The 53,853-nt window shown below is 63.6% G+C and carries 65 protein-coding genes and 1 pseudogene; 47 read left to right on the plus strand and 19 right to left on the minus strand.

The features are described 5' to 3' along the window. Positions 1-388 precede the first annotated feature (388 nt). The 3 genes from IQ35_RS13385 to IQ35_RS13395 all read left to right on the plus strand — a co-directional run bounded on the left by IQ35_RS13385 (position 389) and on the right by IQ35_RS13395 (position 2,409). A complete protein-coding gene (locus IQ35_RS13385; protein WP_175485412.1) occupies positions 389-952 on the plus strand; it encodes a helix-turn-helix domain-containing protein in 564 nt (187 codons plus the stop codon). Between the two features lie 376 nt (positions 953-1,328). Beyond that, the gene (locus tag IQ35_RS13390) at positions 1,329-2,015 is read left to right on the plus strand and encodes a ParA family protein (RefSeq protein ID WP_092960224.1); all 687 of its coding nucleotides are present in this window, start codon (positions 1,329-1,331) and stop codon (positions 2,013-2,015) included. Then, a complete protein-coding gene (locus IQ35_RS13395) occupies positions 2,008-2,409 on the plus strand; it encodes a hypothetical protein (protein WP_092960226.1) in 402 nt (133 codons plus the stop codon). Before IQ35_RS13390 ends, IQ35_RS13395 begins: the two co-directional genes overlap by 8 nt. Before the next feature lie 46 nt (positions 2,410-2,455). On the opposite strand, the gene IQ35_RS13400 is transcribed toward IQ35_RS13395, so the two are convergent. Further along, complete coding sequence (locus IQ35_RS13400) at positions 2,456-3,574, minus strand: replication initiation protein (RefSeq protein ID WP_092960228.1); 1,119 nt, start codon at positions 3,572-3,574, stop codon at positions 2,456-2,458. A gap of 963 nt (positions 3,575-4,537) precedes the next feature. Between IQ35_RS13400 and IQ35_RS21250 the strand changes: the two genes are divergently transcribed. The 4 genes from IQ35_RS21250 to IQ35_RS13420 are packed head-to-tail and all read left to right on the plus strand — an operon-like array spanning position 4,538 to position 10,167. Beyond that, positions 4,538-5,191, plus strand: a complete 654-nt coding sequence (locus IQ35_RS21250; RefSeq protein WP_242003350.1) for a DUF7146 domain-containing protein — start codon at positions 4,538-4,540, stop codon at positions 5,189-5,191. 58 nt (positions 5,192-5,249) lie between these two features. Further along, positions 5,250-9,515, plus strand: coding sequence for a strawberry notch-like NTP hydrolase domain-containing protein (locus IQ35_RS13410; RefSeq protein ID WP_092960230.1), 4,266 nt, complete (start codon positions 5,250-5,252; stop codon positions 9,513-9,515). A 22-nt stretch (positions 9,516-9,537) separates the two neighbouring features. Then, a complete protein-coding gene (locus IQ35_RS13415) occupies positions 9,538-9,777 on the plus strand; it encodes a type II toxin-antitoxin system Phd/YefM family antitoxin (protein ID WP_011608100.1) in 240 nt (79 codons plus the stop codon). 3 nt (positions 9,778-9,780) lie between these two features. After that, positions 9,781-10,167, plus strand: a complete 387-nt coding sequence (locus tag IQ35_RS13420; RefSeq protein ID WP_011608099.1) for a type II toxin-antitoxin system VapC family toxin — start codon at positions 9,781-9,783, stop codon at positions 10,165-10,167. 19 nt (positions 10,168-10,186) lie between these two features. Here the strand turns inward: IQ35_RS13420 and IQ35_RS13425 are convergent, their stop codons facing one another. Then, the gene (locus IQ35_RS13425; protein WP_011608098.1) at positions 10,187-10,645 is read right to left on the minus strand and encodes a helix-turn-helix domain-containing protein; all 459 of its coding nucleotides are present in this window, start codon (positions 10,643-10,645) and stop codon (positions 10,187-10,189) included. A gap of 256 nt (positions 10,646-10,901) precedes the next feature. Between IQ35_RS13425 and IQ35_RS13430 the strand changes: the two genes are divergently transcribed. The 6 genes from IQ35_RS13430 (at position 10,902) to IQ35_RS13455 (ending at position 17,240) form a co-directional block, all read left to right on the plus strand. Next, complete coding sequence (locus tag IQ35_RS13430) at positions 10,902-12,956, plus strand: ParB/RepB/Spo0J family partition protein (RefSeq protein ID WP_011608097.1); 2,055 nt, start codon at positions 10,902-10,904, stop codon at positions 12,954-12,956. A gap of 77 nt (positions 12,957-13,033) precedes the next feature. Continuing rightward, positions 13,034-14,698 carry an ATP-binding protein gene (locus IQ35_RS13435; RefSeq protein ID WP_092960232.1) on the plus strand — a complete coding sequence of 555 codons (1,665 nt, stop codon included), beginning with the start codon at positions 13,034-13,036 and terminating at the stop codon, positions 14,696-14,698. Further along, entirely contained in the window at positions 14,695-15,606 is a 912-nt protein-coding gene (locus IQ35_RS13440; protein ID WP_145074174.1) for an ArdC family protein, read from the plus strand. The genes IQ35_RS13435 and IQ35_RS13440 overlap by 4 nt, the downstream gene beginning before the upstream one ends. A gap of 103 nt (positions 15,607-15,709) precedes the next feature. Further along, positions 15,710-16,366 (plus strand): hypothetical protein, encoded by a 657-nt coding sequence (locus IQ35_RS13445; RefSeq protein ID WP_011608083.1) that lies wholly within the window; start codon positions 15,710-15,712, stop codon positions 16,364-16,366. 10 nt (positions 16,367-16,376) lie between these two features. Further along, positions 16,377-16,982 (plus strand): DUF6927 domain-containing protein, encoded by a 606-nt coding sequence (locus IQ35_RS13450; RefSeq protein WP_011608082.1) that lies wholly within the window; start codon positions 16,377-16,379, stop codon positions 16,980-16,982. Positions 16,983-17,006: 24 nt separating this feature from the next. After that, entirely contained in the window at positions 17,007-17,240 is a 234-nt protein-coding gene (locus tag IQ35_RS13455) for a hypothetical protein (RefSeq protein ID WP_011608081.1), read from the plus strand. Here the strand turns inward: IQ35_RS13455 and IQ35_RS13460 are convergent. Continuing rightward, the gene (locus tag IQ35_RS13460; protein WP_011608080.1) at positions 17,234-17,722 is read right to left on the minus strand and encodes a hypothetical protein; all 489 of its coding nucleotides are present in this window, start codon (positions 17,720-17,722) and stop codon (positions 17,234-17,236) included. The two genes, IQ35_RS13455 and IQ35_RS13460, sit on opposite strands and share 7 nt — an antisense overlap. Before the next feature lie 108 nt (positions 17,723-17,830). Here IQ35_RS13460 and IQ35_RS13465 point away from each other — a divergent pair, with 108 nt between their 5' ends. Then, on the plus strand, positions 17,831-18,247 hold the full coding sequence (locus IQ35_RS13465) for a DUF3768 domain-containing protein (protein ID WP_011608078.1): 417 nt from the start codon (positions 17,831-17,833) through the stop codon (positions 18,245-18,247). Then, complete coding sequence (locus IQ35_RS21320; RefSeq protein ID WP_092959988.1) at positions 18,244-18,570, plus strand: hypothetical protein; 327 nt, start codon at positions 18,244-18,246, stop codon at positions 18,568-18,570. Before IQ35_RS13465 ends, IQ35_RS21320 begins: the two co-directional genes overlap by 4 nt. Positions 18,571-18,617: 47 nt before the next feature. Here IQ35_RS21320 and IQ35_RS13475 read toward each other — a convergent pair whose 3' ends face one another. From IQ35_RS13475 to IQ35_RS13490, 4 genes are read right to left on the minus strand one after another with little or no spacing between them, the layout of a single operon-like run. Beyond that, entirely contained in the window at positions 18,618-19,550 is a 933-nt protein-coding gene (locus tag IQ35_RS13475; RefSeq protein ID WP_092959990.1) for an ImmA/IrrE family metallo-endopeptidase, read from the minus strand. 18 nt (positions 19,551-19,568) lie between these two features. Beyond that, complete coding sequence (locus IQ35_RS13480) at positions 19,569-20,051, minus strand: helix-turn-helix domain-containing protein (protein WP_092959992.1); 483 nt, start codon at positions 20,049-20,051, stop codon at positions 19,569-19,571. Between the two features lie 2 nt (positions 20,052-20,053). Next, positions 20,054-20,683: a hypothetical protein gene (locus IQ35_RS13485; protein ID WP_011608074.1), complete on the minus strand. Its 630-nt coding sequence runs from the start codon at positions 20,681-20,683 to the stop codon at positions 20,054-20,056. Beyond that, positions 20,680-20,892 (minus strand): transcriptional regulator, encoded by a 213-nt coding sequence (locus tag IQ35_RS13490; protein WP_020818060.1) that lies wholly within the window; start codon positions 20,890-20,892, stop codon positions 20,680-20,682. Before IQ35_RS13490 ends, IQ35_RS13485 begins: the two co-directional genes overlap by 4 nt. A gap of 159 nt (positions 20,893-21,051) precedes the next feature. Between IQ35_RS13490 and IQ35_RS13495 the strand changes: the two genes are divergently transcribed. The 7 genes from IQ35_RS13495 (at position 21,052) to IQ35_RS21535 (ending at position 24,417) form a co-directional block, all read left to right on the plus strand. Further along, the gene (locus tag IQ35_RS13495) at positions 21,052-21,240 is read left to right on the plus strand and encodes a hypothetical protein (RefSeq protein WP_092959994.1); all 189 of its coding nucleotides are present in this window, start codon (positions 21,052-21,054) and stop codon (positions 21,238-21,240) included. 96 nt (positions 21,241-21,336) lie between these two features. Then, positions 21,337-21,588 (plus strand): multiubiquitin domain-containing protein, encoded by a 252-nt coding sequence (locus tag IQ35_RS13500; RefSeq protein ID WP_092959996.1) that lies wholly within the window; start codon positions 21,337-21,339, stop codon positions 21,586-21,588. Then, positions 21,548-22,747 carry a ThiF family adenylyltransferase gene (locus tag IQ35_RS13505; RefSeq protein ID WP_092959998.1) on the plus strand — a complete coding sequence of 400 codons (1,200 nt, stop codon included), beginning with the start codon at positions 21,548-21,550 and terminating at the stop codon, positions 22,745-22,747. The genes IQ35_RS13500 and IQ35_RS13505 overlap by 41 nt, the downstream gene beginning before the upstream one ends. After that, positions 22,744-23,151, plus strand: a complete 408-nt coding sequence (locus IQ35_RS13510) for a ubiquitination-like system serine protease family protein (protein WP_011608070.1) — start codon at positions 22,744-22,746, stop codon at positions 23,149-23,151. Before IQ35_RS13505 ends, IQ35_RS13510 begins: the two co-directional genes overlap by 4 nt. A gap of 209 nt (positions 23,152-23,360) precedes the next feature. After that, positions 23,361-23,897, plus strand: coding sequence for a DUF736 domain-containing protein (locus IQ35_RS13515; RefSeq protein WP_011608069.1), 537 nt, complete (start codon positions 23,361-23,363; stop codon positions 23,895-23,897). A 163-nt stretch (positions 23,898-24,060) separates the two neighbouring features. Next, entirely contained in the window at positions 24,061-24,222 is a 162-nt protein-coding gene (locus IQ35_RS21530; RefSeq protein ID WP_011608068.1) for a hypothetical protein, read from the plus strand. Positions 24,223-24,231: 9 nt separating this feature from the next. Then, positions 24,232-24,417 carry a hypothetical protein gene (locus tag IQ35_RS21535; RefSeq protein ID WP_238828874.1) on the plus strand — a complete coding sequence of 62 codons (186 nt, stop codon included), beginning with the start codon at positions 24,232-24,234 and terminating at the stop codon, positions 24,415-24,417. 11 nt (positions 24,418-24,428) lie between these two features. Here the strand turns inward: IQ35_RS21535 and IQ35_RS13525 are convergent, their stop codons facing one another. Beyond that, on the minus strand, positions 24,429-24,620 hold the full coding sequence (locus IQ35_RS13525; RefSeq protein WP_092960000.1) for a DUF6771 family protein: 192 nt from the start codon (positions 24,618-24,620) through the stop codon (positions 24,429-24,431). A 97-nt stretch (positions 24,621-24,717) separates the two neighbouring features. On the opposite strand from IQ35_RS13525, the gene IQ35_RS13530 reads away from it, so the two are divergent. From IQ35_RS13530 to IQ35_RS13555, 6 genes are all read left to right on the plus strand, one after another. Then, positions 24,718-25,338 carry an SOS response-associated peptidase gene (locus IQ35_RS13530; protein WP_092960002.1) on the plus strand — a complete coding sequence of 207 codons (621 nt, stop codon included), beginning with the start codon at positions 24,718-24,720 and terminating at the stop codon, positions 25,336-25,338. Positions 25,339-25,391: 53 nt separating this feature from the next. Then, positions 25,392-25,856, plus strand: a complete 465-nt coding sequence (locus tag IQ35_RS13535; RefSeq protein WP_011608066.1) for a hypothetical protein — start codon at positions 25,392-25,394, stop codon at positions 25,854-25,856. Next, entirely contained in the window at positions 25,843-26,184 is a 342-nt protein-coding gene (locus tag IQ35_RS13540; protein ID WP_011608065.1) for a hypothetical protein, read from the plus strand. The genes IQ35_RS13535 and IQ35_RS13540 overlap by 14 nt, the downstream gene beginning before the upstream one ends. After that, a complete protein-coding gene (locus IQ35_RS13545; protein ID WP_092960004.1) occupies positions 26,181-26,672 on the plus strand; it encodes a hypothetical protein in 492 nt (163 codons plus the stop codon). Before IQ35_RS13540 ends, IQ35_RS13545 begins: the two co-directional genes overlap by 4 nt. A gap of 46 nt (positions 26,673-26,718) precedes the next feature. Then, entirely contained in the window at positions 26,719-27,231 is a 513-nt protein-coding gene (locus IQ35_RS13550; RefSeq protein ID WP_011608064.1) for a hypothetical protein, read from the plus strand. A gap of 87 nt (positions 27,232-27,318) precedes the next feature. Then, complete coding sequence (locus IQ35_RS13555; protein ID WP_011608063.1) at positions 27,319-27,822, plus strand: hypothetical protein; 504 nt, start codon at positions 27,319-27,321, stop codon at positions 27,820-27,822. Between the two features lie 6 nt (positions 27,823-27,828). Here the strand turns inward: IQ35_RS13555 and IQ35_RS13560 are convergent, their stop codons facing one another. After that, complete coding sequence (locus tag IQ35_RS13560) at positions 27,829-28,902, minus strand: DUF1173 family protein (protein WP_011608062.1); 1,074 nt, start codon at positions 28,900-28,902, stop codon at positions 27,829-27,831. 376 nt (positions 28,903-29,278) lie between these two features. Between IQ35_RS13560 and IQ35_RS13565 the strand changes: the two genes are divergently transcribed. Further along, the gene (locus IQ35_RS13565; protein ID WP_011608060.1) at positions 29,279-29,968 is read left to right on the plus strand and encodes a pentapeptide repeat-containing protein; all 690 of its coding nucleotides are present in this window, start codon (positions 29,279-29,281) and stop codon (positions 29,966-29,968) included. An 18-nt stretch (positions 29,969-29,986) separates the two neighbouring features. Here the strand turns inward: IQ35_RS13565 and IQ35_RS13570 are convergent, their stop codons facing one another. Continuing rightward, positions 29,987-30,175 (minus strand): hypothetical protein, encoded by a 189-nt coding sequence (locus IQ35_RS13570; protein WP_011608059.1) that lies wholly within the window; start codon positions 30,173-30,175, stop codon positions 29,987-29,989. A 311-nt stretch (positions 30,176-30,486) separates the two neighbouring features. Here IQ35_RS13570 and IQ35_RS13575 point away from each other — a divergent pair, with 311 nt between their 5' ends. The 8 genes from IQ35_RS13575 to IQ35_RS13610 all read left to right on the plus strand — a co-directional run bounded on the left by IQ35_RS13575 (position 30,487) and on the right by IQ35_RS13610 (position 36,238). Further along, positions 30,487-30,831: a thermonuclease family protein gene (locus IQ35_RS13575; RefSeq protein ID WP_011608058.1), complete on the plus strand. Its 345-nt coding sequence runs from the start codon at positions 30,487-30,489 to the stop codon at positions 30,829-30,831. A 481-nt stretch (positions 30,832-31,312) separates the two neighbouring features. Continuing rightward, on the plus strand, positions 31,313-31,648 hold the full coding sequence (locus IQ35_RS13580) for a single-stranded DNA-binding protein (protein WP_006949404.1): 336 nt from the start codon (positions 31,313-31,315) through the stop codon (positions 31,646-31,648). A 501-nt stretch (positions 31,649-32,149) separates the two neighbouring features. Then, positions 32,150-32,707, plus strand: a complete 558-nt coding sequence (locus tag IQ35_RS13585; RefSeq protein WP_011608057.1) for a hypothetical protein — start codon at positions 32,150-32,152, stop codon at positions 32,705-32,707. Positions 32,708-32,824: 117 nt separating this feature from the next. Continuing rightward, on the plus strand, positions 32,825-33,301 hold the full coding sequence (locus IQ35_RS13590) for a Ros/MucR family transcriptional regulator (protein ID WP_092960006.1): 477 nt from the start codon (positions 32,825-32,827) through the stop codon (positions 33,299-33,301). An 87-nt stretch (positions 33,302-33,388) separates the two neighbouring features. After that, a complete protein-coding gene (locus IQ35_RS13595) occupies positions 33,389-33,751 on the plus strand; it encodes an antitoxin Xre/MbcA/ParS toxin-binding domain-containing protein (protein ID WP_006949410.1) in 363 nt (120 codons plus the stop codon). 18 nt (positions 33,752-33,769) lie between these two features. Beyond that, positions 33,770-34,312: an RES family NAD+ phosphorylase gene (locus tag IQ35_RS13600; protein ID WP_092960008.1), complete on the plus strand. Its 543-nt coding sequence runs from the start codon at positions 33,770-33,772 to the stop codon at positions 34,310-34,312. Between the two features lie 425 nt (positions 34,313-34,737). Beyond that, on the plus strand, positions 34,738-35,316 hold the full coding sequence (locus IQ35_RS13605) for a hypothetical protein (RefSeq protein ID WP_242003351.1): 579 nt from the start codon (positions 34,738-34,740) through the stop codon (positions 35,314-35,316). Then, positions 35,285-36,238 (plus strand): nucleotidyl transferase AbiEii/AbiGii toxin family protein, encoded by a 954-nt coding sequence (locus IQ35_RS13610; RefSeq protein ID WP_242003352.1) that lies wholly within the window; start codon positions 35,285-35,287, stop codon positions 36,236-36,238. The genes IQ35_RS13605 and IQ35_RS13610 overlap by 32 nt, the downstream gene beginning before the upstream one ends. A 56-nt stretch (positions 36,239-36,294) precedes the next feature. Here IQ35_RS13610 and IQ35_RS13615 read toward each other — a convergent pair whose 3' ends face one another. The 4 genes from IQ35_RS13615 to IQ35_RS13630 are packed head-to-tail and all read right to left on the minus strand — an operon-like array spanning position 36,295 to position 38,538. Then, positions 36,295-36,564, minus strand: a complete 270-nt coding sequence (locus IQ35_RS13615; protein WP_092960012.1) for a hypothetical protein — start codon at positions 36,562-36,564, stop codon at positions 36,295-36,297. Positions 36,565-36,613: 49 nt separating this feature from the next. Further along, a complete protein-coding gene (locus tag IQ35_RS13620; RefSeq protein WP_092960014.1) occupies positions 36,614-37,660 on the minus strand; it encodes a nucleotidyl transferase AbiEii/AbiGii toxin family protein in 1,047 nt (348 codons plus the stop codon). Continuing rightward, positions 37,653-38,261 (minus strand): DUF6088 family protein, encoded by a 609-nt coding sequence (locus IQ35_RS13625; RefSeq protein WP_092960016.1) that lies wholly within the window; start codon positions 38,259-38,261, stop codon positions 37,653-37,655. The genes IQ35_RS13620 and IQ35_RS13625 overlap by 8 nt, the downstream gene beginning before the upstream one ends. A gap of 19 nt (positions 38,262-38,280) precedes the next feature. Continuing rightward, a complete protein-coding gene (locus IQ35_RS13630; RefSeq protein ID WP_092960018.1) occupies positions 38,281-38,538 on the minus strand; it encodes a hypothetical protein in 258 nt (85 codons plus the stop codon). 520 nt (positions 38,539-39,058) lie between these two features. Between IQ35_RS13630 and IQ35_RS13635 the strand changes: the two genes are divergently transcribed. Together IQ35_RS13635 and IQ35_RS13645 are read left to right on the plus strand one after the other, a co-directional pair. Beyond that, the gene (locus IQ35_RS13635) at positions 39,059-40,114 is read left to right on the plus strand and encodes a DUF2493 domain-containing protein (RefSeq protein ID WP_175485399.1); all 1,056 of its coding nucleotides are present in this window, start codon (positions 39,059-39,061) and stop codon (positions 40,112-40,114) included. A 472-nt stretch (positions 40,115-40,586) separates the two neighbouring features. Further along, the gene (locus IQ35_RS13645; protein WP_092959914.1) at positions 40,587-40,898 is read left to right on the plus strand and encodes a hypothetical protein; all 312 of its coding nucleotides are present in this window, start codon (positions 40,587-40,589) and stop codon (positions 40,896-40,898) included. 128 nt (positions 40,899-41,026) lie between these two features. Here IQ35_RS13645 and IQ35_RS13650 read toward each other — a convergent pair whose 3' ends face one another. Continuing rightward, on the minus strand, positions 41,027-41,254 hold the full coding sequence (locus IQ35_RS13650; RefSeq protein WP_092959906.1) for a hypothetical protein: 228 nt from the start codon (positions 41,252-41,254) through the stop codon (positions 41,027-41,029). A 473-nt stretch (positions 41,255-41,727) separates the two neighbouring features. Between IQ35_RS13650 and IQ35_RS13655 the strand changes: the two genes are divergently transcribed. From IQ35_RS13655 to IQ35_RS13685, 7 genes are all read left to right on the plus strand, one after another. Beyond that, positions 41,728-42,018, plus strand: coding sequence for a ribbon-helix-helix protein, CopG family (locus tag IQ35_RS13655; protein WP_037486438.1), 291 nt, complete (start codon positions 41,728-41,730; stop codon positions 42,016-42,018). Then, the gene (locus tag IQ35_RS13660) at positions 42,005-44,347 is read left to right on the plus strand and encodes a type IV secretion system DNA-binding domain-containing protein (RefSeq protein WP_092959904.1); all 2,343 of its coding nucleotides are present in this window, start codon (positions 42,005-42,007) and stop codon (positions 44,345-44,347) included. Before IQ35_RS13655 ends, IQ35_RS13660 begins: the two co-directional genes overlap by 14 nt. Before the next feature lie 3 nt (positions 44,348-44,350). Then, a complete protein-coding gene (gene mobF, locus IQ35_RS13665) occupies positions 44,351-47,392 on the plus strand; it encodes a MobF family relaxase (RefSeq protein ID WP_092959902.1) in 3,042 nt (1,013 codons plus the stop codon). Further along, a complete protein-coding gene (locus IQ35_RS13670) occupies positions 47,389-47,637 on the plus strand; it encodes a hypothetical protein (RefSeq protein WP_092959900.1) in 249 nt (82 codons plus the stop codon). The genes mobF and IQ35_RS13670 overlap by 4 nt, the downstream gene beginning before the upstream one ends. Further along, positions 47,627-47,830, plus strand: coding sequence for a hypothetical protein (locus tag IQ35_RS13675; RefSeq protein ID WP_092959898.1), 204 nt, complete (start codon positions 47,627-47,629; stop codon positions 47,828-47,830). The genes IQ35_RS13670 and IQ35_RS13675 overlap by 11 nt, the downstream gene beginning before the upstream one ends. A 119-nt stretch (positions 47,831-47,949) precedes the next feature. Continuing rightward, a complete protein-coding gene (locus IQ35_RS13680; protein WP_199739956.1) occupies positions 47,950-48,936 on the plus strand; it encodes a sigma factor-like helix-turn-helix DNA-binding protein in 987 nt (328 codons plus the stop codon). 60 nt (positions 48,937-48,996) lie between these two features. Beyond that, a complete protein-coding gene (locus tag IQ35_RS13685; RefSeq protein ID WP_092959894.1) occupies positions 48,997-49,218 on the plus strand; it encodes a DUF5818 domain-containing protein in 222 nt (73 codons plus the stop codon). 10 nt (positions 49,219-49,228) lie between these two features. On the opposite strand, the gene IQ35_RS13690 is transcribed toward IQ35_RS13685, so the two are convergent. Together IQ35_RS13690 and IQ35_RS13695 are read right to left on the minus strand one after the other, a co-directional pair. Beyond that, on the minus strand, positions 49,229-49,711 hold the full coding sequence (locus IQ35_RS13690) for a type II toxin-antitoxin system YhaV family toxin (RefSeq protein WP_376699488.1): 483 nt from the start codon (positions 49,709-49,711) through the stop codon (positions 49,229-49,231). Continuing rightward, positions 49,708-50,028 carry a type II toxin-antitoxin system PrlF family antitoxin gene (locus IQ35_RS13695; protein WP_092959892.1) on the minus strand — a complete coding sequence of 107 codons (321 nt, stop codon included), beginning with the start codon at positions 50,026-50,028 and terminating at the stop codon, positions 49,708-49,710. Before IQ35_RS13695 ends, IQ35_RS13690 begins: the two co-directional genes overlap by 4 nt. Between IQ35_RS13695 and IQ35_RS21540 the strand changes: the two genes are divergently transcribed. Continuing rightward, positions 50,027-50,482 carry a hypothetical protein gene (locus tag IQ35_RS21540; protein ID WP_092959891.1) on the plus strand — a complete coding sequence of 152 codons (456 nt, stop codon included), beginning with the start codon at positions 50,027-50,029 and terminating at the stop codon, positions 50,480-50,482. The two genes, IQ35_RS13695 and IQ35_RS21540, sit on opposite strands and share 2 nt — an antisense overlap. Positions 50,483-50,486: 4 nt before the next feature. Here the strand turns inward: IQ35_RS21540 and IQ35_RS13705 are convergent. Next, a pseudogene (locus tag IQ35_RS13705) lies at positions 50,487-53,258 on the minus strand (conjugal transfer protein TraG N-terminal domain-containing protein); the annotation flags it as partial. Positions 53,259-53,327: 69 nt separating this feature from the next. Next, positions 53,328-53,853: Tn3 family transposase (locus IQ35_RS13710; protein ID WP_145074186.1), on the minus strand; the 526-nt coding region annotated here is incomplete at its 5' end.

The raw sequence follows: 53,853 nt of genomic DNA on the forward strand, positions 1-53,853 counted from the left end.
AGACCGGTAGCCTCGGAAATTGCTGCGACCTGAGCGCTCGTCACCGGCCCAGACTGTGAAATGTGTTCCCGGAAATGCGGGAAAAGGGCCAATCCCGCCTCCAGAGATTTGAGGCTGCGTCTGGGCGCAGGAGAAGGCTTTCGCTCAATCATAGGATTGGCTCCACGACAACTTCCCCTGCGCGCGGGAATGTAGCTCAATCTGGCTGCTACCGCGATGGTGGAATCGGGCTCGGACAGAGTGTCCTGCAGAAACTATGATCTATGTATCTGATTTATCGCCGTTTAGACGAACTGCGGTCTATTATGTCGGCTGACACAAGGGCGTCAGCGAAAGCTTCAACAGCAGCTTCGATCCGGCCGATCGCGCGCTCGAGCGGCTTGATGCTTTGCTCCCCGCTGCCGATCCGCTCGCCGCGCTAGCCGAATGGGTCCGCCAGCTTCGCGAGGACGAGACCCCGTTTCTTGAGGGCGGCAGCGAGTTCGTTGAAATTGAAGGGCACGTCTTCAGCCGCTTTGCTCCGCGCGGCGCAGCTTGGGCCGCTTCACTTGCCGCCTCGCTGCGCCCGCAACTCTTCGGTCTCGGCGCTGCCCCCCTCGCGCTGGCCGGGCTCACGCCGCGTAGCCTGTTCAGGGAGATTCTCGAGAGCCCCCTGCCCTCCCTGCTCTCCACTTCGATTACCAGCGCAGCGGTTGCAGTGTCGTCGGATCTTTCGTCGATGCGTCAGGCACTCAACCGTCGCAATCTTGAATTGCGCGGCCTTTATGCCTCTTCCCATGCCCCGCATGCGTGGCAGCTCATCTCTGCATTGGGCCCCCTCACCCGTGCCGAGCTCGCTCGTGCACTCGATGTGACGCCTCGGACTGCTTCCCAGGCTGTGATCGCGTTGGAAAACGCAAATCTTGTACGGCTGCGGCCCACTGACAAGGTGATTCAAGCCGCCGGTGGTTGAATTAGGTTTTGGGGTCTGCAGAAAACGCCTCCCATCTCGGGGCCACCGCCCTCCCCTTTTTTGGCTGAATTCTGCCATTTTATTGAGCGCGGCACATTGTGCCGCGTTGTGTGCCTCATTCCGTGCCGCTCGTTGTGCCGCATATAGTGACGCGCTTGGTGCTGCGCCATGTGTGGCGCGGCACAACGCGCGTTCCGCTGCGCGGCACCATTTGCCTGCGCGATCGCTCGCGCTGCCATCTTGTACCGCGCTTGCGCCTTGCAACGCGCTGCCATATGCGCTAGGCCCAGCACTTGCAGATGGTGCCGCGCTTGTGATCGCACTTTCAGATTGTGCAGCGCGATGTGCCGCGCTGACGCCACACAGGAGAATTACCGTGCCCGTTATCACAATCGCCCAAAGCAAAGGCGGCGCAGGCAAGACGACCCTCGCGCTCGCGCTGGCATCGGAATTCGAGGCCTTGGGCGGTTCGGTCTACATGCTGGATGCAGACCGGCAGAACAGCCTGCTGAACTGGCATCGCGATCGACTGGCTGCGGGGAGGGGAGGGGACTCCAAAATTCAGGTCGAGGATGCCTCACAGTTGCGCGATGCGGACATTGGCGCCGCGATCACAAAAGCGCGGGAACTAGCGCAACTCGTCATCGTGGACTCCGAAGGAACCTCCAACTTTAAGACGGCCTATGCCGCCATGGATTCCGATTTTGTTGTCATTCCGACGCGGTCCTCGCGTTTGGATCTGGAGCGCACCGTCGAAACCAGCGACATGCTCGAAAAAATGTGCCGCGGCGTGCCTTATCGGGTGCTCATTACGCAAACTGGCCAGGTTGCCCGGTCAAAGGCTGAATGGGAAATCGATAGTCAGATTTCCAAGGCGTTGCCGACCTTCACCGAGCAAATGCACAATCTCGACGCGTTCCGCGCCATGTCCAATTTTCGCATGACGCTCGCCGAAGTCGAGACAAATAAGCTCGCGAAGACCGAGAAGGCGCGGCACATCGCCCAAAGCGTGCTCGCCAACATTCTCGACGAAATCCAGAACAAGGAGGCCGTAAATGCCTGATCAGATCCCTGCCAACAGTGCGATGGGCGATATCATCGGCTCGACGCGCCGGCGCCTTGAGCAACCAGCGCCGCCTGCAAGCCCCGCGGACCGGCTCAAGAACCTTGTCGCGGCCACCACAGTGGCGAAACCTGCTCCGGCAGCACCAATTGCACGCGATCCGGCTCCTGCGACCCTGCCGGGCAATTATTTCCCGCAAGTTGCCGTCGATACCGCGATGGTTCCAAAGCGGAAGCCGCAGCGCGGCCCCACGCGCACGCTCCACATCAGCATGCGCCTGTCCCCACCCGAACGCGACCGTCTCGTACAATGGTGCGACGACCGCAATCTGAGCCTGCCCGACGGAATCGTGGCGCTCCTCGACCTTGCGGAAGGGGGAGGGGAGGGGGCTTAGCCCTCAATCAGTCAGGGCAAGACGCTTATTGTGAGTGATTGGGGGCTCAGGCCCGCCCGCGTGCCTTGACGAAGCCTTTGCAGAAGCCTTCCCAGGACTTGTAGAGCGCCTGTCCGCTCAATGTCTCGAGCTTGGGCCCCATCTGCTTGCGATAGGCCTCAGCAACGAGATCCTTGTCCCAGCCACCACCAAAATCACTCACAATGGTTAAGATCGTCTGATCACCGCAGAAATGCAGAGAATCGGTCGGGAAAAGCTTGCGGGTCGTGATCCTCGGCGCCGGCATGGCAACGATCTGCTCTGCGGTCCCATCGCGACGGGCTTTGCGTCCCACCTTTGGACGATCCAGTTCCTTGGCTGTTGCCTCTTGCTCGCCCGGCTCTTTCGGCGAGAAGGTCAGCTTGACCGCAACAACCGGACGGCCGCGTCCAGCCCCCCGAACTTCTTCCCATTCCACAAGGAAGTCGGCGAGCTGGTCGATTTCGGCCTTCGACTTTGCGAGCACGTCTCGGCGGAATTCCGCGAAGTTCTTGAAGCTCCCCTCAGGAACGCCAAGCTTGCGGCGAAGCTCCTCGACCGTCATTTTCACAACCCGGTTCTGACGGTTGATGATCAGGCAGCCGAGGTCATAAAGGGTGAGCGAGTAACGGGATTGCAGCGCCAACATAACCCCGAGATTGACCCGCGCATAATAGTCCGAACGCTGGATCACGCGCTTGAAATTGTCCGAAAACTCGAATTCGACAACGCTCATCCCGTCTTCTGAGATTTCCTCGACGCAGCTCGCAAGCAACGACTGTGACATGACCGCTGGCTTGCCTTTCTTCGACGTGGTCCTGATACGGACAATCACGCGAAGCAGTTCATCCATGACCGGTTGAATTCGTTCGTTTCCCTTATGTGATCCGCGCAGTTCCTTCTTGGTGATCGTAAAGGTCTTGGTCTCGCCCGCATCTGGCCCGGCCTTGCGCAACATCAGCGCAAAGGCCTTTCTCGCGGCCGCACTCAGGGAGCCGGTTTCGAATTCAGATTCGACGAGCTCGCCAGGCTTGCTTACGAAGTCCAGGTCCTTGCGGCGAATCACTTCGGCCACACGCAAGGTGCGGCTCAGGCCCTCCAAACCTGGAGTAACCTCGATTTCACTGGGATTCGAATCGAGCTCCATGTGAGTTGCATAACATCACCTTGTCATAATGAGAACACACCCCCGTGAACTCACATAGACAGGCCCCCGATACCTCATATGAAGGTATGTTCGCTCAAAATTGGCAACATCGAGATAGCCCCCAAGGACTCACAAAGAGCATTCTGGAAACCCGCAGGATTCCGCCCTTGAGCGAAACTCCCCCGATCACTCACATAGTTCTGCGGCAGGGTCACGGAGCCCTCATCGCGTCGCAAACGGAAGCTGTCGCACTGCCCCCTGCGACTCACACATACGTCCAACCACTTCCTTGATTTATCAGGTAAATTCAAGCGCACCCCGATCACTCACATAATTGGTGTGAGACCGAACGTCCTCTCAACCCGCAAGCCCCCGATTCCTCAGGTAAACCCGATCTGCAGGGGCACATATTCCCCCCATTTCTCATCTAGACGGCCGTTTTAGCCCCGCCACGAACCATTTTGGCGATTCAGCTACTAGAATCAGAACCTTCTGGTCCGATCTTGGAGCGCTATCAGCAACTCCCCCGATCACTCATACAATCACCCAGGACCTCATGATAACGCCCCCGGTGCCTCATGCAGTAGCCCCCACGGCCTCACATTGAAGCCCCCTCAGGCTCATATAGAGGCCATTTAAACCTCTGTTTTTACATATCTAAAGATGCCCGAATCATAGAATCCTGAATCTAAGAAACCTCCCAAGCTACGCTTGGGCGTGTGGATAAATTGGATTCAAGGACAAGAGAGAGGAGGGTGGTCTGATTGGGCTGGCATGTCCATAGTCCGAAACAGACCAACTCCAGAGCTCCGAAGGCTCGTCAAACATCTGAAAGGCAAATGGTCGGGTGAAACCGCCATGTGCCGTTGCCCCTGCCATGCCGACAGGACCCCATCGCTTTCCATCCGTCAAGGTGACCGAGCAATCCTCGTGACCTGCCACGCCGGTTGCGACAGCCGAGACGTGCTCAAAGCTCTCCGGCGCATCGCGGACCTGCCGAGTTTCGATGCATCTCGCGTGATCCCCAGCATCGAGCGCCGCGTCAAACCTCATCTCACAATCTGGCAGGCCGGTAGTTCGATCGAAGGGACGCTGGCGGAACGCTATGTTCGCGAGGTGCGTCAGATCTGGGCACCGCTTGAAGACCTCCGCTTCCATCCAAGATGCCCACGAGGGCAGGGGAGGCAAGCCAGCTTCGAACCGGCCCTCCTCGTCGCGATGCGCAAGGCGGGCGCGATCGCCGCGATCCAGCGGATTTTCCTTGATCCATCGACGTCCGACTACACCGAGAAGCGCGTCCTCGGCCAAGCCATCGGGGCTGCCTGGACAAATGGCCCGCCCGGCAAAGCCATCGGCATCTGCGAGGGCTTCGAGACTGCGGCAGCCTATACCTCGCTCACCGGTATTCAGGCCTGGGCGACCATGGGTGCCAAGCGTTTCCACCAGCTCGATATCCCGGTCTCCGTTGAAACCGTGATCCTGCTAGCGGACAACGATCTTGAAGGCCGACGAGCGCATGAGCGCGCTCGTGAAGCCTACCACCGTCCGGGCCTCAACATCGAGACCGAGTGGCCACCCGGACGCATGAATGACTGGGCGCAGCTCCTGAAGCGGTGAGGGGAGGGGGGCTGGAGCGGGCGTGCCGCTGATCGGCACGAGCTCAGGAGTTCTCCGCATGACAACAACGATTCCGCGCGCCAGCGCCATTCTCGGCGCTGCCCGCACACTTGCCGCCAAGCTGCTCCTCGCTGTTCCGATCGACCGCGCTGCTCTGAGCCAGGCCATGACCGAGAGTGCTGGCGGAAGTGACGCCGCAGGTGCCTGGCAGCAGCGCGACAGCTTCGAGGCCCTGGAAGTCGCCCTGTCCCTCGCAATTCCCGAGCTAGTCGGTCGGATGGAGGTGGGATCCGCGATCGGCACGCTCGAGGCGCTGACGCGCGAACTGCCGACCCACACGGTGCGCAGCGAGGACCAGATCCAGTTCCAGCAGTTCTCGACGCCGCCGGCGCTAGCCAGGTTCGCGGTCCATCTGGCGCGGCTTTCCGGCGATGACATGGTGCTGGAGCCAAGTGCGGGCACCGGGATCATCGCTTCGCTCGCCAGAGGTGCGGTCAAGGACCTGATCCTCAACGAACTCGAACCCACCCGTGCGGACCTGCTCGAAGCTCTCTTTCCAAGCACGAAGGTCTACCGCCACGACGGCGCTAAACTCAGCGCGCTGCTGTCCGGAACCGCGCGGCCGAGCGTCGTGCTGATGAATCCGCCGTTCTCGGTGTCGCAATCGCGGGGAGAAGATCAGAACACCGCCGCCAGGCACCTGCGGGCCGCGCTCGACCATCTGCTGCCGGGTGGCCGGATCGTTGCGATCATGCCGGACTGGTTCTCACCCTCGGCCAGGTACGAAGAAACATTCCGGCGCACCCTTGAAGGCGCGCGGGTCGTCCTGTCGCTCCGTCTGGACAAGGGAGGCTACGTCAAGCACGGCACCGGGATCGCGGTACGCGTGCTGGTGATTGACAAGGTGCCAGGCGAGATCGGCGTATCCACGATCAGTCGCGGCTCGGTCGGCGAAATCTTCGCCGCGCTGTCAACCGTGCCGCCCCGGGCGACATTGCGCGACCCGACGCAGGCGGCAGTGCACCGACCAAAGCTCAGTCTGTTCCGCTCGGTCAAGACTGGTCCAGCCCGGCCCGTGATCGTGCGAGCTCCCCAGACCAACGACGTCCGCCCCGTCGCCTACAAGGTGCTGGCCGAACCTGCCGCGATGGGCGAGCAGCGCGGGGTCTATGCCGATTACCGGCCTTCACGCGTGGTGATCGCGGAAGCTGGCGAACACCCGACGCACCTTGTCGAATCCGCCGCCATGGCCTCTATCGCCGCGCCCAAGCCCGGCTACGTGCCCTCTCTGCCAGAACGCACCGTGACCGCGCGACTGCTCTCGGCCGCCCAGCTCGAAACCGTGATCTACGCGGGCGAGGCCTGGAGCCGCGATCTCCATGGCCGGTTCAGCCATCCTGCCGGCGAGGTTGCTCTCAAGGAGGATCCCGAGGGCCAGCTTTACCGCACTGGCTTCTTCCTTGGCGACGGCACCGGGGCGGGGAAGGGGAGGCAGGCGGCGGCCTGCATTCTCGACCAGTGGCTCAAAGGCAATCGCCGCCACATCTGGATTTCGAAGAACGCGCCCCTGCTCGAGGACGCTCAGCGCGACTGGACCGCAATCGGCGGGCTGCCGTCGGACGTCCTTGAACTCTCGCGCTGGAAAATCGGCGAGGAAATCACCGCGCCCGGGGGCATCCTTTTCGTGCCCTACGGCACGCTCAGAAGCTCGCGTGTCGAGGACACGCGGCTTGACCAGATCGTGCGCTGGGCTGGCGAAGACTTCGAAGGCGTCATCGTCTTCGACGAAGCCCACGAAATGGGCGGCGTTGCGGGCGGGGAAGGGGCACTAGGCCAGAAGCAGGGCTCACTCCAGGGTATCGCCGGTGTTCTGCTCCAGAATACGCTGCCGCGCGCCCGGGTGCTCTACGCATCAGCCACCGGCGCATCGGACGTCAACAACCTTGCCTATGCGGTCCGGCTTGGACTGTGGGGGCCGGGCACGGCGTTTGCAAACCGCGAGCAGTTCATCAGCGAGATCCGCGACGGCGGCATTGCCGCGATGGAGCTTGTCGCCCGCGACCTCAAGGCCTCCGGGCTCTACCTCGCCCGGGCGCTCAGCTTCGCAGGGGTAGAGTACGACATCCTGCGCCATGATCTGACGGCAGAGCAAATCGCAGTCTATGATACCTATTGCGATGCCTGGACGATCATTCACCAGAACCTCGAGGCCGCGCTCGAACTCACCGGGATTGTTGACGGGCTTGAAAACAAGACGCTCAACAGCGGCGCCAAGGCGGCTGCCCGCAGCCGGTTCGAAGGCACCAAGCAACGCTTCTTCGGACAGGTGCTGCTCTCGCTGAAGCTGCCCTCGATCTACCCGGCGATCGACGAGCACCTGGGCGAAGGGGATAGCGTGGTCGTCCAACTGGTGAGCACGGCGGAATCCATCCTCAACCGGCGGCTCGATGAACTGGAGCCGACTGAGCGTGAGGCCCTCGACATAGCCTATGATTGCAAGGAGTACGTCGTCGACTACCTCACCCGCGCCTTTCCGACCCGGCAGATGGAGGAATACACCGACGAGCTTGGCGACGTGCGCTCACGGCCGATGTGGGACGAGGCGGGCAATCCGGTCCACAACCCGCAGGCCGAGGCCGCGCGCGCCGACCTGATTGAGCATATCTGCGCCATGCCACCGATCCCTACCGCGCTCGATGCGCTGCTCGAGCACTACGGGGTAACGGCCGTCGCCGAAGTGACCGGTCGCAGCAAACGCCTCGTCCGTGACGGCTCAGGGCAGCAGCGCCTCGAAAGCCGCTCACCTCGGACCAACCTTGCCGAGACCACCGCGTTCATGAGCGGGACCAAGCGTATCCTCGTGTTCTCCGATGCAGGCGGTACGGGCCGCAGCTATCACGCGAGCCTCGATGCGAAAAACCAGCAGCGCCGGGTCCATTTCCTGCTCGAGCCCGGATGGCGCGCGGACCGCGCAATCCAGGGGCTGGGGCGCACCCACCGCACGCATCAGGCGTGCCCGCCGCTGTTCCGCCCGGTCACCACCGACTGCAAGGGCGAGGCCCGTTTCACCAGCACGATTGCGCGGCGCCTCGACGCCTTGGGCGCGCTCACCCGCGGCCAGCGCCAGACCGGCGGGCAGGGGATGTTCGATGCCAGCGACAACCTCGAGAGCATCTACGCCAAGCACGCACTCCACGACTGGTATGGCCTGCTCGCTATGGCCAAGCTCAAGAGCACGACCTTGTCGGAGTTCCAGCGGATGAGCGGGCTCGAACTCACTGACCAGGACGGGGTGCTGCGCGAGGATCTGCCGCCGATCCAGCGCTGGCTCAACCGCATCCTCGCCATGAAGATCGCCGTCCAGAACGCGATCTTCGACGAGTTCCTGACCCTCGTCGAGACACGAGTCTCGGCGGCGAAGGAAGCCGGGACCTTCGACATCGGTGTCGAGACCGTGTCGGTGGAAGCCTGCGAGGTGCTCTCCGACACGGTGATCCGGACCGACCCGGTTACCGGCGCGACTTCGCACCTCCTCGAGCTGTCGCTGACCCAGCGGCGCAAGGTCCTCTCGCTCGAGCGCGTGCTTAAAGTGGCATCCTATGAGGAACAGCCGCTGTTCCTGCGCAATGACAAGTCGGGCAAGGTCGCACTCGCGGTTCCGGCGCCCTCGCACATGGACGAGGAGGGCCACATGATCCGCCGCTACGAACTCGTGCGGCCATTGCGCAGCGAGTACCTGCGCGCCGACCGGCTCGACGAGTCCGCCTGGGAGCCCGTGACCAAGGCCAGGTTCAGCGCGCTGTGGGAGGAGGAATATGCAGCCGACGAAAGCCAACTTGTCACCGAGACCGTCTATCTCGCAACCGGGCTGCTCCTCCCGATCTGGGGCGCGCTTCCCAAGGAAGACCTCACGGTCAATCGCATCGTCGACAAGTCCGGTGCATCATGGCTCGGCCGGCATGTCCACGACCTCTACGTCGATGCGACCCTCGAGAAGCTTGGGGTTGCCCGCAAGGCGCAGACTGATCCGGCCAAGATTGCCGCCGCCATCCTCGGAGGAGGGACTTGGAAGGCGCCGCATCCCCTCAATTTCACGATCCGCACAGCGCGAGTGAACGGTTCCCGCAGGATCGAGATTGTCGATGCCGAAGCCGAGCGCATCCCCGAGCTCAAGGCCAAGGGCTGCTTCACGGAAATCATTGCCTACAAGACGCGGGTGTTCGTGCCGACGGACAAGGCCGACCAAATCCTTGCAAGCCTGATTGGACAGGCACCTTGCGAGGAGCTTGCAGACGCGAACGAATGTGGTAGACTTAGTTCATAGAACTTAGCTAAGGTAACTGGAAATGGACACGGTCAACATTCATGAAGCAAAGACGCATTTGTCGCGCTTGCTCGAGCGCGTGCTGCGCGGGAATGCGGTCGTGATCGCCCGGTCGGGCAAGCCGATTGCGAAAATGGTGCCAATCGACACTGCTGCACCGTCCAAGATCAAGCGCCTGGGTTTCCTCAAAGGGGAAATGCGCGTGCCGGAAGATTTCGACCGTATGGGCGAGGGTGAAATTGAAGCGCTGTTCGAAGCCTGAGCGATGAAATTTCTCCTTGATACACATGTCCTCCTCTGGGCAGCGGGCTTTCCGGAACGATTGACGCCTGCCGCCCGGAAACTGATCAACGATGAGGGCAACGAACTGGTCTTCAGCGCTGCCAGCCTTTGGGAAATCGCGATCAAGAACGGGCTCGGGCGGGAAGACTTCGCAGTCGACGCACGCGTATTGCGCCGGGCGTTGATCGACAACGGATACGTCGAGCTCGCCATTTCAAGCGAACACGCCGTTGCAATTTCCCAGTTGCCTCCGATTCACAAGGACCCATTCGATAGAATGCTGATCGCTCAGTCGATCGTCGAGGGCATCACCTTGCTCACATCAGACGAAACAGTCTGCCGGTACTCCGGACCCATCCGACAGGTCTGATTGTTCCGCTCGCGTCAGATCAATACCGACCCGCGCCATCCGCAATCAGGTCGTCCATCGCTTTCGAACGAATCTTGTCGCGCTCCGCCTTGTACGCGAACACGTCTTCAGCCTTGAGGCGACGGTGCCGGCCCACCATGCTGTGCGCGACATCGCCCTTCTCGATAAGCCTGATGAGATAGGGACGGGACATGTTGAGCAGATCTGCTGCCTGCTGCGTCGTCAACATCTGCTGGATCGGCACGAGCGTGACGGCATCTCCGCTCCCGATGTGACGCAGCAACTTGAGGAACAGGTCCGACATCGCCGGTGTCAGCGAGATTTCTACCGGCTTCCTGGTCTTGGGATCGGTCAAGTGCAGTTTGGCTTCGCCGGGCTTCTGCGAGGCAAGGATACGCCGTAGCTGGTTGGCGATCTGCCGATCATCGGCAGAGGGCGGCCTGTTGCCGAAGGGCAAGGCATTGGCTGGCAGTGTCATCGTTTCTCTCCGCTGATGGCGATATCCCGAAGCGCATATTCGAAATAAACGCAACCAAGTTGTGCGCCTCAGGTTCCGATGCAGGTCCGATCCATGAGGCATAAATCGATCATTTATGCCTCATGGCACCAAGCGGCCCGCCCTGGGACGCGCGGTTGCGCCCGGGAATTCGGGCAATCCTGAAACCGTGAGGGGAGGGGGGCTGGAAGGGGTGAGCCGAAGGGCTCGGCCAAATCCGGCCTTCAGGAGCACTCCCATGAACGACATCGAGTTGATCCCGCTCGGCAAGCTACGCCTGTCCGAAGCCAACGTCCGCAAGAACGACAGCAACCTCTTCATCGAGGAACTGGCCGCCAATATCGAGGCCAAGGGCCTCCTCCAGAACCTGATCGTCGTGCCCGCCAAGAAGCGCGGCATGTTCGATGTGACCGCGGGCGGCCGGCGCCTGCGCGCCCTCAACTTTCTTCTGACGGCGGGCAAGCTTCCCAAGGACCACCCCGTCGCCTGCCGCGTCCTCGACATCGATGCCGCTGAGCAGTCCGAACTCTCGCTGATCGAGAACGTCATCCGGCTCGACATGACGCCGACCGACGAGATCCGGGCCTACAAGCACTTCGTCAATGAGGGCAGCGACCTCGACGCGATCGCCAAGCGGTTCGGCCGCACCCGCCGGTTCATCGAAGGCCGCCTGCGGCTTGCCGACCTCGCCGATCCGATCTTCGCCGCGCTCGAAGAGGGCAAGATCACCCTCGACGTCGCCAAGGCTTATGCGACGACGCCCAACCACGACCGCCAGATGATGGTCTGGAACGAGCTGTCGAACTCCTGGCAGGGCAACAATCCGGACTCGATCCGCCGCATGGTGACGCACAGCGCGATCCGTTCGTCCTCGCCGATGGCCAAGCTTGCCAGCGAGGCCGACTACCTCGCCGCCGGCGGCAAGATTGAGCGCGACCTTTTCACCGAGGACGGCGGCGAGACGTGGATCGATGCGGAGATCGCCCAGCGCATCGCCGGCGAGAAGCTCCAGGCTTTCGCGGCCGAAATTGCCGAAACCTCCGGCTATGCCTGGGTGCGCCCGATCCTCGAGACCCGCGTCACCTACAACGCAACCGAAGACCTCCACCAGATCCATCTCGAACCCCCGCCGCTCACCGAGGAGGAGCAGGTCGAGGCCGACAAGCTGCTCGAGACGATCTCGGTGCTCGAAGCCGAAAGCGAGACCCTGGACGAGGACGACGAGGCTGCCGCCGCGGACTTCCAGGCACGATGGGATGCCGCAAGCAGCGCCTACGATGCGCTCCACGACAAACCCCCGGTGATCCCCGAGGAGATGAAGGCCAATGTTGGCTGCTTCGTGATCATTGGCGCTGACGGCCAGCCTGTGGTTGCGAGCGGCCTCTACAGCGACAAGCCGCTCGAACGCCGTAAGGCGCGTGGGTCCGAAGCGGGAGACGGCGCCAGCGGGGCAGCAGGGGAGGGCGGTAGTGCTTCTGCCGCACCCAAGCCTCTGTCGCAAAAGCTGGTCGAGGAACTCGCCGTCCAGCGCCGCGACATTCTCGCGATCAACCTCGCTTCGAACCCGGCGATCGCGCTCGATTACCTGATCTTCGCCATTGCCGACTCTCGCGCGCTCTACAGTGCGCAGGCCTTGGGCACGACGCTCCGCGCCCCGTCGCCCTCGCTCTACCTAGCCAACTACCCTGAAAGCCCGGCGCACACGCTGATGGCCGATATCCGCGAGACGCTCGACCTGTCGTGGACCGAGCACCGCCGCACGGTCGACCGGTTCTCCGCGTTCAGCGCGCTCGACGACGATGCCAAGGCGAACTGGCTCGCCTGGTGCATGGCAAAGACGCTCGAGGCCAGCATGGGGATCGACAGGAAGGCAGGGCAGTCCGGCCCTGAGCCGATCGACCTCCACGACCATCTCGCCGCGCTGATGGGGATCAACGTCGCCAGCCACTGGCGGCCGACCTCGGCCAACTACTTCGACCGGGTCAGCAAGCAGGCGCTGCTCGCCCACGTCAGCGAAGTCGGCGGACCGACCATGGCGGCGAGCTTCATGGGCTCGAAGAAGGGCGATCTCTCGGCCTCCTGCGAAAAGCTGTTCGCCGGCGAGACCATCGTCGCACCCGAGGTCAAGCAGGCTGCACTCGCCTGGGTGCCCGAGGCCATGCGCTTCCGGGTGCTGGCTGCGAGTGAGCCTGATGAAGAAGGCCCGGTAGAGCACGATCCCGAGAGCGATGCCGGCGAAGTCGAACCTGCCGACGAGCAGGACGCCGAAGCCGGCGAGACCGTCGACGCCTGATACAGCCCTGCCGGCACGCTGCCCGTACCTCTCTAGCGACCTGCGGCAGCGTGCCGGTCCATCCAGGACATGAACCCATGACCATGATCACCAAGCTGCGCGCCCGGGTCTCACCGCACGCGATCTCGAAGGTCACCCGCATTTTCAACGGGACCCTCGACGACATCTTCAACGAACTCTTCCAGAATGCCCGCCGCGCGGGCGCGACCTGCATCACCGTCACCGCCGAGCACATGGCAGATGCCTGCCTCATCACGGTGAGCGATGACGGCGCCGGGATCGCCGACCCGGTCGACCTCCTCTCACTCGGCCAGTCCGACTGGTCCGAGGAGTGTCGAACCCGCGAGGACCCGGCGGGCATGGGCTTCTTCAGCCTTGCTGGCCTCGACACCGTGGTCAGTTCGCAAAGCGCGGGTGGTGCGTTCTCGCTGGCAATCACAGGCGATGCCTGGACCGGCGAGGCCGACATCGATGTGCTGCCCTTCGACGGGCCGCGCGGCACGGCAATCGCCTTCCGGTTCGATCCGCAGCCTGACGGTAAGCTCGAACGCTGCGTCGAGGCGGCGGCCCGGTTTCTGCCGCTTGCCGTCAGTTACAACGGCAAGGACCTCGCCAGCGCCGATTTCCTCGCCGACGCGCACAAGGTCATCGAGCGGGAGGGGTTCCGGATCGGCGTGTTCCGCGACCGGCACTCGCCGCACGTGGCGACGCTCAATTTCCACGGGGTCACCCTCAAACACGCTTTCCCGGTCGTGAAGGAAGTCCATCACACCCAGTGGTCCGTGCAGGTCGACGTGATCGACGCGCCCGATCTCGTCCTGGTCCTGCCCGCCCGCAAGGAAATCTACCGCAACGCCGCGCTCGACCGGCTCGTGGCACTCTGCCGCGAGGCGATCTTTTCGGTCATCCGCGAGGAACCGTTCCACCGCCTGAGCTTCGAGGACTGGCTCGAGGCGAGCCTGTATTACGACAATTTCCCGCAGGCGGCGCGGCAGTTGCCGCTGTGGTACCCGACGCTCGCCCGCGACAGCTACCGCGAGGTGCCGCGCTTTGCCGACCTCGAGCCGGGCGCGGCGATCTATGACGACACGGACTCCTTCGATGCCGTCACCTTCGGCCGTGCCCTGCGGCGCTCGAACGGGGGCGAGATGCACCGCCTCGGCGGCCCCGACCCGCGCGCCTTCCACGAGCCGATCACCAACTTCATCGGCTATCCCTGGTACGATGCCCTCCCGGCTTTCGTCCGTACCGGCGAGCGCTTCACCTTCGATGGCGGCAAGCCGACCGATGAAGAGGGTGCCGTTACCGTCCGCCCCGACGCGATCACGATCGAACTCACCGATCAGCACGACCGGCGGCTCGATCTCGAGACCGACTTTGCGATTCTGGAAGATGCCGATTCCTGGGGTGATCCCGACTGCGCGCACATTGCGCTGACCCGGACCACCGCGCTGGGGCCCGACGATCTCACCGACCTCATCATCGATGCGGTGTTCAGCCCTTCCGACGATTCAGATGCCGACAGCTACGACACCCAGGAGACCCGCTTCCGACACGATGCGGCGGTGCGCGCCCATGCCATCCTCGAAGGCGAGGACGCCGCGATCCTTGCCGGCATCCGCATGGCCTTCGCCGACCGCGTCGCCTGGCGCATCCCGCACGGGCGCACGCTGCGCCTCTCCTGGTCGAACGCCGCCTCCGACCTCTCGCTCGATCCTGCCCAGGAGGGCCCCGTCCAGTGACCCGTCACCCCAAGCCCGACGTCGCGCAGGTCATCACCGACCTGATCCTCGAGAAGATCGCCGCCGGCACGGCCCCGTGGCTCAAGCCCTGGACCGCGACCAGCACGCGGCCGCTGCGCCACAACGGGGTCCCCTATTCGGGGATCAACACCTTCTTCCTCTGGGCGGTCGCCGAGAGCCGGGGCTACGCCAGCCCCTACTGGATGACCTTCCGTCAGGCGCTCGAACTCGGCGCCCATGTCCGCAAGGGCGAGAGCGGCTCGTTCAGCGTGTTCTACAGCTCGGCGCGCAAGACCGACACCGATCGCGAGACCGGTGAAAAGAGCGAAAAGACGATCCGGTTCATGAAGTGGAACCACGTCTTTAACGCCTCGCAGATCGAGGGGCTGCCGGCGCACTACTACCCCGAGCCGCTGGACCCCAAGTCGATCGGCGAACTCTCTGCCGAGGTTCAGGCCTTCCTCGATGCGATCCCGATCCGCGTCGTCCACGGCGGCGACAGTGCGCATTACACGCCGAGCACCGACACAGTCACCTTGCCGTCGCCAAACGCGTTCCATTCGATCGAGGCGTATTTCTCGACCCGGTGCCACGAGCTTGGCCACGCCACAGGGTCGGCCAAGCGGCTCAATCGCCAGTTCGGCAAGCGTTTCGGGGACGATGCCTATGCCTTCGAAGAAATCGTAGCCTCGCTCTGCCAGGCCACCCTCTGCGCCGAATACGGCCTTCCCAACGAACTCCACGACAGCCACGCCTCCTACATCCACCACTGGATGAAGATCCTGCGCGGCGACAAGACCGCGATCCTCCACGCGGCGGCCAAGGCCGAGCAGGCGGTCAAGTGGCTTCGCCAGTTCGATCCGGCGCTCGGTTCGACCCTGCCGGACGAACTCAAGGAGGCAGCCTGACGGTGTCCGGGAAGCCGAGGCACTTGGCCCGCTCGCAGCGCGAGCGGGAAGGGGAGGGGGTGGGAGCCCGATGCGCCAGGGGGCGCAAAGGGAGATTTCACCGATGAACTACGATCTCGACTTCCGCTATCGCCGTGCCCTGCAGCCCGACGCGCTCGCAACCATTGCCACCGCCACCCAGGCCGTGGTCGATGCAATGCAGGACGCGCGCAACGCCGGGATCGACCCAGCGCGCGATCCCGCGACGATCCTGCTCGCGCGTCACGTCGGGCGCATCGCATTGGGCCACGCGCCCGACGAAACCTTTGCCGAAGACCTGCCGCTGCGCCGGCAGTGCCTGGCCAAGATCGACGAGCTGAAATTGAAGCCCGCGCTGGTCGCGCTCGCCCGCCGCGGCATCGGTTACGATCCCGAAGCCAAGCGCGCCTTCCACCGCGAAGCCCGCTCGGCATTGCGGGTGGCGGCGCGCCATCTCGGTCTCGAGCCAGATCAGTACGATCTGCGCAGCAACTTCGCCGGCCCTGCGGTCTCGGGCGAGATCACGCTCCACGGCGACGAGATCTACATCCAGGTCTCGATCCCCTGCATCCATCCGGGCCGCGAGGTCATGTTCCGCCGGTGCAAAGGCCGCCAGGACTACCTCGGCGATCGAAATCACTTTTGCGACATCGCGGTCCTTGCCGCGCCGCACAGCTTCCGCGCGCTCGTCGTCCGCGAGACCGGCCTTTCCATCAATCCGCGCCAACAGGCGCTCGTCTAGGAGAACCGCCATGGGTTGGCTGTTCATGTCTCGCGGCGGCATGGCTCCGTTCGCCACGCCGAAGGCCTATCTCGACAACCAGTGCACCTATCCGCCCGACCCTGACAAGGGCCGGGCGACCGGCCTGCGTGTCCTCAAATCCACCGTCCGTTCGGGCGCCTACTATGCCGCCTGCCAGAGCTACGATCTTGAAGCCCCGCACGAAACTTTCGCGATCATCTGCCTCGTCAAATGGAACCCCGGCGCGAAGAGCGGCGAGGAGTTTGGCTACAAGGATATGACCGAAACGATGGGCCCCTACAGTTACGACTGCCCGGCCTCGATCCTCGACCTCTTGGGACCGCCCGGCAACGAATATGCCGCGCAGTGGCGCGAGCATTGCCGCCAGCGCCTCGCCCTGACCACGCGCCGCAAGCCCGCACCGGGCGATATGCTGGTGCTGGCCGAGCCGCTGACCTTCACCGACGGGCAGAGCGAGCGCAGCTTCCGCGTGGTCCAGTCGGGCCGCAAGACGATCCTGCGCCGGGTCAGCGACGGGGTTGGGGTGAAGATCAGCAAGCTGATGAGCCGGGCGTGGACGATCGTGCCGCCACCCGGTGCCCCGTCAACTTCGTGACCCGGCACCCAAGCGAGTAGCGCCATGACCGATCCCGCCCCACCGCAGCGCTCGTCCAAGCGAGCGCGCCTTTGCAGCATCGAGAACGCCAACCGGATCGCCACCCGGGTCGCCGAGCACGTCCAGGGCGACACCGCCGTGGTAAAGACCGGCAATCCGCTGCAGCCCTTCCGCGTGGTTCTGGCAAGCAAGGCAGCGCCGGGGCGCACCGTCTCGCGGGTCGTCACCTGCAACGATGACGAGCCCGAGGATCAGTAGGGCTCGGGTCCGCGCTCGACGAACCACGATTGCCCGAGCTCGAAATCGGGACTTGGCGACACGAGCGGCCCGTCAGGTGCTTCAGCCACGTAGGGCGAAACGAGGTCCTTGCGCCGCACCCGCATCCGGCTGAGCCAGGCCGCGGTGCGGCCGCGCGCTTTGAGGACCGTCAGCAGCCAATCCATCGCCTCGGCCATCTCGACCACGCCGCGCCCGGCGAGGCAGTAATAGATCGCCCGCTGGAAGTCGTCGCACTGGGTGCTGAGGATGCCCGCGAGCTTTGCCCGCCCGCCGGGGGCGTTCTCATGCACCAGCGACACTGCCTCGCGCAGTTCCCGGACTGACAGGTAGGCATCGTCCACGCCGACCCCGATGCAAAGCGCGGCGATCGCCCGGCGCACTGGCGGCAGGTTCTCGTCGCACGACGCATCGCGCAGGCCAATGTCGAGATCGAAATGGTCGAGGTGGCTGGGAGCGGGCATGGCGAGATCCTTTCCAAAAGAACGTAGCGTGAACGTTCAGGCCCCGTCAACCGGACAGCGGAGGGGAGGGGGAACTCAGCGGGGGATCAATCATGAAAGGTAGAACCCATGACCGCACTTGCTTCATCCACACCTGCCGGCGTCGACCACACTGCTGAGATCGCCCGGCTCAACGACGCGGCCCGCGCGGGTTCACTGCCCACTTCGCGCACTGTGTTCACGCGGGCGCTGGCCGACATTCGTGCTGGCGACGCCGAAGACCCCGGCGCACGCCAGGCCAGCCTGATGCTGGGTCAGGCAGCGCTGCGCCGTCTTATCAACGAAACGCCGATCGAGCCGGGGAACGATCCTCATGGCGAGCGCGACTTCGGCGCGGTCGAGTTCCAGGGGTACAAGATCTTCTGGAAGATCGATGTCTATGCCAACGACGGGACGTTCGCCTGGGGGGTCGGAGACACTGTGGGACGCGCAGCAGAGCTTCCGCGTCGTCACGATTATGTTGGCAAGCGACTGGTGAGGCGATGAGCCGGTATTCGCTAAGACCGCTGCCGGAGCGCTCGGACATTTTCGAGGTCGCGGTCGGGTGGGACCTGGGGCTGGGGACGTTTTTTGTGATGGTATTCGGCGTCGCCGAGGTTGGCCGCGATCCTGATGTGAGGCACTGGCGTGGTGGCCAGCCCAGACAGATTGTTACGGTCGAGGAGCTTCAGACTGAGGTATCGCCATACGCTGAACTTCCGATGGAACTGGTCAGTCGGCTTCGAGGCGACCAAAGCAACGGCGGCGCGAGCCCTCCACAGCGGTTGAGTCGATTGATTTCAGGGCTGCTCGGGAATGGCTGCGTCTGATCATCCTTCTCCCCGCCTGCCAAACGACTGGATAGTTGATATTCCAGCTATGCAGCAGCAACCATTTGAATTTCAGGCTTAACGTACACCCCTAACGTCAGTGCGTCCCAATAGGCGAAGAATGTCTCGAAATAGAAGCGATGTTGATCGCCATTGTCGTCGATTAGCACCAGTTCGCAACTGCCGAGTGGCCCGCCGCTCTGTGCTCCGCAATATCCAGCGACAGCCTTGAAAAGCTCTAACTCGTCTACTTTTCCGAAGTGTTTGGCAAAGGCCGATGACCGGATGAAATGCCGACAGGGATTCGCTGGATCGAAGTCCGGCTTGCGGCGAGAAACGTGTGGATGGCCGGACATTATCCCGACCAGTGGAGTTTGAACGCCCGCAGTCTCGACGAATCGGTATAGCGTCGTCGACAGCGTGTTGCCGAAAACGCCGTGGAGGCTCTTCACGGTTTCGATGGTCGGCGACATCGATAGGGCTTCTTGCGTAAATCGATCGCGCAGGAACAGCAGGCGGCCTGCGGCAAAATTGGCTTCGGCTTCGACCTGCTCATGGCATTCGGGCGAGAGGGTGTGGCTGTTATCGCCAAGCATCGCATCCTCGTGCCACGGCAATAGGCTGTGACCGATTTCATGCGCTTCGTTCCACCGATGCTTTTTGATCGGCAGGTCGCCATCAAGCAGGATACGCTTGCGATCGGGCAGATACAGCGCCTTCAAGGACCACTTGTGGATGGCGTCCAGGATGAGTGCCGGACGATTGAAAACCTGAAGCGTGGCGACTCTGATCCGGCTGATCGCCTCCTGCGCGACGCTCGGATCCTTCGCCGTGTAGAATTTGAGATCGAGCTTGAGCAAATGCCGCACGTCTTCGAGCCGGAGCGGGGGCTCGGGATTCCCGAGCCCCTTCAACACCCGTTCGACGCGGGCGTCGATATCATGGGCGGTTCTCTCAGATAAAAGTCGATTTCTGCTCAACCGCCTGCTCCTTGACGTTCAGTCCCGTTCGCTCAAAACTGTGACGAACGCCTCCAATGCAGCACGTTCAGCCTGGCTAAGCGCTGCCACAGGCTCAGATCGCGCAGCAAAGCGAACGGCTTCATGAATGAGGTTGTCATTCTTGGGTGTCGTCAGACCGGCCACCTGCATCAGGTTCCCACGCGGAACCTGAAAATAATTGGCCAGCTGATAAACGGACCGCAATTCAGCCTTGTGACGAACGTCGTCCTCAATCTCTACGAGTTCGGCGACGTCAATGTCGGCTTGCTCGGCAAGTTCCTCGAGCGTCAATCCTTTGTTGCGCCGCATGAGACGGACAAAGCGACCAAAAGCAATGCTCGGCTCATCTTCGCCAACATTCTGCGTTTCTGCCTCACCATCAAAAAGCGGATCGGCGGCGGTGACGCCGGCACCAATTTCGGTGTCACCTTCTAACGATGCCATCTTGAGACACCAATCCTTGGAGATCTCGATCTTCATGGCTAATTTCCTTTGGCGATGAAGGATTCGGCTTGCTCCGGCGTCATCTCAAAATAGCGCAAACCATGATAGCTTGCGTCGATGCCAAGATCGGTCATGCCGCAGGTGTTGGCATAGAAGCCATTCGACTGCGGTAAAGCGTGTAAGCCAATCCTTCCCTTAAACTCCTCCTCGATACTGAGTGCGATAGCAGCCCTGATCAAAATACTGCCGATACCGCGATAGAGCGGCGGATCGGCGAGCTCGGGGCGGTTCCACGGCGCGTTTTCAACATATTCGACATAAACCAGGTCCTTTCCTTTTTGGCTCTCAACCCGGCAACGATGCGTTGTGATGTCCACGATCATCATGCCCTGGGTGGTTCCGTTGCACACGATGCTGAAGCCGGGATGCGCCAACATGCCCTGCAAAGCCCGGGTCTTCTGACGCCAGTTCCAATGCCGACTTTGCGGCCAATGCACCCGCTCGACACCGGCGCGGTGCAGTTTCTGGATCGCCTTGAAGAGCTCCGGGATCCATTCGGCTTCCCAGTCACCCAGCTGCTTTTCGGTTATCGCATCCCAGAGCTCGGCTTCTTCAAGCTTGCCGTTCGTCGCGTTCAAGAGTGCGATCGGACTGATCACGGCGGTCATAGCATCATGACTTCCGCTTTTTCTTTGCTCTTTTCGTCTTCGAAAAACAGCTTGTCGCCCTTTTCAACACGAGCTTCAACAAGCTGATAGAGCCGTAATGCCTGACGCAGCACAGCCGTCTTGCTCAAATCCTTCTTGTCGCAAAGGCCTTCGAGTGCGTGCATTTCCGCATCCGTAAGGTTGAGCGTCATCGTCTTCTTGGCAGCCATTACGCCTCCTTCAGCGGGAGTAGGGCTACACAACATCTGCGCAAATGTCAATCAAAAAATAGCCCTTGACTAGCTAAAAACTAGCTATCATATCCACGCCATCCGGCGATCAATCTCAAGCCGGGTTAAATCGCAGGCTTGAACAAGGGAATCGTTCTCATGGCCAAGAACACAGGAAATGACTTCCGTCGCGGCGCTGTTACCGCTCGCACCCAATTTCAGCGGACCGACGGCAACTATCAGAAACGGAACGAGCGCACCGGACACTTCATGGAGGTGAAGCAGGACGGCAAGCCGTTCAAAGGCGTCGCCCGTGAACCCGACGGGCGCGATAGCCCGAATTCCTGATGAACCGACGATTCATCCCCATTCCGGCCAAAGTGCTTTGGAGCCTTGGTCCGATTCCGAAGCCGCAACACCCAACCCTTGCATTGGATTCAAAACATGTCTGAAAAGTCGGAAAAGACCGTCACCATCATCGTCAACCAAGACGACCACGAAGTGGTCAAGACGAAAATCTCATATGACGAGGTCGTCGCCTACTACCTTCAGGACGGCGGCGCCTCTTCAACCGAGTATCTCATCAAATATTCACGCGGCCACTCCGCTAACATCAGCGGCACCCTCGCGCCAGGTCAGGAGGTAATGGTTAAAGATGGAATGCGCTTCAGAGTTTCAGGAACTGGCGAGTCATAATCCTTTCATCCGGGACTTGGAGGAACAGGGCTATCACCTCGACTTCGTCAACGCCTATTTCGTCATCTACGGGTTACCGTGCCTCAACAGCGCCGGTGAGCTCGAATATGGCGATTGGGCAAGTCCAGTCGATCTGAATAACTGGGTCATCGATGCCCCAAGCGACCATCAGGCCTGGTTCAAGGGATGCCGTCCGCACGACCAGAACGGGCGGGCGCTGCGATTGGGCGGTGGCGCGGCTACCGTCCTGGTGGCTGACGGCTTTGTTTGCAACCATTCCTTTTCGTTCAAATTGCTCGAGTCTGGCGCAATGCGCCCATATCGGTCGTTTGAAGAAAAGGTGCGCACTTATCTCGATGTGATCGTTGCACCCGCGATGGCAGCTTTCCCCGATGCTAGTCCGCTGCGGGGCATAGAAATCAAAGCCGCGGCGCAGAACAGTCCGTTGCGCATTCCAGACTCAATGTCGTCACGCTACCACCTCAACGACGTGGCTTCGCGGTTGAGGGGCATAAAGGTAGCAATCATTGGCCTCGGCGGCACAGGAGCTTACATCCTCGATTTCATCGCCCGCACGCATCTCGAAAAGATCGGGCTTTTCGACGACGATAAGGTTCATATTCACACGCTCTTTAGGATCCCCGGCTTCATCCATCGGGCGGTCGGGATGAAGAAGGTTGACGCGCTGGCGCAACATTATGCCAATTGGCATTGTGGCATCGTCCCGATCCCGGAGCGCATCACCTCCGAGAATATCGAGAGCCTGCGTGAGTTCGATTTTGTCTTTGTGTCGATTGACGACGGGCCGTCGCGGCTCGCCATCGTCGACTGGTTGAGTGCAAATGCCATTCCCTTCGTTGATTGTGGCATGGGCCTCAATCGCTCACTCATTGGGTTGAATGGCGTCGTTCGGATCACCGGAGCGGATCGCGCTGCATTTGAGCAATCGGTAAATACACCCTATCTGCCAACGACGAATCCAGAAAATGGAGAGTATCGGAAGCAGGCGCAAGTCGCCGAACTCAATGCGCTCAACGCGATATTCGCCGTGATCCGGTTCAAGCAGCATTTTGAGTTTTATGACCGATTAAGCGATGCCATCGCCTACACTTTTGAGACGGCATCTTTTGATCTTGATCGCTTTGGGGGGTTAGAATGAAGTTTGCCTATCAAGCGGTAGATCGGATCCCTAAGCAGCTGGAGCCTGAAACTGTCTATCACAGCGAGGAATTCGAGCTCGCCGGACTTCTCTGTGCTTGCGGCTGCGGCCATCGGATCACGCTTCTCGTTCCCGATAGCCACCAAGTCTATTGCGACGACGGGTTTGCCACGATCCGCCCTTCCATCGCAGTGTGCGATGGTCCCTGCAAATCTCATTATGTCATCTCAGCCGGACAGGTCGAATGGCTGGATGCATTTAGCACCGAAGCGGCGAAATCGCTCATGCAGAAACAGATTTTGCGCCATGTCGCCAACGACGCCAAGCCAAAATCCTGGATTGCCCGTCTGTGGAAGGCAGCACTGGCATTGGCTGATCAGATTAAATCGATCTTTGGAAGGTAGAATCCGTATTACACTCATCGTTGTCATTGAACGTCCTCGTCTCTGGTTCTTCGGTCATAGCGTTGTCTGAAAACACCGCTTGAGCGGTCCTGGACACCTCTGCGGGCAGCGCCCGCAGCTTCGGCCTGACGGCCGGGAGGGAAGGGGGGTGGGAAGAGAGTGATCGAACAAGGGGTTCGGTCGCAATCGATCCATCCAGGAGAACGTCCATGAACATCGGTGAAATCCGCAAGAACGCCAACGGCCAGCTGATCGGCTCTGTCGAAACGCTCACCATCACCCGCACCATCGGCCTCAGGCCAGTGACCTCCAGCAACCCCCGCGCACCCCGCTACGAGATCGTTGCGCTCAACGACCAGCGCCGCTGGGTGATCGTCGGTGCGCTCTTCGAACTCTCCTCGAACTCGACCGGCGAGAGCTTCTACCAGGGCAAGATCGACGATCCGTCGATGGCGCAGCCGCTCTATATCGCCGCTTTCCCGCGCGAGGACGGCACCATGGCGATCGCCTGGCAGCGTCCGCGCCGCCGCAATACGCAGCTCGGTTCGGCAGAATACGGCGAGAGCGACATGTTCCCGGCCGACGATGCCGGTGGCAGCGACCGCGGCGGCGAACAGGCTGGCGATGGCCGAAACGACGACGGTCTGGGTGACAGCACCGCGACCCCGCCCGCCAAGCGCGTCCGGGCCAATGCCAAGGACGGCGCCGAACACGATGGCGCGCTGCCGCCGCTCGTCGACGCCTGATCGGCAAGTCCAACTCCAACCGGCGGGGACTCCAAGCGGGTCCCCGTTCCCGTGCAAAGGCCGCGGATAAGCCCGCCGCGCGGCCTGAGGCGGAACGCCGGCACTGCCCCCCCCGCCCGGCGTTCCGCCTCTTCATTTGCCTGGAGTTACCCGGAGATCCACAATGCTGACCGATAGCGAACGCTTCGCTTTCACCACCCGGCGCCACCACGCCTTTGCGAGCACCGGCAACGCCTACGACGCGGTCCAGTGCGATGAGGCCATCCACACCGGCGATACGATGGTCGTCCTCACCGAGGAGGTTATCGGCATCGCCATGACCTGACCGTTCGCGGTGACACTGGCGCATGGGAATCTCCATGCCCTCTCTGCGCCACGCGAGGGCGACACGCTCGCGGATCTCGCCCGCTCACTCCACGTCAGCGCGGCCGACTTCGAACACGCTGCCGAGATCGCCCGGCGTTTCGGATTTCCGCTCGACCCGCAGATCGAGGCGCTGCTCCCTCGCCCGGCGGGCTGAGTTGGCGGGCTTCAGAGCGGCAGGATCGACTGTTCCGATGACGGCGCACTCGCCGGCGCGTCGACCGCATCGGCAATCACGCGCCCGAGTTCGAGCGCGGCATCCTCGCGTATGCAGGAGCTTGGGGCTGTGATGCCGACCCGCGCCCAGCCCGGAGCGTCCAGGATCGCATGAGCGACAGCAGACGTATCGATTCGTTCCATGCTGGTAAGAGCACATAGGAAGAACATATTTGCAAGACAGCGGGCGCCGCTGTTTGTCCTGATTGACAGGGCAGGGCGGTCCGCCGAGCATCAAGGCATGTGCAACTTGTACCGCATGACCAAGGCCCCTGCAGAAATCGCCCGACTGTTCGGCGCGAGCAGCGGCGCAGGCGCGAACTTCGCCGCCGAGGTCTACCCGGGCTATCCCGGCCTCGTCGTCGCCGAAGGCGAGACGCGGGTGATGACCTGGGGTTTTCCGCTTGTCCTGAAGGGCAAGAACGGTCAGCCACTCAAGCCCAAGCCCGTCAACAACGCGCGCGAGGACAAGCTCGGCACCTCGTTCTGGCGGCCGAGCTTCGAGCGCCGCCGCTGCCTGATCCCGGTGACCGCCTGGGCCGAGGCCGAGGGCATCAAGGGCCAGATGACCCGGACCTGGTATTCGCTGGCGGGCGAGGAGGTCGTTGCCGTCGCCGGCCTGTGGCGAGCGACCGAGGAGTGGGGCGCGGCCTATTCGATGATAATGGTGGATGGCTGCCCGCAGATGGCCGACGTACACGACCGCATGCCCGTCGTCCTCGCCCGAGAAAAGTGGGAGCAATGGCTCGCAGGCACACCCGCCGAAGCCTTCGCGCTGTGCCAGACCTGTTCCAATGAACTCGCCGTCGATCGCAGAGCCGAGCGCTGGGGTGCCGGGAGGTCCGCGGCGACGTCAGGCTGAGGGGAGGGGGGCTTCGCCGGTCGGATCAGACCCAAGCGAAAGGACCCAAGCCCATGGGCGACCGAGCCCCCGTCCACATCACCATCGGCGGCGCACTGCCGCGAGAACATCTCGAAGCCTTCGCGTCGCACGCCGCCGACTATGACCTGCGCACGGAGTGGGACGGCGAACCCTTCGATCCGGCAGTGCTGCCCGAGGCTGAGCCGCTCGAGCTCTACGGCACCGAGCTCAACGGCGGGCAGATCCCCGAGATCGACGCTTTCTGCGCCGAGCACGGCCTGCCGTTCCGCCGCTGGTCGGGTGGCTGTCTCGGCGCCTATCTCCCCGAAATCATCCTGTTCGATGGGCAAGGTCCGATGCGCGACTACACGGCGAGCGAAGACGAATACGTCCTCTTCCCTCCTTCATGGATCAACAACTTCACCCGGCTGCGCGATCTCAAGCGCGAAATTGCCCGCGCCGAACAGACCATCCCGGCCTTCGTGATCGCTGGAGGGTCGAGCGATGACCGCAATTGACGCCGCCCTGCTGGCCTCCTCACGCGAAGTCGTGCTCGCCCGCTTCCCGCTCTCGCGGGTGAGCGAGGCCTTCTTCGACGACATGCTTGGCGTCCTGCCGCCGGCGCACATCGCCGGCGTGCCGGGCTTCTTCGTCTCCGAGGCGGTGTGCGAGGACATCCACGCCCAGTTCGTTGCTGCAGGCGGCCGCTTTTACGGCGGCTACGTCGGGGTGAGGGACCGTGCGGGCCTCATCACCCATGCGCGCATCGCCGAGTTCGAAGCCGCCCATCCGGACGCGGTGGAACTCGCCTGGTATCCCGACAGCCTCGAGGGGGCCGCGTCATGAGCCGGCACTGGATTCTCGAACTCGGCGCCGGTCCCGCCGACGAGCCCTGCGCGCAGCTTGGGCAATGCGCCGACTTTGCCGCGGCCAACACCCTCGAACTGCTCGCCTACAAGGCCGCGATCATTGCCCTCAACGGCGAGCCGCCCCTGCCGCTCGGCTTTGCCATGGTCGCCAATACCCATGATTTCGGGACATACCGGACGCTCTGGCTGGTCTCGGCGGAATCGCCCTTGCCCGACGACGCGCAGGCCTGGCTCGAAAACCTTGTCGAACCGGCCACCTGGATCGCGGCGGGATTTCCGCAGCCGGTGACCTACGAGGGATCGCGTGCGGTGATGCGGCCGTTTCGCGAGGTGGTCGCCGCTGCGCTCCAGATCACCCGGGCGAACGCCGACGGCAGCTTCTTCCCGGCGCAGAACGCGGTGCTCCACCGCAACCTGCTCGCCGCCTACGGGCCTGCCACTCTGGCCGCCGCCGACACGGGGTAAGGGGAGGGGGCTTGGGGCTGGGCGTTCCGTAAAGGAGTCCAAGCCCATGCCTCGCTTCTATGCCGGGATCGGTGCGCGCGCGACGCCGCCCGCAATCCTCAGCCTGATGACCCACGCCGCCTTCGCGCTCACCAAGCGCGGCTATGTCCTGCGCTCGGGCCACGCGATCGGCGCCGACAGCGCCTTCGAACGCGGGGCAGGCCCCTCTGCGCAGATCTTCCTGCCGGCGGTGGGCTGGCGCGGGTCGGCAAGTGCGCTTCATCCCGGGACGCTCGGGGCCGAGCTCTGGGGGAGGGCGCGCTTGATCGCTGCCGCGCACCATCCGGCCTTTGCCGGGCTCTCGGCTTTCGTCCAGGCGCTCCACACCCGCAACGTGTTCCAGGTGCTGGGAGTGAGCCTCGATAGCCCCGCGGAATTCGTGCTGTGCTGGACCGCCGACGGTGAGGCCTCGGGCGGCACCGGCCAGGCGCTGCGCATCGCCGCCAGCCACGGCGTCCCCGTCTTTAACCTCCAGAGGCCGCGCGAACGCTCGCACGTCGAGCGCCACCTCGTGCTCTGACCCGTTCAATTCCACGCCTGTCCGCCGTTCTGTCCCTTGCCTTGGCAACGGGACGCGTCGGCGCGCGGCAACACGAAAGTCCCAGCCATGTCCTCGATCACGCTCACGCTCGAACTTGCCTGCACCCGCGAGGAGGCCGCGCGCTTTGCCGCGGTCGAACTGTTCCTCGCCGAGGTGGCTGAGAACGCCGAGGCCGCGCCGCCCGCCGAGCTCGAGGCGGTTTTCGGGGCTCGGCCAGGCGAGACGATCCTCGGCCTTGCCGGGCACCCGCAACCCCTCGGGATCACCTGCCGGTATGACCAGGACCGGGGCGTGATGACACTCGCTGCGTCGGGCGGCAAGCCCAACCTCGCCGCGCTGCCCGTGCTGCTGCTGTGGCTCTATCCCGACAAGCTGCCCATCGCCTACTCGGTCCACGTGACCGAGCGGCCCGAGTTGCCGGTCTGGACGATCGTTGGCCTCAATCGCATCGAGATCACCCAGCACGAGGGCGAAGTCGCGGCGCGCCTCCAAGCCCTGCGCGCGGCCTGCGACACGTCCCGGCGTCTCGATCTGCTGCCGTTGAGGCCGCTGCCGCGCGAGAGCGACTGACCCTGTTCAGGCAGCCTGCTGCGCGTCCCAGTTTCGCCGCGGCGCGCGGCTGACGCGGGCCGGGAGCGGCTCGCCTTCCTTCCACAGCAGGTGCGCGACGCCTTGCCCGGCGAGCAGCGCTTCCAGCGGCTCTGCCACCTCGTCGTCGCGGTCGTGGATGTGGATGGCGCTTGCTTCCTCGCCGGTGTCCTTGAGCACCAGGCTGGCGATCGGCGTGTCGAGGTCGAGATTGACGCGCAGGCCCTTCATGAACCGCCGTTTCTCCGCGACTGCTTTGCCGACGAGATAGCGTTCATCGCTGGTCTCATAGGGCAGCCATTCCGCCGTCACCGGCATCAGCGCGACCTCGATGAGATCGAACGTGCCCTCGCGCCGCCGCGCGAACGAACCGCCGAGAATCAGGTGCCCGCTCTTGCCGTTCGGGCCATCCTGCGCCTGCCATAATGCGAGCTCGCCCGCGAACCGCTTGTGGAAGCGCCGCGCCATGTCCTGGTCCATCACGAACGGCATGTCGCCGACATGGCGCAGGACGATCCTTTCGGCGCCGTGCGCGGCCACGATCTCCTTGATCTCGCCCACGACCACCATCATTTCGTCGCGTGAGGCATAGACCCGGGCGAGGGCCGCGCGGCGGCGGGCCCGGATTTCCTCCTTCTCCTCTTGCCTAAAGCTCTCGGGTACGAACAGCACGTGGGACAGGGCTTCCTGCTTGGCCCGGCAGCTGGCTGCCGCCTCGAGCAGCGCGCGGCGCACCACGAACCAGGTTCGTTTGCCCGCCATCTTCGGATGCCAATGCGTCAGCTCGGCCCGGTCCCAGAGGACGTGCAGCAGCCCGCGCATCGAGAGCTTCTGACCCGACGATTTTACCGTCGGCTTGTCGTTGGTGAGCGCCGCGGGCGCGAGCCGGGCCGCCCCGCGCGAGAGGGGGAAGCCGAGCTTCAGGCTGGTCTCGCCGCTCGTCTCATCGTCCAGAACGGCGCTCCCGCGCACCTGGCCCATGCCGGTGAGGTAATCGGGCGCCTCGTAGTGATCGCAGGCGGTCGCATGGCGCGCGCCCGAGCCCGGCCAGCGCGCGAGCACGTAGCCGGTCTGCCGGTGCGAGATGTAGAGGGGGAGCCCTTACGGCATTCGCAATGGACCGGGACTTTGCGCTCGTAGGCTTCGCGCAAGACGGGCTGAAGTTCATCGCCTTCGGCCACGCTGCGGCCGAGCACACGGTATCGCTGGATCATTGGGGTCTGCTCCAATTTCTCGCGATCGACGCTGCCCGTTCGACCTCTCGCGCATCTCCTTCAGGTTTTCGCGGCCCCGGGTGGGCGCGCTGGGGTCAGTCTATGATAGCCGTGAGATCGCGGCAAGCTCGCCGGGGACGCGCCTCGCACCGGCGGCTGCGCAACCGTGGAGGCCGTCCGCGGCTTGCTGGTGCGGGCGCATGACTGGCGCTACCGGTCCCTGGATGGACGACCTTTTCGCCTCGCAGCCCATTACCGGCGCCGTGCTGACTCGCAGCGACATCAAGCGCCTGATCGGCGCGGCGCCGCGCACGCTCATCGACTGCGACCTCCAGGAAGCGGACCTTTCCTGCCTCGATCTCACCCGCTGGCGCTTCGAACGCTGCAACCTGCGGCGCAGCGACCTGTCGGGGGCAAAGCTCGAAGGCACGGTCTGGCAGTCCTGCCGGGGACCGTTCGCCAACTTCGCCGGTGCTAACCTCAGCGAAGCCGAGTTCATCGGCGGCGACTGGAACAATTGCGTGATGCGCCGCGCGGGCCTGACCGCGACGCGTTTCGTGGGATCGAAGCTCACTGGCGCCGACTTCACCGAAGCACGCGCCATGCACATCCATTTCGAGGAAGTGCTGCTGGTCTCTGCCAAGCTGCCCGGGTTCTCGTTCCGCAAGGAGACCCTGCGCCGGGTCGATATGTCGGGTGCAGACCTGCGCAAGGGCGATTTCCGCATGACGGTGTTCGAGGCCTGCTCGCTGCGCGAGGCGCTGGTCGCCGGGTCGCGCTTCGAAGGCTCGGACCTGCGCGGCGCCGATCTTGGCGGGCTTCGCCTGGTCGATGGTGGGCTGTTTCGCGGAGCGACGATCTCGCGCGAGCAGGCCGGGCAATTGCTGGGCGAACTCGGGCTCAACGTCCGTTAGGGGCGGGGACCGCCCGCCTCAGCGTGCGCCGCCCTCTTCCAGTTCCAGGTGTTCGCTTATGCCCTCGGCCAGGCCGAGGCACAGAGCCGCTTCCTCGCGGGTGAGGGTGATCTCTTCCGCACCGTACACGGCAAGCTTCGTGCGCAGGACCTGCGTCATCGCGCGCGCGACTTGCAGGGCGCTGGGCATCTGCTGTGGATCAGCCATGGGCCGGGATCCTTCCCTTCGGGTGGCTCTGCCTGCGGCAGCGGGGCCGGACAGGTTGAGCTGGGGGGCGAGCATACCGATTTTGGCGGGATTTGGCGAGGTGGTAAAGGGGAGGGGCACCCCGGCGCCCGCGCCCCGCGCGGGCTGGGGGCAACCCGCTCTACTCGCTAAGGCGCACGTCGGCGCTGTCGCACCGCCGCCCACCCAAGCTCGCCGGCATGGATGCCGGCCCTGCGGGTGACGATCGGGGCCAGTGGGGGAGTCGGCAAGGCTGGTTGGCGCGGGCGGGCGAGGGCGCTAGGCTCCGGTCCATGCCGATTATTCTTGCCGCCGCCGCCCTTTGCCTCGCACCTTCTGTCCACGACGGCGACACGATCCGCTGCGGCCGCGAGCGGGTCCGCATCGCCAATATCGATGCACCCGAGCTTCCCGACAGCCCCAAGTGTCAGGACCGAAGGCGCTCTTACGCCTGGTGCGACTTTGCAGCGGGTGAAGCCTCGCGGGTCGAACTCGCGCGGCTGCTGTCGCGCGGACGGGTCATGATCACGCGGCTCGGCACCGACCCTTATGGGCGGACGCTCGCCACGGTCACGGTGAACGGCGTGGACGCCGGCGACTATCTGGTCGCGCAAGGCCTCGCGAGGCCCTGGCGCTGATGGTCCCTATCGAAGGTGGCGAGCTTTGCTCGCCTGCGGACGCCTCCTTTTGCGACAGACCGGGGGGCCTAGCCGTAGCCGAAACGCTGAACGGGGAGGGCCGGAGGGCGGCCCTTCTGTGACCCGACGCGTCTTTGACCGGCATGGAGTCGGTGGCGAGGAAGGCAATGCCCGCTGCCGCGGGCGCTGGCGGGTGGGAGCAGGTTCCGGCGAAATGGCCGAGGCTGACGGGTCTTGCCTTTGCGGGCATCCGCTGGGCCTGACCTGACGAAACCGCCCTTCGTTTGCCGATGAACCCTGCAGGGCCAGTCCCTGGCCGCAACCCAGAAGCAGCGGACCGTGAAGCCCTTTGGGCTTGCCGCACCACTCCTCGCTTTTGGGTTCCCCTCACATGCGTTCGGTGCGGGCCCGGGCCTTTGGCCCTGCCTGTGGTGTTCATCGGCGGGCGGTTCCGCCGAGTTCAAGCCACGGAGAATACCCCATGAAGAACCTCGTCATCCTAATCGGCCGCATCGCTGCTGCTCCCGAAACCCGCCACGCCGGCGAGACCGCGATCACCTCTTTCACCCTCGTCACCGACCGCCCCAAGCTGGTCGACGGCAAGACGGTCAAGAACGAGGCCGGCTACACCGAAACCCTCGCCGAATTCCACCGGGTCACTGCCTTCAACGGCCTCGGCACCTCGGTCGCCAAGCACAAGAAGAAGGGCGACCTGGTCGAGGTGCAGGGCCGCCTCCACTACTCGAAGTGGACCGACCGCGAGGGCGTCGAACGCTACGCGGTCGAGATCGTCGCCGAGGAAGTCCTCTTCCTCTGACGTCGGGCCCGGGAGGCGGCCTTGCCGCCTCCCATTGGGCCGAGGCCAGCCCCCCATCACTCATGTAGACGCTGCGACGGGCGAAACACCGGTTGCGAAAAAGGCAACGCGCGGCGTCTATTTCGCACTTGCAGCATGGAGCGTGCAAACCCATATGGAGGGTGCCTTTCAGGCATCCTCTCCCAAAACTTTCCAAGGGGCTGGCTCACGCTGGCCCCATTTTTTTGCCCGCCGGGTCTGGGCTTGCGCCCCTCCAGGCATGGCATCTGTGACACTTTGCCCTCGGGCGGAGTGTCATGTTGCATGGCGCGCGTGACAAGCGCTGAGGGCGGCCCGTCGATGTTGCCAGCCTGGGTCCTAGATTGGCCGAGAGACAAGGTTTGACGCGACTAGCCGTGCAAGTCCGGCGGCGCCGCTGGGCGAAGTGTCACGGGCGACAAACGACAGCGCAAGGCACAAAGGGGATTCACAGGATTCACCTTTTGTGCTCAATACTGTTCGATGGAACGAGCCCAAGAAATCACTGGCGTCGGTGGGATCTACGCGGTCCTGGTCGAAGCCTCGAACCGCCCGCGCTACGCGTTTCTCGTCCTCCAGCTGGTTGCAGAAATTGCCGACGGGCGAGGGCAGGCCGGGCCGTTCGTGGCGCAAGGCGGCGTGCCGGTACTCCTGCGCGAATGGCTCTGTTCCCAGCTCTTGCCGATGAGCGAACAGCCCGCCCGCCGCGCTGCGCTGCGCGCGCGCGTGGCCGCTTCACTGAAGGACGGGCTCACCGGTGACGCCATGCGCGATGCGGCGCGGATCGACGCGGCGGTCGAGGAGCAGGTCCAGGCTGTCGGTCGCGCCAATGTCAGCCGCGCGATCTCCGATCTGGTCCGCGCCGGCCTGATGACCCGGCACTATGCGGGCTACGCCACCAACCACAAGAACCGCGGCGGCGGACGCCATGCGGTCTATGTGGTCAAGCCGGGCGTGCTAGCGCTGCTGCGCAAGCCCGCGCAGCAGCGGCGGCAGGGCCAGGGTGTTACCAACCCACAGGGCGAACTCTTCGCGGCCTGAATCCTTCGTCGAGCGGCAAGCGACGCCTCGCGCGCGCTGCGTCGACGCTCCTCTGGCGTGGTGGCGAACTATCGCCTAGGAACCCCCGATCCGTGGATTGAAAAGGGTCTCGCCCGCATGGAAAACGAAGCACTGCTGGATCATGCCGCCGATATCGTTTCTGCCCATGTCAGCAACAATGCGGTGGCAGCCGCGGACCTGCCGGGCCTGATCCAGGCGGTCTACGCTTCGCTTGCCGCGCTTGGACAGGCGCCGGAACCGGCGGTGGCAGAGCTGAAGCCTGCCGTCTCGGTGCGCGCCTCGGTCAAGCCCGACGCCGTCACTTGTCTTGAATGCGGCGAGAAAATGAAGATGCTCAAGCGCCATCTCGGCACCGAGCACGGGCTGACGCCCGCCGAGTACCGTACGCGGTGGAGCCTGCCTGCCGACTACCCGATGGTCGCGCCCGACTATGCCGCCAAGCGCAAGGAGCTCGCGGTCAGGATCGGCCTTGGCCGCAAGCCGGGCCAAAGCCCAAAAGCCAAAGCTACGGCTTTACCAAAGGCCGATCCTGCCCCGGCGAAACGCAAGAAGCTCGGCGTCGCCTTCGGCTAAGCTCGCGGCACGGTCCTCGGGCCGACCTTGACAGTTCGCGCCCTTTGCCGCATATATTGCCTCGTAATTCGGCAATTGGTGAGGCACATGGCAAGCGCGGCATTTCTGAGCGAAGTCACCGGCGAGAAGGGCGTTTCGCCCGATCGGCTGTCGGCGGCCTTGCACATCACCAAGTCTGAGCTGGCGCTCGCGGCCGGGCTGTCGCGCGATGCGGTCTCCAAGGCTGCTCGCAGCCAAAGCGTGGTCACCCAGGCGCGGCTGCGCGAGGTGAGCGAAATCATCAACCGGGTCATCCCCTGGGCAGGTAGCGAACTGGCCGCCTATGCCTGGTATCGCTCGCAGCCGCTGCCTTCGTTCGGTGACGCCACCGCCGAAGAGCTCGTGCGCCAAGGCCTCGGCGAGAAGGTCCGCGCCTATCTCGGCCGGATCGCCGCCGGCGGGTTTGCCTGATCGGCAGGCACCCTAAAGGTGACACCGTCCTTCAGCCGGTTCGATGGTCTTGTCTACCGTGCCCACCATCCGGCCTGGGCCTATGATCCAGAATCTGGCGAGGGCGCGAAGCTGCACGGTGGGCGCTTCAATCGCATCGGTACCGCCTGTTTCTACGCGGCGCTGAGCCTTGAGACCGCCTGGCTGGAGGCCCAGCAAGGCTTTGCCTTCAAGGCGCAGCCGCTGACCATCTGCAGCTACCGCGCAGAACTTACCGATATGCTCGACCTGACCGATCCCGCGGTGCGCGAGCGCGCCGACGTTACCCTGGCGCAGCTGGGCTGCGCGTGGGAGCGGCTTGCCGGCGACCGTAAGCCCGTTCCGACCTGGGAGCTTGCCGACCGGCTGATCGCCGCCGGCTGCGCGGGCATCATCGTGCCGAGCTTTGCCTCGCGTGCGACCCCCGAGGACCGCAACCTTGTGCTGTGGTCGTGGTGTCGCGAGGCGCCGCATCGCCTCGCAGTCGTCGATGATGAGCAGCGCCTGCCGCGCGACCAGTCATCGTGGCGCGGCGCGCCATGATGATCCGGGTTGGACTGACCGGAAATGCGCCGATTTCCGGTCACACTGGACACAGTTTACATGGACAGTTGCGGTGTCGCTATTAACATAATCATTATTATCAATCTTGAATTTCGCGCCAAGTAGAGATGTCACTGCCGGGCTAGCTCGTAGCGGATTATCCCACATTTTCACCTTTCGCCGGTTTGTGGGATAAAACTGACCATACCTCGTGCGGAGCCACCACGCAGAGCCAGACGGTGAGCATGGGGCCCGCCTCTCCAAGAGACAAGATTTACCCTGCATTTTGTCAAAGTGGCCTGATTGCAGGGTAACGTTCCTGATTGCGCACGCCGCTGGCGCGGACGCATTGCTTGAAATCTTTACGACTTGGGCCTATCTGGATGCCGTAAACGTCGTATGTTGGTTGAACGATGCCGAGCCTTGTGAACCAGATTCTGGACTCCATCCCGGAGAATGCGACCGTCGATCGCGGCACGTTGGCGCTGGCGGCTGACTACGATTCGGTCGGGCGCGCCCTCAAGCAGCTCGTCGAGACCCGCAAGCTGGTGCGCGTTGGCCGCGGCCGTTACCGCAAATCTGGCGGTCCGGCGACCCGTTCGGCTTCGTCGATTGCCGACCTCATCGCGCAGCGGGTCCGCCGCTCGCGGCGCAACGTGTTCTTGCGTGCCGATTTCGACGAATTCGGAAGCTATGACGGTGTCGGGCGCGCGCTGCGTCAACAGGTCCAGGCCGGCCGCCTAGTCCAGATCGGCTATGGCCTCTACGCTAAAGCCGAGCCATCGCCGCTGACCGGCAAGCCGGCGCCCGTTGTCGGCATTCGCACGCTGGCGAGCGAAGCCATCAAGCGGCTCGGGAAGTCGGTCGAGCCCTCAAGCTTCGACAAGGCCTATAACAGCGGACGCTCGACCCAGGTCCCCACGGGGCGCACCTTGACGGTCAATGCCCGGATCCGTCGCCGGATCGGATACGATGGCAATTATGTCGTTCTCCAACCCGCCTGACCGTAGGACGCTGGGCCGGGTTGCGGGTGCCCTCGCCGTCGACGAAGCCTTTGTCGAAAAGGACTGGTATGTCGTCCAGGCGATCCGGGCGCTGCTGGCGCTCGGCGACGCTGATTTCACGCCTGTGTTTTCCGGAGGAACCTCGCTGCTCAAGGGCCACGGCCTGATCAAGCGCTTTTCCGAAGACATCGACTTCAAGCTGAGCCTGTCGGAAGAATTCCTGGCCCTGTCGCACCATCAGCAGCGCCGGCGCCTTGGCGACTATCGCGACCGGCTGACGGCGCTGTGGTCCGAGCTGGGCTTCACGGATATGGAAGTCGAGGCCCGCAGCGGCAACTCCTTCCTGCAGTTCGAAATGAGCTACCCGACCAAGCTCGGCGGACATGCGGCGCTGCGCCCGCACATCCTTGCCGAACTGTCTGCCAAGCCGTCTGCCCTGCAGCCGGTCTCTCGATCGATTGCCTCGTTCGTCGCGCAGTTCCGTGCCGCGGAACCCGAGGTGCCTGCCATCCTCTGTGTTGATCCGGTCGAGACCGCCGCGGACAAGCTGAGCGCCTTTGCCTGGCGCTCGATCGCGCGTGATCGCCGCCACCCCGACGACGATCCCACCATCGTGCGCCATCTCCACGATCTTTCAGCGCTTGAAGCTGTCGCCACCGCCAGCGCGGATTTTCCGGCGCTGCTGCTGGAAGCGTTGCGCGCAGACACGATGCGCGGCCAGGGCGCGGTGCAAGACCTGCCGCCGCAAGAACGGCTCATGACGATGCTTGATCGCGTGAAGCGCGATCCGGAATATCCCGCCGAGTACCGGCAATTTGTCGAAAGCATGGCTTTCGCTGGGGCCGGCGACATCCCCGATTTCGAGCAGGCTTTCGCGGCGCTCGAAAGGCTCTGCGCCATGCTTGCACCCGAGGTAGCCTAGCAACACCTCCATGTGTTGCACGCTGGGGAGTGACGGCCTTTCTGGACAGGCTGCAATTAGCCGTCCTCCCGGGCATTTGCCTTATCGAGCAGGTCCATGAATGTCCGCGCCGCTTCGCGGTCGGCAGGGTCCTTGAACGCAACGTCAAGGTCCGGCGCGGAACCGAGCATGTAGAGCAGCGACCACATCGCGAACCTGCGTCCCTTGTCGGTCTCGAGCCCGAACTCGACCCGCATGCGCTCGATCCCGCTGGCAAGCCCTTCGGGCGAAACCGCACCGAGATCATCGGTTCCGAAAAAGCGCCGTATCTGGTCGTCGAATTCCATCCGAGGCGTCTCCTGACCTCTGTTATTGCGTTGCCGGTGCCCGTGAGGGCTAGTCGACCGCATTGATCCGCCGCTCGATATCCCCAAGGCGGGACACGAGTTCTTCGAAAGCCGGGGGCTCCTCCATGAACATTTCCGCCATGGCCGCGTAATCCGCCGCAAGTTCTTCGCGCATCGCGTCAGTGACCGAAAGCCGCAGTGTGCCGAGCTGCGCCGTTCCGTAGGAGGCCTTGGAATCTGCGAAGAGCAGACTCTTGTTCCTGACGACGTGCTCCAGAAGCACACGCTCGGCCAGCGCCCGTTCCGTGATGCCGGCAGCATCGAGCATGAACACATCATAGAAGTGCCGCGACAGACCTGGCCGCAATTTGCCGCTGTGGTGCAGCGCATGCAGGATCGTCGCCTTTTCCCAGTAGGTCCTTTCGAGTGCAAGCGTTGGCACGGCGGTCACCGCATCGGGCACTTCGTCCGGAAAGTCCTCGGCGACATAGGGCAGGATGTCCCGTAGCTCGAATGGCTCGGGATCGCCCCTTGCCCCAAATTCGAGCTTGATCCGCGGCTGCACGTAGCCGGTACGCCCGCCATAAGCGTTGCCATAGTCGAAGCCGTAGCCCGAGGATGCCGGGTAGTTGAACAGGACAGTCTGCCGATCCTTGTCTTCGGGATCCGTCTCGATGCTCCAACCATCACGCGTGTCCAGGGCTTCCGCGATCGCTTGCGCGAGTGCCGGCAGGAGGATCGTCCCAACCCATTCTTGCGCGGCAGCGCCGAGCGCCGTGGCGCGCCGTTCGCGTTCCTTGCCGCTGATGTCGCTCGCCATCGGCGAAGCGACTTCGCCGAGCAACGGCGCTGCGCGATTGATGGTGAGATCGATGTCCTCTGAAAATCGCTTGATGATCCCGAATGCTTTCGAGAGCGAGGTCCCGCCCTTGAAGGTCAGGACCTTGGCCAACTCGGGCACGCCCATCAGTCGGCGCAGGGTCCAGCACACCCAGAAGTCCTTCTCGACGATGAGCGGCGTGAGATCGCGGCGTGCGGCTGCTTCGGCAAAGAACGCCCGCCGATCTTCGGCAGGCCGCCTTGCAAATTCATCCATGGTGCGCCGCCCCGATCTTCAGCACGACATCGCCCATCCAACCCGGCATCTGCGCGCGGCCCTTGATCAGCGCCTGCACGTCCTTGTCGTCGAGCCGCGCGGCGAGCTGCGAAATCGCATCGGCATCGACCTTGTCTCGCCCGAGCCCGGCCAGGAACTGGACCACGCCGTTGGCAGCCTCAGAGGCATTGCCCAGCACTGGTGCGCGGCTGTGCTTGAGCGTGACGCTTCGGCCAGCGGCCTGGCGCACGCGGGTTCGTCCTGTCGTCGCATAGCTCGCCCTGGCAGGGACTTGTGTCGACAGGCCAAGCTTGTTGGCCGCTGCTGCTGCCGAGGGCGCGAGCCGGTCGCCGCTTTGCGTCGATACGGCCTGCGCGATCATCTCGGCATCTGGTGTCAGCGCGCCCAGCTTGTCGTGCAACTGCGGATAGTCGTAGAGGCCGCGCCCGATCCGGCGTATCTCTCCATTCTGCGTCAGGCGCGACAGTGCCATATCGACCGAGCCGCGTGTGCCGAAGTCGATGAAATGCTTGGGGGTGAATACCCACCCCCGCCCCTTCGCGCGAACGCGCTTCATGATCTTGTCGGCCATGGCGGACATGATTCGTATGCTCCTTTCGTTAGAAACTAGCACACATATTTCTAACAAGCCATACCACCGCGAAAGGCCCTTCGATGGTCATCATGATCATGGTCAGCGCATGCCTGTTGGTCATCACCACCATCACCATCACCGGCGACGGCATTCGGTGATGACGACGATCAGCAGGGTGCCAGACATCGCAGGTCCGAAAATAAGGAGCGGCCCCGTCAAGATTGCCGCACTCGGTCCCGCGCGCCTTGCTGGCGCGCTCCTGCGGGTGCGGGGTTTCCTGCATTGGGCCGCCGGCACTCTTGCCTCCGGCTCCGTCGCCGTCCCGCGCCCGTGCGATGCACCGGGCCACGCGCCGACTGACTTGCTCTGGCAAGGGCTCCGTCATTTGTTGCGGGCTCCGCCGACCACGGCGCAGCCAGCGCGCCCCGCGACAACCCACAGACATCCTTCGGCCACGGCAATCAAGCGGGGCGCAGAGGACATGGCGTTTTGCGGTTAACCCCGAACGCCCAAATGGGGTTCGGGGGCAAAACCGTAATCTATCTCTCATCTCGGTGGCTGAGCGAAATCAGCATCGCCATAGCATGACGCCTGGGAGATTGGCGGCCGTCAAGGATCGCGGGTGCCCCCCGATTTTGGCCTGCTGTGGCTAGCGCCTTGCGAGCAAAAATCGGCTCCCCCCACGCCCGCTATTCGCGGCGGCAGCGCGTGTGCGCCGCCGTCCCTGACTGCCTGACTCCGGCGTCCCTCCGATGGGCATCTTTCATCAGTGTGATGAGAGAAAATTCCTTTTGGAGGATATCATGACGGACCGTTTCTCGAACTTCGCCGACCTTGCTGAACACTATGCGCGCGAAATCGCCACGCCCGACTACGCCCGGGCATTCATGGAGCAGACCGAGCTGGCCAAGCTCTCGATCGAGCATGAGCCGAGCGCTGTCGAAATGCCCGACCCCGAGGTAGCTCAGGCGGCGATCGAGATGATGCTGGCAACGGTCTTCGACCTGTTCCGCGACACCCGGATGGAGGACTTCGCCAGCGAAGTCGCATGGGGCGTGGCCAACAGCTTTCATATCGTGGCCAAGCGCCTCGATGACCGTGAAGACGCGATGGCGAACCGGCTTCAGGAGAAGCTGCGCGAGTACGATCCGAGCGAGGTCTACGCGACCGACCTTGAGGACCTCACCATGCAGGCCCGCAGCCTTGCCGAATGCCGCGATGCGATGGAATGCATGCGCGACCACGCAGCAAAGATCTACCTCGTGGAAACCGGCCGTCCGTTCTCGCCGGTGCGCGGGTCCAGGGTCTCGTCGAAGACCAATGCCTCGATGATCGAAGCACGCGACTATCTCGCGGCACAGAAGGCGCAGCGGCGCGAACAATATGCCCCATCGGGTCCGGTCGTGGTGTTCTCGGGCGGGCAGCAGTTCACTGACATTGCGCTGGTTGAAGACTATCTCGATGCAATCCATTCCCGGGTCCCGTCGATGGCGCTGGCAACGACCGCCCAGAACAAAGGTGCGGACGTGATCGCGGCGGCCTGGGCATCGCGCCACAATGTGCCGGTGATCCTGTGCAAGCCCGATACCTCGCGGGGACCTTCGGCGCCCTATCAGCGCAACGCCCGCATGCTCGCCTTCAAGCCTGTCGAGGCGGTGGTGTGCAGCGGCGGCGGCATCCAGGCGAACCTGGCCGATCGCCTGCGTGAAGCACGCATTCCCCTCCACATCGTGCGCGACGCATCGGTCCACAACGATGCTCCGGCAGCGCGGACCAAAGCCGCAGCGCAAGCCGAGCGGCCTGCGATGAAGCGCACGGCATGTGGCACCGCCAATGGCGATGAACTCCCGCCATTCTGAGCGGGGGTTGCTCCGATTGCATCAAGCATGAAGGGTGTCCGGCCTCTCCGCCGGATGCCCTTCTTTTTTGTCGATCTGGACGCACAGATTCATGGCCCGGCTCGCTCGCTTCTTGCCCCCGCCAGTAATGGCCCGACGGCCTGCTGACACCTAAGCATCGCTACTGGCGATGCGGCAACCAGGAACGCTGCGAAGGCTTCGCATCGACCGGGCGAGCAAGACCCGTGCCTGGCACCACCGGGGGTGCTGCCCAACCAAGGGTTAAAACTCTCGCAGAATTCCAAGCATGATGGCCGCCATTGGCCCGCGTCAAGAAGGGCGGTTCCCCCAATTTTTGCGCCTGAAGAAGGCGAAAAAATCGGCTCCCCCACCCCCGCTGGCGCGGCGGGCCGCGGGCGGCCCGTTCCTGACCCGGGCCAAGCTCGGCCATCCCTTGAGGTGCCTCTTCAATTCCTTTGACAGGAGGCTTCCCATGAACGCTCTTACCAAGTCCCTCGACATCCCGGCTTTCGACCACATCAGCTATGACGCAGCAGTGCGCGCCGCGACTATCCGGGCCCAGCACAGCTTCTTCGACCAGCACGTCATCGAGGGCGAGTTCGGCGGCTTTCTCGCCATCGACGAGGGCGACTACAATGCCCTGCCCCAGGACCTGATCGACCGGATCGTCCATTCCGTCCCGGGCATGATGGCCGACGACTTTGACGAAGCGAACATCGCCCGCGCCGCGAGCTTCATGAGCGTCGTCATGGATCCCGACTGGGATGCGGATTGCCCGTTCTGAAATGATCATCGACCGCTGCGCCGGAGGGCACCGACAAGGGGCTCTCCGGCCCCCTTTTTTGCGTGTCCCGAAATAAGCGCAGCCGAGGCATCGAGCCCCGGCTGCGCTGGCCTCTCTCGAGGCCGGTTTCAGCTTGCCCGCAGGCGCTTCTCCGCTTCCTCCAGGCCCAGTTTTCCGAGCGCGGCGAAGAAGGCTTCGACCCGCTCGAAAGGTGCCTTGCCGAGTGCTGACTTCCTCAGCAGTTCGGCCATGGCAACCTGCTCGCTTTCCCGCAGCTTCGCTTCGCGCGCTTCCAGCGCACTCCGCTCCTTTGCGATCGCCTGTCGTTCCGCTTCAAGACTTCCTTTCCTGGCCATGATGATACCTCGTGGGTTGGCGCTGAAACCTCCCGCCCCATGGATTCCAAGCAGCGCCGTCAGTGGCAAGCCCTTTGCCACCAGTCCTGAAAATAAATCGTGCGTCCCGTCCTGTAATCAGCGGCGTTCCTTGGCTACAGGACAAGCGGTCAAGGCTCGACTCTATGCGCATCAAAGACCAGCAACCGCCCACCAGACACAAGGCATCGGATTGAGGGGAAGAGTTGCAGACCGTACACGGCAGGGCCGTCAGGCGAAGTGGCAGAATTTTGCGCGTATACAGCAATCGTCTCTGTGTATCACAAAGTGTGCAAATTGCTGAACACAAATGCAGACAACGCAAATGCGCCATTTAGAGCGTAATACATACGAATACGGCAGGCGCCGGCCTCCCCTTCCCTTGCCAAGCCATCGACGATGGCCTAAAACATTCAGGCGCAATCCCCACCGGGCCCTTTTTGAAGGGTTTGGTGATGACAGAAACAGTCCTGATTTCGGTCCGGCTTCCCGGATCGGTTGCCGAGGCGGCCAATGCCGCTGCGGCCTCGCGCAACATCTCCCGATCGAAGCTCCTGCGAATCGCCATCGAGCGTTTCCTCGATGACCTTTCCGGTTCGTCCGAACAGGACCGGAGGCGGCAATTCTCGGCCGAGTATACCTTCCTCGCGCTCGACCTCATGGTCCAGCGCGAATATCCCGAGGTGCACGATGAACTCCTGACCGAAGCCGAGCGGCGCATGGAGGTCTTCCATGGCGGGGCCTGACACCTGGTCGGACCGCGCTCGACCGGGCAAGTTGCAGCACCATTCGGCGCGCGGAACCATGCCGCGCAATGCCGGTGATTTCACTCGTGGCTCGCAGCTCATCACGCATGAATTCCTGATGTGGTTTGCCTCGGCCCGGCTACCCTTCCTGGTCTGGTTCTTCACGTTCCTGTTCGTGCTCTCGGTGGTCCTCGCACTGCGGCTTCACGAACACGAAATCGAGATGATCCTGATGCGGATCTATGCCGCAGGCTGGGCCTTCATGGAGTTCTCGCCGAGCAAGGTGATCAACATCACCGTGCCATCGGGCGAAGTGATCCCGGCGCCGATCTCGATGGTCGCCTCGCACCCTGATGTGGTGATCGCCTGGAACAAGCTCATGCGTGCCATTTGGGGTTCGCTGTTCATCTCGCTGTTCGTGGCCGTCCCGCTCGCGGTCTGGTTCGTCGATTTCTCGAAGCGGCGCGGCAAGTCGATCCTCGAGGAGCGACATCAACGCGGCGCGATGCTGGTTGATGGGGTGGAGCTCGCCAGTGTCATCAACGCCCACAATCGCGCGCTGCTGGACCAGGAGATCACCGAGAAACTGCCCGGCAAGAGCTTCGATCAGGTCATGGCAATGAGCCTCGAAGACCGCAAGGCGGCGGGTATCCATCATGTCTATTCGATGGCCGGTATCCCCTTCCCTTGGCGCACCGAACAGTCGCACACGATGATGATCGGCTCGACCGGTACCGGCAAGACAACCCAGATGCGCGCACTCATCGCGCAGATGCGGGTGCGGCGCGACCGGGCTGTCGTTTTCGACCTCACTGGCGCCTACGTCGAAGCCTTCTACAACCCGGAAACCGACATCATCCTCAACCCGATGGACGAGCGCTGTCCGTCGTGGTCGGTGTTCGCAGAAGCGAAGAACCACGCCGATTTTACCGGCATCGCCGCCGCGCTGCTGCCCGCCGATGGCGGCGGCGCGGAACCCTTCTGGATGCTCGCTGCGCGCACGCTCTTCGTCGAGTCCTGCATCAAGCTCATCAAGGAAGGGCAGGCGACCAACCAGGCGCTCGCAAGCCGCCTGATGATGGCCGACCTCAAGGCGGTCCACAAGATGCTCGAGAACACCGTCGCCGACCCGCTGACCGCGCCCGAGGCGGCCAAGATGGCGGAATCGATCCGGGCCGTGTTCAACACCAACGCGCAGGCCCTTCGCTTCCTCCCTGAAGGCAAAGCGCCGTTTTCGATCTGCGACTGGGTCCGCTCGAACGACAAGCCGGGTTCGATACTGTTCATCACCTCCTCGCACAACGAACTGGTGCTCAACCGGGCGCTGCTGTCGCTGTGGATGAACCTTGCAGTTCATACCCTGATGCGCCTGCCGCGCACGCGGGACCTGCGCACCTGGTTCTTCTTCGACGAGGTGCATGCGCTCCACCGCCTGCCGGCAATCGAGGACGGTTTGCAGACCGCGCGAGGTTTCGGCGGCGCCTTCGTGCTCGGCATCCATTCGTTCGCCAAGCTCTCGGAGACTTACGGCAAGGAAGGCGCGCAGAACCTTGCCTCGCTGGCGCGCACCAAGCTCATTCTGGCCGCGGCCGACCGTGACACCGCCGAGCATTGCTCGGACTACATTGGCCACCGCGAAGTGCGAATGATGGATGAAGCCTATAGTTACGGCTATTCCAACATCCGCGACGCCGCGACGATCACTCCGCGCTCCGAAGTCCAGCCCCTGGTGCTCCCCGACGACATCATGAAGCTGCCCTCGCTGCGCGGCTTCGTGGTGTTCCCCGAAGGCTTCGACGCCGCTCGGATCAAGCTCGCCTGGAAGGACTATCCCAAGGTCGCCGATGGCTATGTCCTGCGCGAGAATGTCGAGCCGATCGAGTTCTCGAATGTCGCTGGCGGCGAGGCTGACGATGCGGAAGACAAGGGTGGCCGGGAGACCAGGGATGAGCTCCAACCTGCAAATCTGATCGAGCCCGATGAGAAACAGGCAAGGCCCGCCGCGGCGGCGCCGGGGCAAGATGAGGCAGAGCCTCTACCGCCGCAGGTCGGCGCCGAGAGCGGCGCGCCCGCGGTCCGTATCGCAGCGACAATGTCGTTCCGAGCGGGCGGTGCCTCGCCTGTCGCCGATACCCATTCCCGCCATGCGCCCAGCGAGGCAAAAGCAATCACACAGTCAGCTGCCAAAGCGGCCGGACAGCGCGCGAACCAGAACGCGCGCGAGCTGGGTGAAGCCCTTGAACCGGAAACCCGGATCGAGCGATCCGCGGGCGGGCCTAAAGGCACCGATGAACCCGAGATCGCGCCTGACGACGGCATGGAGATCTAGGCCATGCATTCCATCGCAGCGGTTCGTTCGTCCGGCGGTGCTGCCGACTATTTCGCGAACGACAACTACTACACGGCACAAGAGAGCGCGGAAGCGGGGGTCTGGGCTGGCGAGGGTGCGCGCGCACTCGGGCTCGAGGGAACGGTCGGGCGCGATGCGTTTGAAGCCATTCTCAACGGCCATCTGCCCGACGGGGACAAGGTGGGACAGGTCGAGGGGCGCAGGCTGGGTCTCGATCTCACCTTTTCCATGCCCAAATCGGCCTCGATCCTGGCTCTGGTGTCGGGCGACCGGCGGATCCTGGATGCCCACATGGCGGCCGTGCGCTCGACCATGTCGCAGCTCGTCGAGAAGCAGTATGCCGAAGGCCGCAATTACGAGCGCAGTCGCAGCGGCGAGCCTGAGAAGACCGGCAACCTCGTCTATGCCCTGTTTGCCCACGACACGAGCCGCGCGCTCGATCCCCAGGGGCATGTTCACGCCGTCGTCGCCAATCTGACCCGCGACCTCAAGGGCAACTGGAAGGCGCTGTGGAACGGCGAGATCTGGAAAAACAACACGACAATCGGCCAGTTCTATCACGCCGCCTTCCGCGCCCAGCTCCAGAAGCTCGGTTATGAGACCGAGGCATCCGGCAAACATGGTGCATTCGAGATCAAGGGCGTGCCCACGGCTGTGATCAAGGCGTTTTCGACCCGTGCAAACGAGATAGAGGCCAAGATCGCCGAGACCGGCGCGACCCGCCTCGCCACCAAGAAGCAGATCACCCTTTACACCCGTGACCCCAAGCTCGCAGTGGAGGATCGGGCCGCGCTGGCCGAAGGCTGGAAGACCCGCGCCGCCGAACTGGGATTTGATGGCAAACCCCTCATCTCCGAGGCCATGGCGCGGGCCGCCCATCAGGCTCGCCCGACGTTGCGCGAAACGGCGAGCCAGGCCTTTGCTGAAGTCGCCGAACGGATCAGCGCTGCCATGCGGCCGCCAAGTGCGCTCGCGGTCAGCGGCCCGGCCGCACTCTTCCTTTCCGCCGAGACGATCAAGGCCCAGCATGCCACGGCCTCGGCCATCCGGCACCTCTCGGAGCGCGAGGCCGCCTTCAGCCCGCAGGCGATCCTGAGCGCCGCGCTCGGCTTCCAGATCAAGGGTCTCGAAGGAGGCGCTGTCGCCCTGCGGATCGGCGAACTGATCCGTGAGGGGCATCTGATCCCTGGCAAGTCAGACCGGCTCGATGGGCATTACGATCTCGTGACCACGCCCGCGGCACTTGCCCGAGAGCAGCAGATACTGGACCGCATCGATGCCGGTGCCGGCAAGGGCCGGGTGTTCATGGCGCCTGACGTCGCCATGGCGCGGCTTCAGGCGGCGGCACGCGAACTCGGGATCGAGCGCGTCGGCAGCGATGGCTGGCAGCTCAATGCCGGACAGCTAGCCGCAGGCGTGGCCGTGCTCTCAGGCAAGGACCGCTTCCTCAACATCCAGGGCGTGGCGGGCGCGGGCAAGTCGACGCTGCTGGGTGCGCTTGACAAGGTGCTGGCCGCCGACGGGATCAAGCTCGTTGGCCTCGCTTTCCAGAACAAGATGGTCGCCGACCTGCGCGGCGGAGGCTCGGGCGCGATGACTGCCGAGCAGATGCGCGAGGCCGGGATCGAAGCCTGGACGATTGCCAGCTTCGTCAACCGCTATGCCGGGCCCGCCGCGCAAGGCCAGGGCGAACGGTTCGAGACCGCGCGCACCGCACTCCAGAACACGGTCATCATCACCGACGAAAGTTCGATGGTCTCCTCGCGCGACATGGCGAGCCTGACCATGATCGCCGAGCGTCTCGACCTCGCCAAGGCACCCTTCATGGGCGACCGCCAGCAGCTCTCGGCGATCGAGCAGGGCAAGATGTTCGCGGTGTCGCAGGCCGCGGGGCAGGCGACGGTCAGGATGGACGAGAACATCCGCCAGAAGGGCTCGCCGCTGCTGCTCGCGGTGGCCGGTCTGTCGAATGAAGGCCATGCCGGCCTGGCGCTCGATCTCCTGGCGGTGCACGGCCGGGTGATCGAGGACAAGGCCGACCATATTGCCGCCGCCGCCGACCTCTGGTTGTCGCTTGCCGCAGAGGAGCGCGCGCGCACGGCGATATTTACGGCCGGCCGCGACGACCGCACCCGGATCAACGGCCTCGTCCAGCAGGGCCTGCTCAAGGAGGGCACCCTCACCGGTCCCGGCGTCCCCTTCTCGACCCTGCAGAGCGCCAACGCCACCCGCGAGGAGATGCGCTTCGCCTCGACCTACCGGCCCGGCCAGGTGCTCGAAGCGCGGATGGACGTGCGCGAACTGGGGCTGAAGCGCGGCGAGTATGACGTGGTGGCGATCGGCCGCGACGGCAAGGTGACGCTGGAGCGCGAGGGCAAGCGCAAGGTCATCGACCCCGACAGGATCGATCCGCAGCACCGTTTCGACCGGATCGGGCTCTACGACCGCAAGGACATTACCCTCCATGGCGGCGAGACGGTGTTCTGGCGCGAAAAGGATGCCGCCCGTGACATCGCCAAGTCGACCTATGCGACGGTCGTCTCGGCAACTGGGCAAGCCGTGACGCTCGAGCTTGCCGACAAGCGGCAGATCACCCTGCCCTCCAGCGATCCGATGCTGCGGCGGCTTGACCTGGGCTATGCGCTCAACGCGCACATGGCGCAGGGCATGACCCAGGCCCAGGCGATCGAGGTGATCTCTTCACGGCAGCGCAACCTCGCCACCCAGCGCACCCAGAACGTTCTCAATACCCGCGCGACCGACGACATGCGGGTCGTGACCAACGACCTCGAGGCGCTCAAGTTTCAGCTCGACCGGACGCCGGGCAACAAGACCTCGGCGCTCGAGACGGTCGGCAGACTCGAGGTTGACGCGCGGCCCGCGAACCCGATCGAGCCTCGCCAGCTCCCCGAACTCAGGATGAGCCCGGAACTGAAGGCGAAGCTCGATGCTGTTCTCGGTCCGGTTGCAGCAACGGTGCGACAACTCCCTGTCCCGGAAAAATCGTTGGGGCTCGACCTGTGAGGCCCCTGCATTTGTTTTCGCGCGAGCGGCGCACACGCCTGTTCGATGGCTGCCAGGCGGCGCTGGTCTGGCTGGCGGTGCTCGCCAGTGTTGTCGCCGATCGCGAGGTCGAGAGACTGGCGCTTGCCGCCATGGCGGCCGTGGCGCTCGCTGCGGCCTTCGTTGCGCTTTGCCCTGCGGCCCCTGCCCCGAGCCTGCGAGATGCATCACCCACAACCAGGGAGGACGAGAGCCATGTCCTATGACCATCAGGAAATCGGCGACTTTGCCAATGCACGCGACGCTCAGGACTGGGCCGAGCGCAATGGCATCGATGTTCGCGACCTGCATCTGCGCGCGGTGCGCGGGCGCGGCGTGACCCTGAGTGTGCGCCGGTCGGCGCTCGGGGATTCTGCAACCAGCGACCTCTCCTACGGCCGCCGGACCGGCTTTTTCTGATGCCGACAGCGGAACCGGCCAGAACCCAATCGCTTCCCCCGGGTGCGCAGCGCACATCCGGACGGAAGGCGCGGCCCGGGACGCCTCCCACCGGGCCGCGCCAGTCTTGCAGCCGGACATTGCTGGCAAGCGCGGTGGAGGACGCTGACCTGCTGTGCGCTCGCAGCGGAGCAGCGCCGCGCGACATGCTTGATGCGCCAGAGCGGGTGGACATGGCCGAAGCCATGCAGGCAACCAGCGAGCCGCGATCAATCGACCTCATCGGCGATATCAATGTGCTGACCGCGGCCTTGTCCTGCCTCTCTGCGCGCGAGGAGCGTGTCATACGGTTGCGCTTCGGACTTGGCGGTCACGGCGAATGGACCTTGCAGCAAATTGGCGAGGAGTTTGGAGTAAACCCCCAGCGAATCCGCCAGATTGAGATGAAGGCATTGCGCCGACTGCGTCATCAGTTTCGCAAGCGTTATGGCCCATTGCCAATGGATCCCAAGCCCACATCGCTGCCGGCGGCCGCCCAGGCAACCGGGTCCAAGAGCGTCAAGGCTTCGCCTGCACGAGCCCCAGGACCAGGTCCAGTGGTGCGGCGCGCCAAGACTGTGCCCACTGCCACCGTGGCAAGACCAGTACCAGTCCGGCATGGCGCTGACCCTGGCCGCGAAAATGGCATATCGGGGGGGATCCTGACATTGCTGATCGGCATGTTCCTGTTCGCGGTGACCTTTGACCAGACGGTTGGCTTCCATTTGGGGCGTCATCTCGGTCCAGGTCCTGCGCTCTTGGCCTGCGGTCTGAACTGCATCTGCGGCGCGGCGGTTTTTTGTCAGGGGTGGACTGCAATCCGGGAGGGTGACGCCATCGTTGGCGGCCGCGCGGCGGCAGTGCGCACCTTGATGCTTGGCGCTTGCCTCGGCCTTGCCGTCTATGGTTCTCGCTCGCCTGAACTTTACCAGTTTCTGCTCGATATGTCTGCGTCGACACCGCCCCGATTTCGTGGGGAGATGCCCCTGAAAATATCGGTATTCATGGGGCTGTTCATCATCATCGGCGCCTTGCACTTGCCGAACCGGCTGCTGTCATGGCGAAAAGGACAGCCATTGCCGGCATGACTTGCATCCCGATCTCGCCACAAACACCCCCGCCCGCTATCAGGATGCCAAGGTGATTCCATGATCCAGCCCGGCCGCCTCTCTGCAAGCACATTCGTCGGCACCATCGAACCGGGTGCGCGCGGGCTGATCCTGCGCGACGATGACGGGATGTGCTGGCGGCTCGGCTTTGTCGATGAAGCCGTCGCGGTCGGCTTGAGCGGGCGCGTTCGCGTGCGCGGCCGTATCGTCGAGGTCGACCGGATCGAGGCCGAGTACGTTGACGTCAGGGATGGTGCCTGAGCGGTCCTGATCATTTCTCCGCAAGCGACTGGCTCGCCTTCAGCAGGGCATTCCAATCCTCGGGCGGGTTGCCCTTGTCGAGCATGGTCTTGAACACGGCATAGGCATCGGTCTTCGCGCCATAGGTGCGAAGCGTGTCGCTGTCGTTGACCCAGGCCAGGATAATGATCTTCGCTGCGGTCGAATAGCGGAAGAACAGGCGGAAGCGGCCATTGCCGAACTTTGCCCGAAACCAGTGCTTGCGCGCCGGACCCAGCGTCCCGACCTGGCGGAATTCGGGACGAGCGGGATCGATGGGGATCACCTCGAACATGAGCTTGCGGAGCGCTGCCAGAAGTTTGGCGTTGGCAGTCGACGCGTATCCACCCGGATCCTTCTCGCGGGCGCGTTCAACCGCAAGCGTCAGCTTCTCAAGCTGTTCGAGAAAAAGCGGATGAGCGTAAAGCGTCCATCCGTTGACCGTCAGCCCTTCAGGAATGGGCTTCTTCTTCAAAGGGCGACGTCGCCATCGATCGCGTCATCGAGATCGACCGGAACATCGGCCGTGAGCGCCGTGATGCGCGCGGCCAATTCGGGGCCAAGCGCCTTCACGGCCTCGGGATGACGCTTCAGATCGGCCGCGAGGAAACTCAGGAAGCTGTCGATTGCCGGATCTTCGTCGTCGGCACGGCAGACGGTGACCCCCCCATCGCTCACGCGAAAGGCAATGCGGCCGCCGTAGTCGACGCCAAGCGCCTGACGCACAGCCTTGGGGATCGTCGTTTGACCCTTGGCGGTGATGGTGCTGATTTCTTCGAGTGAGATCGCCATGATGCTCTCCATGTCGGGGATTGAGGTAAGGAATAATTCTTACCTTGTCAAGGTTCCTACCTGGGATCGACCGGACTCTCTGTATTTGTTCTCCGCATCTCCGCCGATGGGGGCCGAGGTGATCGGCGCTTTGCGCCTGGGAGTACGGAGGTTCGAAATGGGTGCGGGGGGCTTTCCCTTTTCCTGGCAGATCATTGAAAATCCGGCGAGAGCCGGATATGATCCTGCCAGCGCAAGGAGCCTCGCCATGGACCACAATCGTTACGGACTGGATGGCTTGCCGATCAATGTGAAAGGCATCGATTGCGACCCTGTGACTGGTGAGCGCTTGTCGGCTCCTGACACCTCCCCGGCCCACGGAGAATTTGCTCTCGAGCCATATTCGATTGCGTTCGTCGTCTTGGCGATCGCCTTTTTGGCGTTTTTTGTGATTGAAGGAAAACTGCTGGGGTAGTCAGCTAATTCTTTCGCTTCGCCACATGTAAATGGTCTTTGCCTGGCGCATCCGGGAACCTTTCAAAATCGACCGCATAATTCGGGCCCAGGCGCTCGCGCACGCGTTCCGCCCACTGTTCTCCTTGTTGGTCGGAGATGTTGTTTCCGCGGAAATCGAGCGCCCGATTGTCGTAGTGCGCCGAGCCAGAAACATGCTGGGTGCTGTCATTTCCGGATGTGACTACCGGGCGCGGCAGCCCGAGTGCCTTCGCCTCTTCGGCGACCACGCCCATAGCCGGTACCAGATCGCCATCCATTCGGCCGAGCCGCGCCCCGGATTTGACGCCCATACCCAGCTCGCGCGCCAATCTGGCGCCGTCGACCGGGCCATTGGGTGCCGCGAGCAGCGTGCCACCTTCGAGCGGCGAAGCGACTAGCGACGGCGAGCTATCGGCGGACGGGAGCGATGCGCCTTGCGGCATACCGAGGTCGGCATTGCTGCCAAGCTTGCCCTGCCCGGCGATCGCCGCCACGTCTTCCAGTTCGTCGATCCGGCGGTTCCTGAGGTCGCTCAGCAGGTCATCCATGATGTAGCTGATCGCCTGATCGCGCCGTGCCATGTCGCGGTAATCGAGCCGCGGGTTGGCAATGTCTGGCAGGTGCCACTCGGGATGCTCGCGCTGTAGCGCCTCGTAACGATCCTGGATCAGGTTCGACATGTCGCTGGAGACCTGGAACCCGTGGCTCTCGGCATAGCTCGCTTCGTTCATCATTCGGCTGCCGATCTCGCGGTAGCGCGCCGCAGCCGCGCGCCGTTCGTCTGCTTCGGACACCCGCCAGTCGGTGCCCTCGCTGCTGGTCCGGCTCTGGCTGGCATCGGTATAGTCGGAGTTCTGGCTGAACGTGCCCGAAGACTGGACGTCGCCGCTGTTGCCGCTGACGACGACGCGGCTGCTGACATCCTCGGACTTGTCGGTGCCGCGGGTGACTTGGTTCGTCGCGGAGCGTTCGCTGCTAACTCGCGAATCTTCGCCCCATTCCTTTCTTCCGTATCCATTGATGCCGAGCGAGCCCGAGAGGCCAGCGCCTTTGGAACGAGAGGCGCCTTCCCCTTTCCCACTTGCGTTAGGCGTGGTCTCATCGCCCCCGCCTGCTCCCGGAGAGGAGGCGCCCAAGCGCGCACCAAGGCCAAGAGAGTAACCAAAAGTACGACTTTCAAAGTCCGAATAAGAACGGCTATTGCCCTGCCGCAGGATCAGATCGTCGTTGGTCACCTCGCGTGTCGACTTGCCCGCCGAGCCTTCGACCATGACGTTGCCGCCGACATTGTGGGTGTCGGACGCGCGCGATCCGCGTTCGCTGCGGCTTCCGGTCACCTGGCTGCTGGCGGCGACTGCGCTGCCGAAGGTCCCGCGCGTGCTGCTCCAGCTCGCCGAGGTGCCGTTCTCGATCCGGTCGGCCTCATTGAGGTACCACTGGCCCTGATTGCGCAAATCGCTGGCATAGCCGCGCGTCATCGAGGCCTTGAACGGCAACTGCGAGATTGCCCCGCTGGTGTCGATCACCCGCGCGCCGCTGCCATAGGCATGGACCATCGCGCCATCGTCGTTTCTGAGGCCCATGTGGCTTGCGCCCACAGCCAGATTGGGGGCCTGGTTCCACTGCGCCATCTGGCGGTTGTTGGCGTTGAAGTTGCCATGGCTGACATCGCCGAATGTGTAGTTGCCGGTGGTCCGCTCGAGCGCGGCAGCATCGGCCGCCCCTTGCGGCGCGCTCAGCATCGAGCCCATGTTCGAGGCAACCGACATGGTGCCGCGCATAACCATCAGCGCAAGTGCCGGCACCGACATCATCAGGAACCCGGCCATCGTCGCGATGTCCTGGTTGACCGCGTCGATCCCCGCCCAGTTGGCAAGCGCAATCCCGCCCGGCGCCGCCGCATTGGTCTGAGCGGTCAGCCGGTCCATGATGAACATGTGGATGAGGACGTAGATCGGTCCCCAGGCGGCGAGGTAGAAGAACCCGGCGAAGTAGCCCTTGAGCGTCGCAATGCCGCTTTTCGGGAACAGCAGCAGCGGAAAGACGATCGGAAAGAGCGCATAGAACACGACCGTCAGCACGACGTTCAGCACCGGAATCCAGATCAGCCCCTGCTCGGCCGTGGTGGTCATGGCGTTGCGGGTCTGGGCATCGGCGCGCTGGAGAGCGAAGGAATCGCTGTCGGCATTGCCAAAGTCGAGCTGTGCGGCCTCGAATGCATCGACCACGCTCTTCTGTTTCAGGAACTGGTTGCGCGGCATGGCGGCGCCGGTGAGGAGCTGCGAGATGAGCGGCACGTCGGCGGCGAGCTTGGCCCCCGCGGCGGCCTGGCTGAGCTTGGGGTACATGGTGTGGGCAAAGGGCAGCGCATAGGCATTGATCTCGGCTTCCCATTGCCCGTCGATCAGCGCCCAGGCCTCGGCACAGGTCTTGCCCTCGATGTCGACCGAGCCGGCGCCGGTATCGGTCAGGTACTTCATGCCGCGGTTGGTCGCGGCACCCGCCCCAAGGTCGGCCCACAGATCGGTGGATTCGCTGAGCAGCTTCAGACTCTTTGTGCCCAAGAGAATGTCGTAATAGGCGCACTGCTTGAGGTAGCCGTCGAGGTTGGCCTTGAAGACGGGATTGCGGATCTCGAAGCCGCGCACCTTGTCCCACATCCGCGCGCCGTAGACGAAGCCGCCGTTCGAATAATTGAGAGCGGCGGGCATGACGAAGACCGTCTCGGCCGTGCGGGTGAAATAGTCGCTCACCTGGCTGGTGAACGAGGGGTGACTACACGAAAGTGACGCATCCGCACGCTAAGCGCGAACGTATGGTGAACGTTACGCGGCGAGCAACGAACTGATGGCGCGCAGTGGCCGCAGGACATCCGGATCGGGCCGATCTTCAACATTCCAGCTATAGTCGCCGGTGAGCGAGATATGTTCCCAGCCCAATGGCGCGACGTGACGTGCGATTTCGTCGGGCGTGCCGATATCAGCCAGCGCCACTTCGAGATAGCGGGTGTTCCACAGGATGATGGCGGCGACGAGCAGGTTGAGGCCGGAGGCGCGATAGGTCTGGTTCTCGAACCGCCGATCACGCAATTCGCCGAGCTGGTTGAAGAAGAGCGCGCGTGCGAGCGCGTTGCGGGCCTCGCCCTTGTTGAGGCCCGCCTGGGTACGCCGGCGCAGATCAATGTCGCGCAGCCAGTCGAGCATGAAGATCGAGCGTTCGAGGCGGCCCAGCTCGCGCATCGCGAGGGCCAGTCCGTTCTGTCGCGGATAGGCGGACAGGCGGCGAAGCATCGCCGAAGCGGTGGCGGTGCCGGTGCGTATCGATGTGGCGAACCGCAGCAGTTCATCCCAA

This window comes from Sphingobium wenxiniae (assembly GCF_007830065.1).
GTDB classification, from domain to species: domain Bacteria; phylum Pseudomonadota; class Alphaproteobacteria; order Sphingomonadales; family Sphingomonadaceae; genus Sphingobium; species Sphingobium wenxiniae.

Coding starts and splice junctions, on each gene's coding strand:
- IQ35_RS13395 (WP_092960226.1), top strand. CDS start 2,008: ATGCCTGATCAGATCCCTGCCAACAGTGCGATGGGCGATATCATCGGC.
- IQ35_RS13400 (WP_092960228.1), bottom strand. CDS start 3,574: ATGGAGCTCGATTCGAATCCCAGTGAAATCGAGGTTACTCCAGGTTTG.
- IQ35_RS13410 (WP_092960230.1), top strand. CDS start 5,250: ATGACAACAACGATTCCGCGCGCCAGCGCCATTCTCGGCGCTGCCCGC.
- IQ35_RS13415 (WP_011608100.1), top strand. CDS start 9,538: ATGGACACGGTCAACATTCATGAAGCAAAGACGCATTTGTCGCGCTTG.
- IQ35_RS13420 (WP_011608099.1), top strand. CDS start 9,781: ATGAAATTTCTCCTTGATACACATGTCCTCCTCTGGGCAGCGGGCTTT.
- IQ35_RS13425 (WP_011608098.1), bottom strand. CDS start 10,645: ATGACACTGCCAGCCAATGCCTTGCCCTTCGGCAACAGGCCGCCCTCT.
- IQ35_RS13430 (WP_011608097.1), top strand. CDS start 10,902: ATGAACGACATCGAGTTGATCCCGCTCGGCAAGCTACGCCTGTCCGAA.
- IQ35_RS13435 (WP_092960232.1), top strand. CDS start 13,034: ATGACCATGATCACCAAGCTGCGCGCCCGGGTCTCACCGCACGCGATC.
- IQ35_RS13445 (WP_011608083.1), top strand. CDS start 15,710: ATGAACTACGATCTCGACTTCCGCTATCGCCGTGCCCTGCAGCCCGAC.
- IQ35_RS13450 (WP_011608082.1), top strand. CDS start 16,377: ATGGGTTGGCTGTTCATGTCTCGCGGCGGCATGGCTCCGTTCGCCACG.
- IQ35_RS13455 (WP_011608081.1), top strand. CDS start 17,007: ATGACCGATCCCGCCCCACCGCAGCGCTCGTCCAAGCGAGCGCGCCTT.
- IQ35_RS13460 (WP_011608080.1), bottom strand. CDS start 17,722: ATGCCCGCTCCCAGCCACCTCGACCATTTCGATCTCGACATTGGCCTG.
- IQ35_RS13465 (WP_011608078.1), top strand. CDS start 17,831: ATGACCGCACTTGCTTCATCCACACCTGCCGGCGTCGACCACACTGCT.
- IQ35_RS21320 (WP_092959988.1), top strand. CDS start 18,244: ATGAGCCGGTATTCGCTAAGACCGCTGCCGGAGCGCTCGGACATTTTC.
- IQ35_RS13480 (WP_092959992.1), bottom strand. CDS start 20,051: ATGAAGATCGAGATCTCCAAGGATTGGTGTCTCAAGATGGCATCGTTA.
- IQ35_RS13485 (WP_011608074.1), bottom strand. CDS start 20,683: ATGACCGCCGTGATCAGTCCGATCGCACTCTTGAACGCGACGAACGGC.
- IQ35_RS13490 (WP_020818060.1), bottom strand. CDS start 20,892: ATGGCTGCCAAGAAGACGATGACGCTCAACCTTACGGATGCGGAAATG.
- IQ35_RS13495 (WP_092959994.1), top strand. CDS start 21,052: ATGGCCAAGAACACAGGAAATGACTTCCGTCGCGGCGCTGTTACCGCT.
- IQ35_RS13500 (WP_092959996.1), top strand. CDS start 21,337: ATGTCTGAAAAGTCGGAAAAGACCGTCACCATCATCGTCAACCAAGAC.
- IQ35_RS13505 (WP_092959998.1), top strand. CDS start 21,548: ATGGAATGCGCTTCAGAGTTTCAGGAACTGGCGAGTCATAATCCTTTC.
- IQ35_RS13510 (WP_011608070.1), top strand. CDS start 22,744: ATGAAGTTTGCCTATCAAGCGGTAGATCGGATCCCTAAGCAGCTGGAG.
- IQ35_RS13515 (WP_011608069.1), top strand. CDS start 23,361: ATGAACATCGGTGAAATCCGCAAGAACGCCAACGGCCAGCTGATCGGC.
- IQ35_RS21530 (WP_011608068.1), top strand. CDS start 24,061: ATGCTGACCGATAGCGAACGCTTCGCTTTCACCACCCGGCGCCACCAC.
- IQ35_RS13525 (WP_092960000.1), bottom strand. CDS start 24,620: ATGGAACGAATCGATACGTCTGCTGTCGCTCATGCGATCCTGGACGCT.
- IQ35_RS13530 (WP_092960002.1), top strand. CDS start 24,718: ATGTGCAACTTGTACCGCATGACCAAGGCCCCTGCAGAAATCGCCCGA.
- IQ35_RS13535 (WP_011608066.1), top strand. CDS start 25,392: ATGGGCGACCGAGCCCCCGTCCACATCACCATCGGCGGCGCACTGCCG.
- IQ35_RS13540 (WP_011608065.1), top strand. CDS start 25,843: ATGACCGCAATTGACGCCGCCCTGCTGGCCTCCTCACGCGAAGTCGTG.
- IQ35_RS13545 (WP_092960004.1), top strand. CDS start 26,181: ATGAGCCGGCACTGGATTCTCGAACTCGGCGCCGGTCCCGCCGACGAG.
- IQ35_RS13550 (WP_011608064.1), top strand. CDS start 26,719: ATGCCTCGCTTCTATGCCGGGATCGGTGCGCGCGCGACGCCGCCCGCA.
- IQ35_RS13555 (WP_011608063.1), top strand. CDS start 27,319: ATGTCCTCGATCACGCTCACGCTCGAACTTGCCTGCACCCGCGAGGAG.
- IQ35_RS13565 (WP_011608060.1), top strand. CDS start 29,279: ATGGACGACCTTTTCGCCTCGCAGCCCATTACCGGCGCCGTGCTGACT.
- IQ35_RS13570 (WP_011608059.1), bottom strand. CDS start 30,175: ATGGCTGATCCACAGCAGATGCCCAGCGCCCTGCAAGTCGCGCGCGCG.
- IQ35_RS13575 (WP_011608058.1), top strand. CDS start 30,487: ATGCCGATTATTCTTGCCGCCGCCGCCCTTTGCCTCGCACCTTCTGTC.
- IQ35_RS13580 (WP_006949404.1), top strand. CDS start 31,313: ATGAAGAACCTCGTCATCCTAATCGGCCGCATCGCTGCTGCTCCCGAA.
- IQ35_RS13585 (WP_011608057.1), top strand. CDS start 32,150: ATGGAACGAGCCCAAGAAATCACTGGCGTCGGTGGGATCTACGCGGTC.
- IQ35_RS13590 (WP_092960006.1), top strand. CDS start 32,825: ATGGAAAACGAAGCACTGCTGGATCATGCCGCCGATATCGTTTCTGCC.
- IQ35_RS13595 (WP_006949410.1), top strand. CDS start 33,389: ATGGCAAGCGCGGCATTTCTGAGCGAAGTCACCGGCGAGAAGGGCGTT.
- IQ35_RS13610 (WP_242003352.1), top strand. CDS start 35,285: ATGGCAATTATGTCGTTCTCCAACCCGCCTGACCGTAGGACGCTGGGC.
- IQ35_RS13615 (WP_092960012.1), bottom strand. CDS start 36,564: ATGGAATTCGACGACCAGATACGGCGCTTTTTCGGAACCGATGATCTC.
- IQ35_RS13620 (WP_092960014.1), bottom strand. CDS start 37,660: ATGGATGAATTTGCAAGGCGGCCTGCCGAAGATCGGCGGGCGTTCTTT.
- IQ35_RS13625 (WP_092960016.1), bottom strand. CDS start 38,261: ATGTCCGCCATGGCCGACAAGATCATGAAGCGCGTTCGCGCGAAGGGG.
- IQ35_RS13630 (WP_092960018.1), bottom strand. CDS start 38,538: ATGCAGGAAACCCCGCACCCGCAGGAGCGCGCCAGCAAGGCGCGCGGG.
- IQ35_RS13635 (WP_175485399.1), top strand. CDS start 39,059: ATGACGGACCGTTTCTCGAACTTCGCCGACCTTGCTGAACACTATGCG.
- IQ35_RS13645 (WP_092959914.1), top strand. CDS start 40,587: ATGAACGCTCTTACCAAGTCCCTCGACATCCCGGCTTTCGACCACATC.
- IQ35_RS13650 (WP_092959906.1), bottom strand. CDS start 41,254: ATGGCCAGGAAAGGAAGTCTTGAAGCGGAACGACAGGCGATCGCAAAG.
- IQ35_RS13655 (WP_037486438.1), top strand. CDS start 41,728: ATGACAGAAACAGTCCTGATTTCGGTCCGGCTTCCCGGATCGGTTGCC.
- IQ35_RS13660 (WP_092959904.1), top strand. CDS start 42,005: ATGGCGGGGCCTGACACCTGGTCGGACCGCGCTCGACCGGGCAAGTTG.
- mobF (WP_092959902.1), top strand. CDS start 44,351: ATGCATTCCATCGCAGCGGTTCGTTCGTCCGGCGGTGCTGCCGACTAT.
- IQ35_RS13675 (WP_092959898.1), top strand. CDS start 47,627: ATGTCCTATGACCATCAGGAAATCGGCGACTTTGCCAATGCACGCGAC.
- IQ35_RS13685 (WP_092959894.1), top strand. CDS start 48,997: ATGATCCAGCCCGGCCGCCTCTCTGCAAGCACATTCGTCGGCACCATC.
- IQ35_RS21540 (WP_092959891.1), top strand. CDS start 50,027: ATGATGCTCTCCATGTCGGGGATTGAGGTAAGGAATAATTCTTACCTT.
- IQ35_RS13695 (WP_092959892.1), bottom strand. CDS start 50,028: ATGGCGATCTCACTCGAAGAAATCAGCACCATCACCGCCAAGGGTCAA.